This is a genomic window from Streptomyces sp. CA-294286, assembly GCF_050947155.1.
In the GTDB taxonomy this organism is placed as follows: domain Bacteria; phylum Actinomycetota; class Actinomycetes; order Streptomycetales; family Streptomycetaceae; genus Streptomyces.
Window position 1 is genome coordinate 4,863,733 of record NZ_CP192005.1, and the last position, 57,671, is coordinate 4,921,403.

The window sequence follows — 57,671 nt, forward strand, 5'->3', positions numbered from 1 at the left end:
TCCGTACCTCCGACACGGAGGTCGAGGCCGAGGCCGGGACCGTGTTCGCCACCGCGATCGAGGTGAGGGTCACTGCTGACGGCAAGGCCCTCGCGGGAGCGAAGGTGTCCGCCGTGATCGTGGGCACCAAGGGTCCGTACTTCAAGGCGGAGGACGGCACGGCGGTCCGCACGCTGGGCGCGCTCACCACGGACACGGACGGCACGCTGACCCTGCCGGAGCTGTACGCGGACGACGCGCCCGGTACGTACGTCCTGCGCATCGTCGCGGACGGCGTCGTGCTGAACGTCGAGCTGACGGTCACCGCGAAGCCGACCACGCCTCCGACCGCCCCGCCCACGCAACCCCCGACGACGACGCCCACCACCCCGACACAGACCCCGACGGGGTCCGCCTCGCCGACGGGCACGGCGACGCCGTAAGCAGCGCACGATCCGGAGCGGGGGCGGGGGACGAGACCCGGCTCTCGCCCCGCGTTCCGCCCCGCGCCCCGCACCGCGTCCTGGCGGTGCCGCACCCCGACTCGCACCGCTTCCCGCCCTGCCCCGCACGGCACCCTGGCCTGCCCCGCACGGCACCGTGACGTGCAGCACCCCGGCCCGTACGGGTTTCTGCGCCAGCCCGCCCCGCCCCGTGACGTGCAGCACTCCAGTCCGTCTCGCGCCTCGGGCCCCTCGCCCCGGCCGGGGCCACGACGCGCAGCGCACCCGGTCCCGCACCGCCCCGCGCCCCGCGCCATGGCCCGCGCCGCACCCCCCGCGTCCCGATCCGCGCCGCGCAACCTGTTCCCCTCTCGCGTCGCCGTTGCTACGGTGCCCCCTCCCCAACGTTCCTGACGGAGTGTCAGTAACCCGCACCGGGAGGGAGACGGGTCGTGCGTGCCCTCATCGCCGCAGCCCTGGGACTCATCGCCGCGTTCGCCCTGGTCCTCACCCTCACGGCGATCGGCGCCCCGACCGGCGAAACCTCGCCGAAGCCGCTGCTGACCACCGTCCCGGGCCCGAAGAACTGACGGGGGAGGACGAGGATGCGCCGCACGTCCGCCCTGATCCTGCTCGCGCTCGCCGTCTTCTTCGCCGCACTCTCCCCGCTCCTGCGCTGGTACGCCTTCCCTCGCCTGGCCAAGGTCCCGCCCCACCAGTACCAGGAGGTGGTCCTGGAGGCGAAGCCGGCGACGCTCGTCGACTACGCCACGATGCGGCCCCGGCAGGTCGAGAAGCTGACCGTCGTACAGACCCTCAAGGGCAACGTCGAGGAGTCCGAGAGGATCGAGGCGGGCACCGACCGGGACGTCGTCGTCTGGGACGCACTGACCTACGTGGCGGGGCCCGACGGGAAGATGGTCTCCGCCATCCCCGAGCGCTACATCTTCGACGCCCACACCCAGGACCCGGTGCACGTTCCCGGCGAAATGGTCGACGGCGACCCGGTGGAACGCCGCGGCATCGAGTACAAGTGGCCCTTCCTCACCGAGAAACGCGACTACGAGTACTACGACTACCGGGTCCGTCGCGCCGCCCCCATCCATTACCGGGGAACGCAGGAGTTCCGCGGTCTGGAGGTCTACTACTTCGAGCAGACCATCCCGTGGACCAAGGTGACCTACCCCAGGAAGATGCCGGTACCGGGCCTCGACTCCACCAAGCTGGAGAAGGAGACCGGCACGACCATGTGGTACACGACGAAACGGATGTTCTGGGTCGACCCGGTCACCGGGGCGCCCGTCAACGGGGAGGAGATCCACCGGGAGGAGATGCGGGGCGGCAGCCTGTTGGGTGGCCGCGACAAGATCACCGCGTTCGCGGGACACGTCAGGATGAGGGCGGACTACGTGGATGCCACGGTCGCCCTCGTCAAGTCCCAGCGCACACAGGTGCTCCTGCTGACGTCGTACCTTCCGTGGGGCTTCCTCGGCCTGGGCCTCGCTCTGCTGGAAGCGGCACTGTGGGTGGAGGCCCGGGGGCGCGGCGGTGCGGGATCATCCCGGGTGCGTGGGACAGCGGGAGCATGAGGGCTGCGGAGCCGGGGTGCTGGCTGCTCCGTCGAGGACGGGGGACACCCGCGCGTCCGGTCGGCGCCTGCGCACGGGGCGGATCGGCTCCCGCACGATCGGCCCGCACCCGCCCACGCGACCCTCCCCGCAGCTGCACCGCCCGCCACCTGAACCGTGACCCGACTGCACGGTGACCCGCCTGCCCTGTGCCCGACCCCGTGCCGTGACCCGCCTGCCCTGCCACCCGCTTGCCCTGCCGCCCACATGCACCGCCTCGATCCGCCGGCCGCCCGTACGCCCCGTTGTCCGCCCCTACCCCCGCAGCCTCGCCTTCGTGAAGCGCGTCGCTTCCACCCCCATCGGGTCCTCCGGCCAAGGATGCTTCGGGTACCGTCCCCGCAACTCCGCCCGTACTCCCCGGTACCCCTCCTTCCAGAAGGACGCCAGATCGGCGGTGACCGCAGCGGGCCTGCCCGCCGGGGACAGCAGGTGCACGAGTACCGGGACCTCCGCCGTGCCCCCCACCCGCGGCGTCCGGGCCAATCCGAACATCTCCTGCAACTTCACCGCCAGCACCGGCTGTTCGCCGCCGTAGTCCACCCGGATACGCGACCCGCTCGGCACCTGGATGCGCTCCGGCGCGTACTCCTCCAGTCGGCCCGCCTCACCGCCGGCCCACGGCAGCAAGCGCGGCAACGCCTGCCCGGCGTCGATGCGCCCCAGGTCCGCCCGGCGCCGCGCACGCGACAGTTCCGGCTCCAGCCATGCATCCGTATGTCCGGACAAGGAGGCGTCGGAGACGTCGGGCCACGGCGCCCCCAGCACCCTGTGCAGGAAGGCCAGGCGCTGCCGAAGCCCTTCCGCGTCCCGCGTCCACCGCAACAGCCCGAGCCCCTCCCGCCGCAGTCCCTCCCGCAGCGCCTCGTGCACGCGCGCGCGTGGCGCGTCCCGCAACGGCCGTACGGACAACTCCACTGCGCCCAGTCGTTCCACCCGCCGGACGACGACGTCGCCGTTCTCCCAGCGCACTTCCTCCTCCTCCACCCGAACGTGCTCGGCCGCCAGGCGTGCGGTGTCCTCGTCCACCACCGCCGCGAGCCGCACCCGCGCGGACGCCGTGTGCGCCGGCCGGTCCGCGACCGCCACCGCCAGCCACGGGGCGCTGCGCAGCCGCGACCCCTCGCCGACCTCGGCACCCGTTCCGGACACCATCAGGAACGCACCCGCACCCCGCGCCCTCGCCAACCGTTCGGGGAAGGCCAGGGCCGCCACCAGACCGGCCACGGAATCGTCCCCTCCGGAACCCGCGCCGCCCCCGCCCGTACCCGCGCGCCGTCCCGGCCCCTTCGCGGAGCCGTCCCCCTCGGCCCCCGCCACCCCCGAAGCCAGCCTCCGCGCCTCCTGCCGCCATCGGGCCCCGTACGCGTCGTTGCCGCGCCTCGCCGCCCGCCAGGCGTCCGCCAGGTCGTCCCCGTACTCCCACGGCGGCTCCTCGCTCAGCAGCGCCACCACCTCCGCCGCCCGCCGTGCCCCGACCTCCCGGGCGCCGTCCAGCAGCGCCCGTCCCAGCCGGGGGTGCAGTCCGAGACGCGACAGCCGCACGCCGCGCTGCGTGGCCCGGCCCTCCGGGTCCACCGCGCCGACGGCGGACAGGACCTCACGGGCCGCCGCCATCGCCCCGGCCGGAGGAGCGTCCAGCAGGGCGAGCCCGGACGCGTCCGGATCGCCCCAGCAGGCCGCCTGGAGCGCGAAAGCCGTCAGATCGGCCACCTTGATCTCCGGGTTGGGGAAAGCGGGCAGCCGGGCCTCCTCCGCCTCGTCCCAGCAGCGGTACGCCGCTCCCGGGGCCTCCCGCCCGGCCCGCCCCGCCCGCTGCCGTGCCGCCGCCCGGGACGCCCGTACCGTCGTCAGCGCACTCAGGCCACGCGCGTGGTCGGTACGCGGTTCGCGCGCCAGCCCGGAGTCCACGACGACGCGCACCCCGGGCACCGTCAGGCTCGACTCGGCGACGGAGGTGGTCAGGACGACACGACGTCCGGACGTGCCCGGCCCCGCCAGCACCGCGTCCTGCACCGCCGCGGGCGCGCGTCCGTGCACCTGGAGCACCTCGGCGTCCACGCCCTTCAGCTGGCCCGCCACCCGGGCGATCTCGCCCACCCCGGGCAGGAAGCAGAGCACGTCCCCCTCCCGCTCGGCGAGTGCCCGCCGCACCACCGACGCCACGTGCGCAAGCTGCGCCGGGTCCACCCGCATCCCGTGCGGCGGCCGTACCGGACGCGCGGGCGGCGCCCACACGGTCTCCACGGGATACGACACCCCCTGCGCCTCCACCACGGGCGCCCCGCCGAGCAGCTCGGCCCAGCCCGCCGCGTCCGTCGTCGCGGACGCCGCCACCAGCCGCAGCTCCGGGCGAAGAGCCGCCCGTACGTCCAGGAGGAAGGCCGCCACGGTGTCGGCGTCGAGATGCCGCTCGTGGCACTCGTCCAGGACGACCACGTCGACGCCCGGCAGCTCCTGGTTGCGCTGGAGGCGTTGCAGCAGAACTCCCGTCGTGACCACCTCGACCACCGTGCGCGGGCCCACCGCGCGCTCCCCGCGCACGGTGAAGCCGACCCGCTCGCCGACGGACTCGCCCAGCAGCCACGCCATCCGCCGGGCCGCCGCCCGCGCGGCGATCCGCCGCGGCTCGGCGACCACCACCCGCCGTACCGGGCTCCGGCCCACCAGCCCCGCGAGTACCAGCGGCACCAGCGTCGTCTTGCCGGTGCCGGGCGGTGCGCACAGCACCGCCGTCCCGAGCTCCGCCAGCGCCTCTTCGAGGGCGGGCACGGCACCGCGTACGGGCAACTGCTCCAAGGCGTCGTTACGCATCACCCGCCCAGTCTCGTACGCGCGTGCCCCCAGTCGTTACCGGAGCGGGTACCGAGCCCGTACCGTCACGGGTGCCGGGGGCAGCGGTTCGGTCCCGAGCCGGTGCGGCGGGGCGCCGCGGCCCGCGGCGCCCCGCCGCCCCGCTAGTCGCGCTCGCAGACGAAGATCGCCGACCCCGGGATCAGGTTCCCGCGCAGCGGCGACCAGCCGCCCCACTCCGAGCTGTTCCACGCGGGCCACTCCGGCTCCACGAGGTCGACCAGCCGGAACCCGCCCGCCACCACGTCCCGGACGCGGTCGCCGAGCGTGCGGTGGTGCTCCACGTACACCGCGCGCCCCTGCTCGTCCTGCTCCACGTAGGGGGTGCGGTCGAAGTACGAGGCGGAGACCGACAGACCCTCGGGGCCCGGCTCGTCCGGGAACGCCCAGCGCATCGGGTGCGTCACCGAGAACACCCACCGTCCGCCCGGCCGCAGTACCCGGAGCACCTCGCGGAACACCTTCACCGGGTCCGCGACGAACGGCACCGCCCCGTACGCCGAGCACGCCAGGTCGAAGGAGCCGTCCCGGAACGGCAGCACCCCGGCGTCGGCCTGCACGAGGCGCACCCCGTCCGTACCGCCGCCGATCCGCAGGGCGTGCTGCAGCTGGCGGTGCGAGAGGTCCACCGCGACCGGGCGGGCGCCCTGGACGGCCAGCCAGCGCGAGCACTGCGCGGCACCCGCGCCGATCTCCAGCACGTCGAGACCCTTCAGGTCCTCGACGGGGCCCAGCAGCTCCGCCTCCACCTCGTCGAGACCCTCCGGGCCCCACACGAAGCGGTCGTCGCCGAGGAAGGTCCCGTGGTCCTGCTGGTACTCGTCCGCGTTGCGGTCCCACCAGCCCCGGCTGGCCCGGCTGCTCTCGGCGTCCCCCGCGGCACGCCGGGTGGCCTCCGGGCCGGTGTCCTCGCCGCCGGGCGTGCCGTCGGCACCGTCCCGGCCGCCGAACACGTCGAGGGCCTCGAAAGCGTCGTCCTCATTGCTCATCGCTGGATCATCGCGCCCGTCTGAATCGTCTGAGTGGGGTTCTCCGGAACCCTCCCCGGGTACTGTGCCGGGGAGCGGCGGAGGGGAAGCCGGGCGGCCATTGCGGCCCTGCCTCACCGGAGTTGTGCCGGGAATGAGGCGTTCCGCCCCGGGTGTGTGCCTTCGCGCATTGACCCTGCCCGGCAGCCCCCGTATGCTACAAGTTGCGCTGCGAGCCTGCGCGCCTCAGACCTAGCAGGCCGCGCTCGCATCTGTAGGTATGTCTCCTCGGTTTCGAGGCGCCCGGCGGTTCATTCGGCTTGGTGCTTCTTCGGCTGTCCGGCTTCTGCAGAGCGACAGGCTCACGGCGTGGCATTACCTACGACTTCTGTCCGTACCGGAGCCCTTTCCCACATGACGAGCAGCACCGAGACCACCTCTACCACCCCGCAGGTAGCGGTCAACGACATCGGTAACGAGGAAGCCTTCCTCGCCGCGATCGACGAGACGATCAAGTACTTCAACGACGGCGACATCGTCGACGGCGTCATCGTGAAGGTCGACCGGGACGAGGTCCTGCTCGACATCGGTTACAAGACCGAAGGCGTCATCCCGTCCCGCGAGCTTTCCATCAAGCACGACGTCGACCCCAACGAGGTCGTCGCCGTGGGCGATGAGATCGAGGCTCTTGTTCTCCAGAAGGAGGACAAGGAAGGCCGTCTCATCCTGTCCAAGAAGCGTGCTCAGTACGAGCGCGCCTGGGGCACGATCGAGAAGATCAAGGAAGAGGACGGGATCGTCACCGGCACCGTCATCGAGGTCGTCAAGGGTGGTCTCATCCTCGACATCGGCCTCCGTGGCTTCCTGCCGGCCTCCCTCGTCGAGATGCGCCGCGTCCGCGACCTCCAGCCCTACGTGGGCAAGGAGCTCGAAGCCAAGATCATCGAGCTGGACAAGAACCGCAACAACGTGGTCCTGTCCCGCCGTGCCTGGCTCGAGCAGACCCAGTCCGAGGTTCGCCAGACGTTCCTCACGACCCTCCAGAAGGGTCAGGTCCGCTCCGGCGTCGTTTCCTCGATCGTCAACTTCGGTGCCTTCGTGGACCTGGGTGGCGTCGACGGTCTCGTGCACGTCTCCGAGCTGTCCTGGAAGCACATCGACCACCCGTCCGAGGTTGTCGAGGTCGGCCAGGAAGTCACCGTCGAGGTTCTCGACGTCGACATGGACCGCGAGCGTGTCTCCCTGTCGCTGAAGGCGACGCAGGAAGACCCGTGGCAGCAGTTCGCCCGTACGCACCAGATCGGCCAGGTCGTTCCCGGCAAGGTCACCAAGCTGGTTCCGTTCGGTGCGTTCGTGCGCGTCGACGAGGGCATCGAGGGCCTGGTCCACATCTCCGAGCTGGCCGAGCGCCACGTGGAGATCCCGGAGCAGGTCGTCCAGGTCAACGACGAGATCTTCGTCAAGGTCATCGACATCGACCTTGAGCGTCGCCGGATCTCGCTGTCGCTGAAGCAGGCCAACGAGTCCTTCGGCTCCGACCCGGCCTCGGTCGAGTTCGACCCGACCCTCTACGGCATGGCCGCGTCGTACGACGACCAGGGCAACTACATCTACCCCGAGGGCTTCGACCCCGAGACGAACGACTGGCTCGAAGGCTTCGAGACGCAGCGTGAGGCTTGGGAGGGCCAGTACGCCGAGGCGCAGCAGCGCTTCGAGCAGCACCAGGCCCAGGTCATCAAGTCCCGCGAGGCCGACGAGGCCGCCGCTGCCGAGGGCGCTGCCGCTCCGGCCGCCGCCACCGGTGGCAACGCCGGCGCCGGCATCTCGGGCGGTTCGTACTCCTCGGAGTCGGACGACAACTCCGGCGCCCTGGCGTCGGACGAGGCCCTTGCCGCCCTGCGCGAGAAGCTGGCGGGCGGCCAGAGCTGAATGCTCTGACCCTCACCGGTCGCGTGGCCGTCCGCCCCCACCCGGGTTGACGGCAGGCAGCTGAACAGGCTGAACGACGAGGCCCGTTCCCCTTCGGGGGAGCGGGCCTCGCCGCATGTCCGGCGCTTGCCGGCGCAACTCGCTCACGGTTCCCGCAGGTTGGCCGGTCCACTCGTACGAGGGAGGGGGCGGCGCCCGGGAATGCCTGCGCCGCCCGGCACGTTCTTCTCTGTGAAACGCGAGGAGGTAGCGGGAATCGTGCTTGATCCGCAGGGTTTGTACGCATGGGAGCCGAAGGGGCTGGCCGTCGTCGACATGGCGCTGGCCCAGGAGTCGGCCGGACTGGTCATGCTCTACCACTTCGACGGCTATATCGACGCGGGGGAGACCGGCGGCCAGATCGTCGAGAAGCTCCTGGACACACTGCCGCACCAGGTGGTGGCCCGCTTCGACCACGACAGGCTGGTGGACTACCGGGCTCGCCGCCCGCTGCTCACCTTCAAGCGGGACCGGTGGGCGCACTACGAGACGCCCGCGCTCGAAGTGCGTCTCGTGCAGGACGCCACGGGCGCCCCGTTCCTGCTGCTCTCGGGCCCCGAACCGGACGTGGAGTGGGAGCGGTTTACGGCCGCCGTGCAGCAGATCGTGGAGCGGCTCGGAGTGCGGCTGGCGGTGAACTTCCACGGGATACCCATGGGCGTCCCGCACACCCGCCCGGTCGGGCTCACCCCGCACGGCAACCGCACGGACCTGGTGCCGGGGCACCGCAGCCCCTTCGACGAGGCGCAGGTGCCCGGCTCGGCGGAGTCGCTGGTGGAGTACCGGCTCTCCGAGGCGGGGCACGACGTGCTCGGCGTCGCCGCCCACGTACCGCACTACGTGGCCCGCTCGGCCTACCCGGACTCGGCGCTGACCGTCCTGGAGACGATCACGGCGGCGACCGGACTGGTGCTGCCGTCGGTGGTGCACGCACTGCGCACGGAGGCGCGGCGCACCCAGGACGAGATCGACCGCCAGGTCGGCGAGGGCGACGAGGAACTGGTCGCGCTGGTCCAGGGACTTGAGCACCAGTACGACGCGGTGGCGGGCGCGGAGACGCGCGGCAGCCTCGTCGCGGAGGCCAAGGACCTGCCGTCGGCCGAGGAGATCGGCCTGGAATTCGAGAAGTTCCTCGCCGAGCGGGAGGGCGACCTCTGAGGGCCCAGGAGGGCGGCCTAGGCTTCCGGTCATGCTGAAAGTAGGCCTGACCGGTGGTATCGGCGCCGGCAAGAGTGAGGTGTCGCGGCTGCTCGCGTCGTACGGCGCGGTCGTCGTCGACGCGGACAAGATCGCACGTGAGGTCGTCGAGCCCGGAACCCCCGGGCTCGACGCCGTGGTGGCGGCGTTCGGCGAGGGAGTCCTCGCTGCGGACGGCACGCTGGACCGGCCCGCGCTGGGCGCCATCGTCTTCGCCGACCCCAAGAAGCTGAAGATCCTCAACGGGATCGTGCACCCGCTGGTCGGAGCCCGCTCGGCGGAACTGGAGCGGGCGGCCCCGGCCGACGCCGTCGTCGTCCACGACGTGCCCCTGCTGACGGAGAACGGGCTCGCGCCGCTGTACGACCTCGTGGTGGTCGTGGACGCGTCGCCGGACACCCAGCTGGACCGGCTGGTGCGGCTGCGGGGAACGAGCGAGGTCGATGCGCGCGGCCGGATGGCGGCCCAGGCCACCCGCGAGCAGCGCCTCGCCGTCGCCGACCTGGTGATCGACAACGACGGGCCGCTGGAGGCGCTGGAGCCTCAGGTCCGGAAGATGTGGCGGCAGCTGGAGGAACGGGCGACGCGGGGAAGTTGACGTCTTCCGCCGGTACGGACAGCGTCCAGGGCGTCCCGCCGCGAGCCCGACGTCCCGCGCCCCAACCCCGACTGTCAGACCCCGCCCGTAGACTCACAGGTCCACGCGGAGAACCTGCGCCCACCTGCGCAGATCCGGACCGGAAGGGAGGCGGCGGCACGATGGGCGGAGCACCTTCCACACCCCTGCGACTGCCCCGGCACCTCGCCGCGCTCTACCTTCCCGCACCCCTGCCGAGGGACGCCCGGATCGCCCTGTGGGCCCCGGACGGCACGGAGCTGCCGGAGCCGGCCGCCCCCGCCCCGGCCGCCCCCGTCCCGACCGGCCCCGGCGAGGCCGGTGGATCCGGCGGCATCGGTGGCTCCCTCGACGAGATCACCGTCGTCCGGCTGCACGGCTCCGTCCCCCGCTCCCGTAGGGTCCCCGCCCGCATCCTCCCCCTCGCGGACGCGCTCCCGCTCCTGGTCGCCGCCCGGCACGACCCCGACGCGCACCCCGCCGCCCGCTGCTGGGGCGCCGCCGCCCGGCACGCCCTGCACCTGGTCGCGCGGGGTCTGCTGCTGCCCGGACTCACGGCCACGGATCACGACGCCTGGCGCGCCGGACCGCCGGAGGCCGCCGACATCGCACACCTGCGGGCCATCGCCGCCGCCATGCCACCCGAGGGATACGCGGTCCCGGTCCCGGACCGCAAGCCCCTCCACGTCCCCGACCCGGCCCACCTCGTGCGGTCGTTCGTCGACGCCGCTGCCGACACCCTGCCCCGCACCCCGGCGGCGGCCTACGCCTTCGGTGCCCCCTTCGCCGCACGCGCCGCCCAGCACCTGCCGGGCCTGCGGGAATGGTCCGCCGATGTGGCGGCGGGCGCGGACGCCGGGGTCCGGGTCTCGCTCCGGCTCGACCTCCCGGTGCACAGTCTCTTCGACCCGCGCGAGGAGGACGCCGAGGCGGGCGCACGCCGCGCGGGCGCCGCCGTCGTCCAGGCCCACAGCCTCGCCGACCCCACCCACCTCGTCGACGTCGCGGACCTCTGGGACGGCGGGGGCGGCGACCACTTCGGCCCGCGGGCCCGTATCGACACCGTTCTCGCCCTGCGCCGCGCCGCCCGCGTCTGGCCGCCCCTCGCCCGCCTCCTGGAACAGCCCGTCCCCGACGTACTGCCCCTGTCCGACGACGAGTTGTACGACCTGCTGGGCCCCGCCGCGCACCGGCTGGAAGCGGCAGGGGTCAGTGTCCACTGGCCGCGCGAGCTGGCCCGTACGCTCACCGCCACCGCCGTGGTGCGCCCCGCACCGGGCTCGGCGACCGACGGCACACCCTTCTTCGAGGCGGACCACCTCTTCGCGTTCAGCTGGCAGTTGGCGGTGGGCGGCGAGGAACTCACCGAGGCGGAGATGGACGCACTGGTCGAGGAGCACCGGCCGGTGGTAAGGCTGCGCGACCAGTGGGTGGTGGTCGACCCCGCTCTCGTACGCAAGGCCCGCAAACGGCAGTTGGGGCTGCTTGACCCTGCCGACGCGCTCACCGTCGCACTCACCGGCACGGCGGAGATCGACGGCGAACAGGTGGAGGCGGTACCGGCCGGGGCGCTGGCAGCCCTCCGCGACCGCCTCGCACGCGGCGGCGCGGACACCGTCCCGCAGCCGCCCGGCCTGCACGCCACCCTCCGCGACTACCAGCTTCGCGGACTGGCCTGGCTCGACCTGATGACCTCGCTCGGCCTGGGCGGCTGTCTCGCCGACGACATGGGTCTCGGCAAGACGATCACCGTCATCGCCCTCCACCTGCACCGCACGGGCGCGGCCTCGGGCGCGCAGGCCGCCCCCACCCTCGTGGTCTGTCCCGCCTCCCTCCTCGGCAACTGGCAGCGCGAGATCGAACGGTTCGCTCCCGGAGTGGCGGTCCGCCGCTTCCACGGCACGGGCCGCAACCTTTCCGGTCTCGACGGCGGCTTCGTCCTCACCACGTACGGCACGATGCGCACCAGCGCACCCGAACTCGCCACCCACACCTGGGGAATGATCGTCGCCGACGAGGCCCAGCATCTGAAGAACCCCCGCTCCACCACCGCCAAGGCCCTGCGCACGATCCCGGCCCCCGCCCGGATCGCCCTCACCGGCACCCCGGTCGAGAACAACCTCTCCGAACTCTGGGCCCTGCTCGACTGGACCACCCCCGGCCTGCTCGGCCCGCTCACCACCTTCCGCGCCCGGCACGCCCGCGCCGTCGAGAGCGGCGAGGATCCCGAAGCGGTGGAACGGCTCTCCCGGCTGGTCCGCCCCTTCCTCCTGCGCCGCAAGAAGTCCGACCCGGGCATCGCCCCCGAACTGCCGCCCAAGACCGAGACCGACCACCCCGTCCCGCTCACCCGCGAGCAGGCCGCGCTCTACCAGGCGGCGGTGAACGAGACGATGGCCGCGATCGAGTCGTCCGAGGGCATCGCCAGGCGCGGCCTGATCATGAAACTGCTCACGTCCCTCAAACAGATCTGCAACCACCCCGCGCAGTACCTCAAGGAGGGCGGCCCGAAGCAGGGCCCCGCCCGGCTCACCGCCCGCTCGGGCAAGCTCGCCCTCCTCGACGAACTCCTCGACACGATCCTCGCCGAGGAGGACTCCGTACTGGTCTTCACCCAGTACGTGTCCATGGCCCGACTCCTGTCGCAGCACCTGACCGCCCGCGCGATCCCCTCCCAACTCCTGCACGGCGGAACGCCGGTGGCGCAGCGCGAGGAGATGGTCGACCGCTTCCAGTCCGGCGAGGTCCCGGTGTTCCTGCTGTCCCTCAAGGCGGCGGGCACCGGCCTCAACCTCACCCGCGCCGCACACGTCGTGCACTTCGACCGCTGGTGGAACCCGGCCGTCGAGGAACAGGCAACGGACCGCGCGTACCGCATCGGCCAGACCCAGCCCGTACAGGTCCACCGCCTGATCGCGGAGGGCACGGTCGAGGACCGCATCGCCGAACTCCTCACCGCGAAACGCTCGTTGGCGGACGCGATCCTCGGCACGGGCGAGGCCGCCCTCACCGAACTCAGCGACCGCGAACTCGCGGACCTGGTGTCGCTCAGGAGACCGTCATGACGGCCCGCCGCGTGCCCTGCCCCGTCTCGTGCCAGGGCCGCCCCGGTGCCACCGCGTGTGGTGCCCGCCGCGCGCCCCGCCCCGTCCCGTGCCAGGACCGCCCCGACGCCACCGCGCCGCGTGCCCGCCCTGAGGCCGCCGCACGTCATGCCCGCCATCCTGCCGCTGCCCGCCATGCTGCGGACGCCGACCGCCCCGCTCCGTTCAGTGCTTCGGCCGGGAGGGAGTCATGACGCCCCGCACCACGCCCGGAGCCCACGCCAGCGCCCCCGCGGCCGACCGGCGCCGCACCTTCCCGCCCACCCCCGAGGCCACCGGACCGGCCACCACCTGGTGGGGGCGTGCCTGGGTGGACGCCCTCGAAGCGCTCTCCCTCGACCCGGCCCGCCTCGCGCGCGGCCGGGCGTACGCCGACGCGGGGCACGTCGACACGATCACCGTGACCCCGGGGCGCGTCGTGGCGTACGTACGCGGCAGCCGGGCCCGTCCCTACCGTGCGGACATCCGCCTGCGCACCCTCGCCGACGAGGACTGGGACGACTTCCTCGACGCAGCCGCCGAGGACCCCGCACACCTTGAAGCACTGCTCGCCAAGACGATGCCGCAGGCGCTCCTCGATCCCCTCTCACGCCTCGCCGGCACGCCGCTGCTCCCCGCCACGGCGGGCGACCTGCTGCCCACCTGCACCTGCCCGGACGCCGGCCGTCCCTGCAAGCACGCGGCGGCCCTCTGCTACCAGCTGGCCCGCCTGCTCGACGAGGACCCCTTCGTCGTCTTCCTCCTCCGCGGCCGCGACGAGCGCGAGATCCTCGACGCCCTTTCCCGCCGCAACGCCGCCCACACCGCGACCGCCACCCGCGCGCCCGCACCCGCCCCGGCGCTCCCGGCCCGCGAAGCCCTCGCGCGCCGCCCCCTCGGCGTGCTCCCCGATACGCTCCCGCTCCCGCCGCACCCCGGCACCCCGCCCTCGTACCCGCACACCCGGGACGCCCCCGACCCGCTCACCCTCGACCACCTGGCAACGGACGCGGCGCTTCGCGCCCATGCGCTCCTCACCACCGGCACCGACCCGATCGCCGGCCTCACCCCCTGGCAGGACGCGGTGCGCATCGCCGCGGCCCAGCCCGGCTCGGGCCTCACCGCCGCGACCCGCCAGCTCTACACCTCCCTCACCCGTGCCCTCGGCCGCACCCCCACCGACCTGGCCAAGGCCGTCGCGGCGTGGCGGCAGGGCGGCCCCACGGCACTCTCCGTGCTCGACGACTTCTGGGACCCGCCCGCCGGACCCTTCGACCGCGCCCGCTCCACCCTGCTCGCCGTGGGCCATCCGGACCTCCGCCCGTGGCACAACCACCTCACCGCCGACCGCTTCCAGCTCCGCTACGGCCGCGACGGCCTCTGGTACGGCTACGAGTCCGACGGCGCGGACGACTGGTGGCCGGCTGGAACGGCGGGGGGCGATCCCGTGGCCGTGCTCGCCCGTCTGATGGCGCCCTGACAGAGCGGGGGCGCAAGCGGCGTCGTGGCCGAAACACGTGCCTTCGGGACCCCGTTCTGCACTCCGTCCGCGGGTCACTCCCGTACCTGCGGCACCCTCCGCCACCCCTCCAGCGTCGCCTCGATCGTCCCCGCCACGCGGGTTCGTGCCTCGTGTCGGGGTACGCCCGCCATGAGGAGCCGGTCGTACGGGGTGTCCTCGTGCCGTACGGAGGCGCGTACCGCCGCGGTGACGGCGTCCGTGTCCAGGGTGCGGCCCGCGGCGCTGCGGCCGACGCGGCCGCTGCCGCGCTGCGCGGTGTGCGCGGCGATGGTGCGGGCGCGTTCGGGAGGACAGCCGGGGAAGAGGGTGCGGACGGCGGCGGTGAGGGCCGCGGTGAGACGAGTGTCCTCGGTGGCGCGACGGGCGGCGTCGCGGGCACGGCGGCGGGCCCGTGCGTCGGCGTCGGCGAGGCAGGCCGACTCGGCGCGCGCCAGGGCCTCCTCCTCCACGAGGAGGCCCTGGCGCTCATACCGCTTGCGGCGCCTGTGGTAGCGCACGACCACCGCCCACAGCGAACTGCCCTCGCGGGCGCGGCGGGTGAGCGCCGTGTTGCCGCGCGGGAGCAGGACGAGATGGCTCAGATCGGCGCAGACAAGGCAGCGCGGGGCGTTGAATTCGAGGACGAGGAGGGGAAGCGGGCCCCGGTGGCACTCCGCGCAGTGGCGGCGTTTCAGCGGTTCGACCACGACGAGGGTCATAGGGGTGATGTACCGCCGGGGGAGCGCGCACAATCGCGGGGCGGGGCGGCGCGGTTTTGGCGCGGTGGGTTTCCCGCGGCGATGATGGGCGGGTGGAGCTTCGACCGATCACCTGGGGACGTCTCGCCGGACGGCTGGCCCGGCACCTCGACGGCCTTGTTCCCGCCGACGGCAGCCCGTGGCTGAAGGTCGGTGTGGACGGGGCGCCCGCCGCCCGTACCGGAGAGGCGGCCGGGTTGCTCGCCGAGGCGTTGCGGGAGCGTGGCCGGGCAGTCCACGTGGCCGACACCGAGGGGTTCCTGCGGTCTGCCTCGTTGCGTTTCGAGTACGGGAAGCAGGACCCGGACACGTACTTCGACGGGTGGTTCGACACCGGGGCGCTGTGGCGCGAGGTCTTCGGGCCGCTGGAGCCCGGGGGTACCGGGCGGGTGCTGCCCGACCTGTGGGACCCGGTGACCGACCGGGCGACCCGTAGTCGTCACGAGCAGCTCCCGCCGGGTGGTGTGCTGTTGGTGCACGGACCGTTGCTGCTCGGGCGCTGGTTCCCGTTCGACCTGTCGGTGCACGTGAGGCTGTCGGCGGGGGCTCTGGCCCGTCGTACCGCCGAGGACGCACGGTGGACGCTGCCCGCGTTCGCCCGGTACGAGGAGGAGGTCGGGCCCTCGGACGCCGCCGACGTCGTCGTACGGGCCGACGACGCCCGGCATCCGGCCTGGACCGGGCTCCCGGACGACGGGAAGTGAGCGCCCGCCCGGCCCCGGTCCCGGCCGCGGGCCGACGCCGCTTCGCACGAGGTGCCGCAACCGGAGCGCGGGTCCGCCATGACGTATCGGTGTGCGGCGGCCGGATGCGGACGGCGACAGCGGTCGGCCTCCGGGCGCAGCGGCGCGCACGGAGGCCGAGGGGGACGGACGTGGTGTGAGGGAAGCGGCTGCTCTACCGGCGGGTACTGCTCCGGTTCCCCGTCTTGAGCTTGACCACGGCGAGGACACCGATCGCGGCGAGGCCGATCTGGATCAGCCATTCGATCCAGTCGATGCCGTTGGTGTCCTTCACACCGAGCGCGTTCGCGAGCGCGCTGCCCGCGAACGCCGCGAGGATGCCCACCGCGATGGTCCACAGGATGCCGATCTTCTGACGGCCCGGTACCACCAGCCTGCCGAGCACACCGATGACGATGCCGATGACGATCGCGCTGATAATGCCCGAAATCTCCATGACAGCAGCTCCCTGGCTGTAGCTCTCGGCCGACGGCTCTCGGTCGGCGTTGTGCCCTTCCTGTGCCCCTTGTTCGCCGGGGCACGCGCTGTCGCGGACGACGTTTTCGAACGGGGTGCTCCGAGGCTGGCCGTAGCTGCCCGGTGAGGCACCGCTAAGGTGACCGGCCATGACGACAATTGATCAGGTCCCGGCCGCCCCGGCCTCCTTCTCCGTGCACATTCCGGACGCCGCGCTGGAGGTCGAGCCGCTGGACCCGGAGCAGATCGTCTCGGGGGACCCCGTGGTCACCGGCAAGGTGCTCTGGGAGTCGCCGGACGGCAAGCAGCTGCGCGGGATCTGGCAGATCACGCCCGGCGTCGTCACCGACACCGAGGCCAACGAGCTGTTCGTGGTGGTCAGCGGGCGCGCCACCGTCGAGGTGGAGGGCGGCGCGACCCTGCGGGTCGGCCCCGGCGACGCCTGCGTGCTGCGCGAGGGCGACCGTACGACCTGGACGGTGCACGAGACGCTGCGCAAGGCGTACCACATCAGCCTTTGACGGCGAGTGCGGCTTCTTTCGGGCTCGTCCGACCGGTGAAGAGGGCCAGCGCGGCCATCGGCAGCAGCAGGAGGGCCCCGGCTGCGTTCAGCCAGCCGTAACCGGCCTGCGCGACGATCAGACCGGCGGCCGCGCCGCCGACGGCCGCCGCCGAGTTCATCGTCAGGTCGGACAGGCCCTGCACCGCGGCGCGGGCGGGCTGCGGCACGGAATCCGTGAGCAGCGCGGAGCCGGAGACCAGCCCGGCGGACCAGCCGAGGCCCAGGACGAACAGACCTGCGGCGGTCTGCCCGTGGCTGCCGCCCGAGGTGCCCGCGAGGAACGCGGCGAGCGACAGCAGGCCCGCGGCCAGTCCGATGACCGACAGGCGGCCGAGCCGGTCCGACAGCCAGCCCATGACCGGCGAGAACGCGTACATCCCGGCGATGTGGCCGCTGATGACGAGCCCGACCAGTTCCAGTCCCGCGCCGTGGTGGCCGAGGTGGACGGGCGTCATCGTCATGATCGACACCATCGTGGTGTGCGAGACCGCGACCGTGACCAGTGCGAGCCGGGCGCGCGGCGAAGCCTTCACCGCGGCGAGGCCCGCCCGCAGGGACCGGCTCGCGGCCGACTGCTCCTCCCGCGGGGCCAGTGCCCGTGCGGTGAGCAGCGGGTCCGGGCGCAGCAGCACGGCGACGAGCACTCCCGTGAGGAGGAAGATGACGGCCGCCCAGAGGAACGGGGCGGCCGTCAGGGGTATGGAGGTGTCGGCGAAGACCCGGCCCGCCGGGGCCGCGATGTTCGGCCCGAGGACGGCGCCGATGGTGGTCGCCCAGACCACCGTGGAGATCGACCGGGCCCGTCGGTCGGGTGCCGCCAGGTCGGCCGCGGCGAACCGGGCCTGCAAGTTGGCGGAGGAGGCGGCGCCGAATCCGGCCATGCCGACCAGCAACAGCGGGAAGTTGTCCGTGAGCGCGGCCACCACCACGAGCGCCGCTCCGAGGGCCCCGATCAGGTACGCCAGCACCAGGCCCGGCCGTCGGCCGCGCGAGGTCATCAGCGAGGCGAGCGGCACCGACAGCAGGGCGGTGCCGACGACGGACGCGGTCGGGGCCAGTCCGGAGACCGCCTCGGTGCCGCTGATCTCGGTGGCCAGCACGGGAGCGAGCGTGATGCCGATCGGTACGCCGAGACCGCCCAGGATCTGGCTCACGACGAGCACGGCGGTGGTGCGGCGTTGCAAGGCGGGCAACTCGGCCGCGGTCACCGCCGCGACGGACGCGGGCGTCGGCGGGGGCACGGGAGCGGGCGCGCTGCCGTCCGGCTGGTCGTTCCTGTCGGTGGTGCTCACTGCGTGCACGCCCTTCCGTCGTGGGCCGGGGTGCGGCGGCGTGCGGGAGGCGGGACGGCGCGGGCCGCACAGGGTATGTACGGGTCACATGTGGTGGTCACAGCGGCAGTGTGCCATCCGATACCCCCACGGGGCATGTGGGTAAGGGATCCGGAGGCGTCGCCCGCTCAGAACAGAGGTGGCGGCAGCACCCCCTCCAGAGCCAGCAGCATCCGCTTGGTCTCCAGCCCTCCGCCGAATCCGCCGAGCCCTCCGTCGCTCTCCACCACCCGGTGGCACGGCACCACCACGGGGAGCGGGTTGGCTCCCATGGCGGCCCCGACGGCCTGGGCCCCGCCCGGCTGTCCGACCCGGGCGGCCAGCTCGCCGTACCCGACGACGCTTCCGTACGGCACGGAGTCGTTCAGCTCGCGCAGGACCTGGCGGTGGAAGCCCGAGGTCAGTGACCAGTCCAGGGGGAGGGAGAACCGCCGCAGCGTGCCCGCGAAGTAGCCGGCGAACTGCCGGACGGGTTCGGCCAGCGGGCTCGACGCGGGGAGCGGATCCGCGGGCGCCGCGACGAGCTGTGCGCCCAGCTGGGACGCCAACTGCTCCAGGGCTCGTCCGCGGACCTTCTCCTCCGCGTGGAAGGCCACCTGCACCAGGCCCGCTCCGGTCGCGGCCAGCAGGAGCGGGCCGATGTCGCTGCCGACGACGGCCCACTCGACACAACGTGCGCGTGGTGCGGTGCTGTTCACGCCCACCACCGTACGGCCGGGCACTGACAACGGGCCGCGAACCGTGGAAAGGCCCTGTTCAGCGTCGCAGCGCGGCCCGCACTACGTCGGGCCTGTTCGTGATGATCCCGTCCACGCCGTAGCCCCGGACCTTCTTCGCGTTCACCGCGTCGTCGACGGTCCAGGTGTTGACCCGCAGCCGCTTGCCGTGGGCGCCCTTGAGCCGGTGCACGGCCGCCACGTAGGCCGCATTGATCGTCCCGTGCTGCGGGTTGATCTGGTCGGTGTACGCGGCGTACCGGGGCAGGTCGGCGACGGCCGGCGTGCCGAGGAACCCGGTGGTCACGTCGGGCCGCAGGGTGTGCACGGCACGCAGGCTCGGTGCGCTGAAGCTCTGCACGACCAGCCTGCTGCGCACGTGGGAGCGGTCCAGCCAGCCCTCCTTGCGGAGCACCCGCACGATGTCCTTCTCGATGCCCGGGTACAGGGCCGGGTTCTTGATCTCCATCAACAGCTTCTGCCGGTGCTTCTCGATCCGGTTCACGTACTGCTTCAGCGTCGGCACGCGGGCTCCCCTGTGCGCGGGACCGAACCAGCTGCCGGCGTCGAGCCTGCGGATCTCGGCGGCGGTGAAGTCCTTGACCTTCCACGGCGCACGTCCGGGGAAGACCTGCTCGACGTTCGTGGTGCGCGCCAGGTTGTCGTCGTGGACGACGACCAGCTCGCCGTCCTTGGTGCGCTGGACGTCGTTCTCCACCCAGACGACGCCCATCCGCTTCGCCGCGTCGACCGCGGCCAGGGTGTTCTCCGGGGCCTGTCCGGAAGCGCCCCGGTGCGCGATCATGACGGGCCCGCCGACGCCGGAAACCGAGGCGGAGGCGGTACGGGCGGGCGCCGTGCGGTCGGGCGCCGTGCGGTCGGCGGCGTGCGCGGCGCCGGGCAGGGTGAGTGGCGCAGCGCCGCCGACGAGAGCGGTCAGGGCGACAGCGACGGTACGTACGTGCACTGGGTTCTCCTTGGAGCCGGAAGTCACGGACGGCCAGAGCGTGACAGGGACGCGCCAACGCGAAAAAGGCGAGGAATGGCCACGCGGTGAACGACGCGCCACGGGGCCGGAACACGCACCGTGACAGAACCGGTACAGGCCGCCGCCCGCGTGGACGCGGACCGCGGCCGGGAGGAGGCAGGGGCGCAGGCCGCGCCGGGAAGGGGGAGAGGGCGACCGGGACGTGAGTGTCAGTGGTGGGTCGTACGGTGGATGCATGCGGCCCGTTTCCAAGATCGAACGTACGGTGGCGCCCTTCGAGGTCGTCAGCCCCTACCAGCCCAGCGGTGACCAGCCGGCGGCCATCGCCGAGCTGGAGAAGCGCATTCGCGCAGGTGAGAAGGATGTTGTCCTGCTGGGTGCGACCGGCACGGGCAAGTCCGCGACGACTGCCTGGATGATCGAGAAGCTCCAGCGCCCGACGCTCGTCATGGCACCCAACAAGACCCTCGCCGCCCAGCTGGCGAACGAGTTCCGCGAGCTGCTGCCGAACAACGCCGTCGAGTACTTCGTCTCGTACTACGACTACTACCAGCCCGAGGCGTACGTCCCGCAGTCGGACACCTACATCGAGAAGGACTCCTCGATCAACGAGGAGGTCGAGCGGCTGCGCCACTCCGCGACGAACTCGCTGCTCACCCGCCGCGACGTCGTCGTGGTCGCCTCCGTCTCCTGCATCTACGGCCTGGGCACGCCGCAGGAGTACGTGGACCGCATGGTCTCCCTCAAGGTCGGCGAGGAGATCGACCGCGACGCGCTGCTGCGCCGCTTCGTCGACATCCAGTACAACCGCAACGACGTCGCGTTCACCCGCGGCTCCTTCCGGGTGCGCGGCGACACCATCGAGATCTTCCCCGTGTACGAGGAACTGGCCGTCCGCATCGAGATGTTCGGCGACGAGATCGAGGCCCTGTCCACGCTGCACCCGCTCACCGGCGAGGTCATCAGCGAGGACCAGAGCCTCTACGTCTTCCCCGCCAGCCACTACGTGGCAGGACCGGAGCGGATGGAGAAGGCGATCAACGGCATCGAGAAGGAGCTGGCCGAGCGTCTCGCCGAGCTGGAGAAGCAGGGCAAGATGCTGGAGGCCCAACGGCTGCGCATGCGCACCTCGTACGACCTGGAGATGCTCCGTGAGATCGGCAGCTGCTCCGGCGTCGAGAACTACTCGATGCACTTCGACGACCGCGCACCCGGCACCGCCCCGCACACCCTCCTGGACTACTTCCCCGAGGACTTCCTGCTCGTCCTCGACGAGTCGCACGTCACCGTCCCGCAGATCGGCGCGATGTACGAAGGCGACGCCTCCCGCAAGCGCACCCTGGTCGACCACGGCTTCCGGCTGCCGTCGGCGATGGACAACCGGCCCCTGAAGTGGGAGGAGTTCCAGAAGCGGATCGGGCAGACCGTCTACCTGTCCGCCACTCCCGGCACGTACGAACTCTCCCGCGGCGACGGCTTCGTCGAGCAGATCATCCGCCCGACCGGACTCGTCGACCCGCAGGTCGTCGTCAAGTCGACCGAGGGTCAGATCGACGACCTGGTGCACGAGATCCGCAAGCGCACCGAGAAGGACGAGCGCGTCCTGGTCACCACGCTCACCAAGAAGATGGCCGAGGACCTCACCGACTACTTCCTGGAACTGGGCATCCAGGTCCGCTACCTGCACAGCGACGTGGACACGCTGCGCCGCATCGAGCTGCTGCGCGAGCTCCGGGCCGGTGAGTACGACGTGCTGGTCGGCATCAACCTGCTCCGCGAGGGCCTCGACCTGCCCGAGGTGTCGCTGGTGGCGATCCTCGACGCGGACAAGGAGGGCTTCCTGCGCTCCGGCACCTCCCTGATCCAGACCATCGGCCGCGCGGCGCGCAACGTCTCCGGCGAGGTCCACATGTACGCGGACCGGATCACCCCGGCGATGGAGAAGGCCATCGAGGAGACCAACCGCCGCCGCGAGAAGCAGGTGGCCTACAACAAGGAGCGGGGCATCGACCCGCAGCCGCTCCGCAAGAAGATCAACGACATCGTCGCGACCATCGCCCGCGAAGAGGTCGACACCGAGGCACTGCTCGGCACCGACTACCGCAAGCCGAAGGCGGGCAAGGACGCCAAGGCTCCGGTCCCGGCGCTCGGCGGCAAGGCGGCGAAGGCGGCCAGGGGCAAGGGCGCCGAGGTCCTCACCGACCGCCCGGCGGCCGAGCTGGCCCAGCAGATCGAGGAGATGACCGCGCGGATGCGGGCGGCGGCCGCCGAGCTGCAGTTCGAAGTGGCGGCCCGGCTGCGGGACGAGGTCGGCGAACTCAAGAAGGAGCTGCGGATGATGAAGGAGGCGGGACAGGCCTGAGGTGCGCGACGGAGCGCGAACTCCGGTGCGGGACGAGGTGGCTGAGCCGCCGAGTGTTGCAGGAACGACACAAAACGCACCGGGGTCGCGACCCCTCGCCGGTCACTGCATAGGGTGCTGACAACCGCACACACGGGCGGTGGTGGGGTCTGTGGAGAGGGGTAGCGCGTGACGGTCAACATGACCAAGGGTCAGGCCATCAACCTGCAAAAGAGCGACGGAGGGACCCTGACCGCAGTGCGGATGGGGCTCGGCTGGCAGGCGGCCCCGCGCCGTGGTCTGTTCGGCTCGCGCACCCGCGAGGTCGACCTCGACGCGTCGGCGGTGCTGTTCGCCGACAAGCAGCCGGTGGACGTCGTCTTCTTCCGTCACCTCGTCAGCGACGACGGTTCGGTCAAGCACACCGGGGACAACCTGGTCGGCGGCGCGGGCCAGGGCGGCGACGACGAGTCGATCCTGGTGGACCTCCAGCGCGTCCCGGTGCACATCGACCAGATCGTCTTCACGGTGAACTCGTTCACCGGCCAGACCTTCCAGGAAGTGCAGAACGCGTTCTGCCGCATCGTGGACGAGACCAACGGCCAGGAACTGGCCCGCTACACCCTCGACGGCGGCGGCCAGTACACCGCCCAGATCATGGCGAAGGTGCACCGCGCGGGTGCGGGCTGGCAGATGACGGCCCTCGGGAACCCGGCCAACGGCCGCACCTTCCAGGATCTGATGCCGTCGATCCTGCCGCAGCTGTAGCCCTCGGACGACCGCGGCAGCACCGCAGCTCCCGGAGGCGGCAGCCCCGGGAGCTGCCGTGTCCCACAAGCACGCGGCAGGCGCACGCGTAGACACAGCAGGCACGCAGCACCGGCAGGCGTGACAGGCGCACGACCGACGTGGGGGAGACAGGCGATGACGGCCGAACTGGTCCGGGGACAGAACCACCCCTTGCCCCGGGCCCGTCTGGAGGTCCGGATCTCGGCCGGTCAGCCGGTCGTCGCCGGAGCCACGCTCGGCGACGAGCACGGCACCGTACGGGGCGTCGAATGGGTCGCCCATCCGGGCACGCCGCACCTCCCCGGTCTGGAGGTGTCCCGGCAGGCCGCGGCCGACCACCGGCTCGCCGTCGACCTGGAGGCGCTGCCCGAGGCCGCGCACCGGGTGCACGTACTGCTCGCCCTGCCCGTCGCGGCCGGTTTTCCCACCCGCTTCGGCGCGGTTGCCGCTCCCTTCGTAGCCGTGACCGCGCTGGACGGCGCCGAGATCGCCACCTTCACGCTCACCGGGCTGGACGCCGAGTCCGCCGTCGTCGCCCTGGAGCTCTACCGCAGGGGCGACGCCTGGAAGGTCCGGGCCGTCGGCCAGGGGTACGCGGGCGGCCTCGCCGAACTGCTCGCCGACCAGGGCCTCCCGCAGGCCCACGAGCTGGCCGCGGGCATCCAGGACGCCGTCGGCAAGGGTCTGGCCCGTTCGGTGGCGGCGCCCCCGCCCCGTGCGGCGGAGGGTGACCGGGCCCGGCACCGGACCCACCCCGCCCGCCAGGACGCGGTACGTCACCCGGCCGCGGGCGGCGACCCCACCGGCGGCCCGGCCGTGCCTTCCGGTGGCGCCACCGCGGACCCCGCCGCCGGCACCACCGGGACGCCCGCCACCCCCGCCGCCCCGCCCGCCGCTCCCGGGGGCCCGACCGGTGGGCAGCCCGCGGCCGGAGCCGTGCCCCCCGCCGCGGTCACGCCCGCCCCGTCACCGCGGGGCAGCGGGCCCGTCGACTACAGCCACCCCGGCCGCAGGAAGGCCGCCGCGCCCCCGCCCGCGCCGCCGGCCCCGTCCCGGCCCGCACCACCGTCCCAGTCCCCGCCGCCCCCGCCGGGGCAGTCCGGGCAGCCCCCGCGCCCCGTCGCGGGCGACGCCGCCGGCTGGTCCATGGACGAACGCCTCTACAACCAGGTCTGGGGCATGTTCGAGGACCTGGCCCGCAGCGCCGCCGCCTACCGCAGTGCCGTCGACTTCGCCGAGTCACGCATGGAGCAGGAGCTCGACAAGGTCCTCTCCGACCCCCGGAGCCGCATCGGCGGAACCGGCGACCTCGCCCGCGAGAGCGCCCGCACCAAGCGCGACCGGCTCGTCGAGCAGGCCCGCGCCGTCCTGGACCGCGACCTGGCCCAGCTGATCGCCGAGTCGGAGGTCGTCGAACCCGCGCTGCCGCCGTCGTTCGCCCGCTGGGACAACCCGGCCTGGCACGCCTACCGGGTCCCCATGGAGATGCCGATGGCGCTGCGCATCGGCGACCTGCACCTGCCCGAGCGACCCGACCTGCACATTCCGCTCCTCGTCCGGCTCCCGCTGGAACGGGGCCTGTGGATCGACAGCGGACGGACCGGTTCCGAGGCCGCGATGGCGATGGACACCGAGCGGTTGCGCCGTCAGTCCATGGACACCGCCGTCGCCCACGCGGCGCGGCTGCTCGGCGCCTACCCGGCCGGGGAGTTCACGGTGCACGTCATCGATCCGGCGGGTTCCGCCTCCGCCGCGCTCGCCCCGCTGGTGAAGTCCGGAGTGCTGGCCTCACCGCCCGCGGCCGGAGCCCAGGGAGTGGCGACCGTCCTGGCCGGGCTCACCGAGCGGGTGGACCTGGTCCAGATGGCGATCAGGGCCCGCGCCGCCGACGCGCTGCCGCCGCACGTGGACACCGCGGAGCAGCTGCTGATCGTCAACGACTTCCCGCACGGCTTCGACGACCGGGCCGTCACGCAGCTCCGCTACCTCGCGGACGAGGGCCCGTCCGTCGGCGTACACCTCATGATGGTGGCCGACCGCGAGGACGCGAGCGGATACGGGCCGGTGCTCGACCCGCTGTGGCGTTCGCTGCTGCGACTCACCCCGGTGCCCGACGAGCACCTGGCCGACCCCTGGGTGGGCCACGCCTGGACGTACGAACCGCTGCTCGCGCCGCCCGGCAGTCAGGTGCTGTGGAACGTGCTGAGCCAGGTCGCGGCGGCGCGGCGCGCCTTGGGGCGCTGAGCTTCAAGCGCCGGTAAAGCGCCCTGACCTGCATCTTCAGGGCAGGTTCATTGATCGCTTTACCTTTTCTTGGTACTACCGGTACTCTCGGCGGAGCGGAGGGGAGTACTCCCGGCCTGCGATGTACCCGTCAATACGGACCGTCCTCGGTCCCGGGGCATCGGCCCGGCGCGCGCCAGAGGGCGGCCCGGGTGGAGGAGACCTCCGGCAGCGACGACGCTGATTGAGTTGCCGTAGCTATCTGCCGGAGGCGCAGTGGACGTTTCAACGAGCACGTGGGTCTTCACCGTTCTGGGCCTCGCCGCCCTGATCGGTGTAGACTTCTTCATCGGGCGCAAGCCCCACGACGTTTCGATCAAGGAAGCCGGAACCTGGACGGCCGTCTGGATCGCCCTGGCCATCCTCTTCGGCCTCGGCCTGCTGGTCTTCGGCACGAGCCAGGCGTCCGCCGAGTTCTTCGCGGGCTTCGTCACCGAGAAGTCCCTCAGCGTCGACAACCTCTTCGTCTTCGTCCTGATCATGGCGAAGTTCTCCGTGCCGACGCACCTCCAGCAGCGGGTGCTCCTCATCGGCGTGCTGATCGCCCTGGTCCTGCGTGCGATCTTCATCGCCGCCGGCGCCGCGGTCATCGCCAACTTCTCGTGGGTCTTCTACATCTTCGGCGCGTTCCTGATCTACACCGCGTGGAAGCTGATCAAGGAGGCGCGGGCCGACCAGGACGACGAGGAGTGGGAGGAGAACCGCCTCCTGAAGGCCGCCGAGAAGCGCTTCGGCGTCGACGACAAGTACAGCGGCACCAAGCTCTTCGTCCAGAAGCACGGCAAGCGCGTCATGACGCCGCTGATGGTCGTCATGCTGGCCATCGGCACCACCGACGTGCTGTTCGCGCTGGACTCGATCCCCGCGATCTTCGGCCTCACCCAGGACCCGTACATCGTCTTCACCGCGAACGCCTTCGCGCTGATGGGTCTGCGCCAGCTGTACTTCCTGATCGGCGGACTGCTGAAGAAGCTGGTCCACCTGAGCTACGGGCTGTCCGTCATCCTCGGCTTCATCGGCGTCAAGCTGGTGCTGCACGCCCTGCACGAGAACGGGGTGCACGTGCCCGAGATCTCGATCGCCTTCTCGCTGTCGGTCATCGGTGGTGTGCTCCTCATCACGACGATCACCAGCCTGATCGCCAACAAGAAGCGGGAAGCGGCCGCGACCGGAACGTCGGACAAGACCTCCGTCGACTCCTGACCGACGGCCGCACGACGACGGGAGAGGTGGACGGCTTCACGCCGTCCACCTCTCCCGTTTCCGGTGGCGCGGCGGCCCCGAGCCGCCGCACGTGACCGGGACCGCGGGCGTGCGCCGCCGCCCGGGCCGTGCTCTTGCCCCGGCGCCCCCCGGGGGCCGGTGTCCTCGCCGAACCCGGCATCCGGGAGGGCCCCCCGCGGTCACGACCGCGCGGGAGCCGTGGCGGGGAGCGGTCACCAGCCGCGCTCGCGCCATTCGGCGAGATGCGGACGCTCGTCGCCGAGAGTGGTGTCGCCTCCGTGTCCCGGGTACACCCAGGTCTCGTCCGGCAGCCGGTCGAAGAGCTGCCGCCGCACGCCGTCGAGCAAGGACGTGAACGCCTGCGCGTCGCCCCAGGTGTTGCCCACGCCGCCGGGGAAGAGGCAGTCGCCGGTGAAGGCGTGCGGGTGGCCGTGCGGGTCGTCGTAGACCAGGACGATGCTGCCCGGTGTGTGGCCCGCCAGGTGCCGCGCGGTCAGCTCCACGCGGCCCACCCGCACGGTGTCGCCGTCGTCGAGCGGCACGTCCGTGGGGACGGGGATGCCCTCCGCGTCGTGCCGCCCCGCGAAGGTGCGCGCGCCGGTGGCCGCCACGACCTCGCCGAGGGCCTGCCAGTGGTCGTCGTGCCGGTGCGTCGTGACCACCGAGGCGACGGAGTCGTCGCCGATCAGCGTCAGCAGCGTGTGCGGCTCCGCGGCAGCGTCGATCAGCAACTGCTCACCGCTCTCCCGGCAGCGCAGCAGGTACGCGTTGTTGTTCATCGACCCGACGGCGACCTTCGAGATCATCAGGTCCCTGAGTTCGTGCACATCCGCGGGACCGCCGACCTTCACCACTCCGCTGTACGTCATACCGGGCAGCCTAGTACCGCGCCTACAGCGGCGGCAGTACGGGCAGCGGGCCGCCGGAGGCGGTCAGCGCGGACCCGTCGCGGCGGCCGGCCAGCCACCCCAGGAGGTCGGCGGCGCCGCCGATCACGGTCACCGGGTCGCCGTCCGTCCCGCCGGTGGTCCACCGCTGTCCGTCGGCGGCGGTCAGCGTCGTGGGCGGCACGCTCGCGTTGCCCGTGAAGCGGTCGGCGAGGAAGGCGATCTCGCGCCCGGTGAACTCCTCGGGGAGGTCCTCCAGCTCGTAGCCGATGCCGAGGTCCACGTGGTGCAGCTCGACCTCCACCAGACGCCGGAACGGCACCCGGGACGCCGAGTCCGTGACGCCGTTGCGCAGCTCGACGGTGCGGCTCCAGTCGGCGCTCGCGTCTGCCGTGGCCGCGAAGGCGTCGGCCGTCGCCCTTACGTCCTGGAGCTGTGCCTCCAGCGGACGCGGGGCGTCGCGGGTGATGTCGGCCTCGCGGGCCTCGGCGCTGACGTACATGGGGCGGCCTGCGAGGACGTTCAGCAGGGCGTCGGCGTTGCGGGCCAGGTGCGCCAGGACGTGGCCGCGCGTCCAGCCGGGCAGCCGTGACGGTTCGGCGACGGCGGCGTTGTCCAGCTCGGACGCGCGGGCGAGCAGGCGGTCCATGGCGTCGTTCAGCAGGGCCAGATCGTGCACATGATCATTCATGGGGCAGACGATATGCCGCCCCGGATTCGCCGGGCCACTCGTTCGGGTGAAGTCGGCGGGCTCGGTCCGAGAATCGAATGTACGTGCTATACGCTCAAGGGGAACATCTGGGCCTCAGGCATCCTTGAGTACAGAGCTGACGCTACAGAGCTGAACTCAAGGACAACGCTCAGCAGACCCCTCTAGCCTGGAATCCCCGGAAGCCCTGAAAACCCGGAGCCGGCATCAGTCCCGGACCGAGCAGGACCGTCCCGGGACCCCGACGGGGGATCCCCAGCACCCCTGCTCCTCTCAAGAAAGGTGCGGACCGGCGTGGCCGACCGTCTCATCGTTCGTGGCGCTCGCGAGCACAACCTCAAGAACGTCTCGCTCGACCTGCCCCGGGACTCCCTGATCGTCTTCACGGGTCTCTCCGGGTCGGGCAAGTCCTCCCTCGCGTTCGACACGATCTTCGCCGAGGGGCAGCGCCGGTACGTCGAGTCGCTCTCCTCGTACGCACGGCAGTTCCTCGGCCAGATGGACAAGCCGGACGTGGACTTCATCGAAGGCCTCTCGCCCGCCGTTTCCATCGACCAGAAGTCGACCTCGCGCAACCCGCGCTCGACGGTCGGCACCATCACCGAGGTCTACGACTACCTCCGCCTGCTCTTCGCCCGCATCGGCAAGCCGCACTGCCCCGAGTGCGGACGGCCCATCTCCCGGCAGTCCCCGCAGGCCATCGTGGACAAGGTCCTGGAGCTGCCCGAGGGCAGCAGGTTCCAGGTCCTCTCGCCGCTCGTGCGCGAGCGCAAGGGCGAGTTCGTCGACCTGTTCGCCGAGCTCCAGACCAAGGGGTACAGCCGGGCCCGGGTCGACGGCCAGACCATCCAGCTGACCGAGCCCCCCACGCTCAAGAAGCAGGAGAAGCACACCATCGAGGTGGTCATCGACCGCCTCACCGTGAAGGAGAGCGCCAAGCGGCGGCTCACCGACTCCGTGGAGACCGCCCTCGGTCTCTCCGGCGGCATGGTCATCCTCGACTTCGTCGACCTCGACGCGGACGATCCGGACCGCGAGCGGATGTACTCCGAGCACCTCTACTGCACCTACGACGACCTGTCGTTCGAGGAGCTGGAGCCGCGTTCGTTCTCCTTCAACTCGCCCTTCGGCGCCTGTCCCGACTGCTCCGGCATCGGTACGCGCATGGAGGTCGACGCGGACCTCATCGTCCCCGACCCGGACAAGTCGCTCGACGAGGGCGCCATCCACCCCTGGTCGCACGGACACACCAAGGACTACTTCGCCCGCCTGGTCAACGCCCTGGCGAGCGAGCTGGGCTTCAGCACGCAGATGGCGTGGGCGGGGCTGCCGCAGCGCGCCAGGAAGGCCCTGCTGTACGGCCACAAGACGCAGATCGAGGTCCGCTACCGCAACAGGTACGGCCGCGAGCGCGCGTACACCACCTCCTTCGAGGGTGCGGTGCCGTTCGTGAAGCGCCGGCACGCGGAGTCCGACAGCGACTCCAGCCGGGAGCGCTTCGAGGGCTACATGCGCGAGGTGCCCTGTCCCACCTGTGCGGGCACCCGCCTCAAGCCGCTGATCCTGGCGGTGACGGTGATGGAGAAGTCCATCGCCGAGGTCTCCTCGATGTCGATCAGCGAGTGCGCCGACTTCCTCGCGCAGCTCACCCTGAACGACCGCGACAAGAAGATCGCCGAGCGGGTGCTGAAGGAGGTCAACGAGCGGCTGCGCTTCCTCGTCGACGTCGGCCTCGACTACCTGTCGCTGAACCGCCCGGCGGGCTCCCTCTCCGGCGGTGAGGCACAGCGCATCCGGCTCGCGACCCAGATCGGCTCCGGCCTGGTCGGCGTGCTGTACGTCCTGGACGAGCCGTCCATCGGCCTGCACCAGCGCGACAACCACCGCCTCATCGAGACGCTGGTGCGGCTGCGCGACATGGGCAACACCCTGATCGTCGTCGAGCACGACGAGGACACCATGAAGGTCGCCGACTGGATCGTCGACATCGGTCCCGGCGCGGGCGAGCACGGCGGCAACGTCGTGCACAGCGGCTCCCTGAAGGGGCTGCTCGCCAACAAGCAGTCGATCACCGGGCAGTACCTGTCGGGCAAGCGAGCCATCCCGACCCCCGACGTGCGCCGCCCCGTGGACCCGTCGCGCCGGCTCGTCGTGCACGGGGCCCGCGAGAACAACCTGCGGGACATCGACGTGTCCTTCCCGCTGGGCGTGCTGACCGCCGTCACCGGTGTGTCGGGTTCCGGCAAGTCGACGCTGGTCAACGACATCCTGTACACGCACCTGGCACGCGAGCTGAACGGTGCCCGGAGCGTGCCCGGCCGGCACACCCGGGTCCAGGGTGACGACCTCCTCGACAAGGTCGTGCACGTCGACCAGTCGCCGATCGGCCGCACCCCGCGGTCCAACCCGGCGACGTACACCGGAGTCTTCGACAAGATCCGCAAGCTCTTCGCGGAGACGACGGAGGCCAAGGTACGCGGCTACCAGCAGGGCCGGTTCTCCTTCAACGTCAAGGGCGGCCGCTGCGAGAACTGCTCCGGCGACGGCACGATCAAGATCGAGATGAACTTCCTGCCGGACGTCTACGTCCCGTGCGAGGTGTGCCACGGCGCGCGCTACAACCGCGAGACGCTCGAAGTGCACTACAAGGGCAAGAACATCGCCGAGGTGCTCAACATGCCGATCGAGGAGGCGCTCTCCTTCTTCGAGCCGGTCACCTCGATCGCCCGGTACCTCAAGACGCTCGACGAGGTCGGGCTGGGGTACGTGCGGCTGGGGCAGGCGGCGACGACGCTCTCCGGCGGCGAGGCGCAGCGCGTGAAGCTGGCGGCCGAGCTCCAGAAGCGGTCGTCCGGACGGAGCGTCTACATCCTCGACGAGCCGACCACAGGACTGCACTTCGAGGACATCAGCAAGCTCATCAAGATCCTTGAGGGGCTTGTCGACAAGGGGAACTCGGTGATCGTCATCGAGCACAACCTCGACGTGATCAAGACGGCTGACTGGGTCGTCGACATGGGCCCGGAGGGCGGCAAGGGCGGCGGACTGGTCGTGGCCGAGGGCACTCCGGAGCAGGTCGCGGGGGTGGCGGCGAGCCACACCGGGAAGTTCCTGCGGGACATTCTGGACCCGAGCCGGATCAGCGACGCGACGCCGGTGGTGGGCAGGGCTTCCGGGCGGAAGAAGGTGGCAGCCGCGAAGAAGGTGGCAGCCAAGTCCGCCGCGGTGTCGCCCGCGGCGGCCAAGAAGGCGGTCAAGAAGGCTCCCGCCAAGAAGGCCCCCGCGAAGAAGGCCACCTCCCGCTGACGCCGGGGCTTCGCGCCCCTCGCACCCCGACCCGCCGGCCTGGCACGGCGGGTCGGGGCGTGTTTCCCTGCCCTTTCACCCCGTGGGTGCCTGACTCTCCTCCCCCCCCAGCCCCTTCGCGCGGCGGCGCCACCTCACTCTTCCGCCTCTCAGACCCTTCACCCCGCTCCTTCCCGAAACCGGGGTTCCGCCCCGGACCCCGGGTGGCGAGCCCGGCCACGGGTGGGAGGGGGACGCGCGCGAGGAGTGTGACTGGGCGCGCCCGCGCGGCGGAGCCGCACAGTGAGACAGGCCCCCTGCCCCTGAAGGGGCGCGGGGGCTGGGCGCCCCTGCGCCGACGCCGCACAGTGAGCCCCGCGCGCCGGTGCCGCACCGCGGTGCGGCCGGGCAGTCCCGCCCCCGGCCCCCCTGCCCGTGCCGCCCCCGGTATCGTCGACCCCGGTCGCGTCGACCCACCCGCGCCACCACCCCCTCGTACCACGGGAGACACCATGTCCGGCCAGACCACCCCCCGCCGCACCGTTCTCAAGGGCGCCGCGCTCGCCGGCGCGGCCGGACTGGGTGTGGCCGCCTGCTCCACCGAGTCCAAGCTCGGGCACGCCCAGACGCCGACGCCGACCGCCCCGGTCGCCCTCGGCGACGCGTCCGCCGTGCCCGTCGGCGGGTCCAAGCTCTACCGCGAGCAGCGGGTCGTCGTCAGCTGCCCCGCGAAGGGCCAGTACAAGGCGTTCAGTGCCCAGTGCACGCACGCCGGCTGTGTGCTCGACAAGGTCGAGGCGAACGAGGGCAACTGCCCCTGCCACGGCAGCCGGTTCGACACCACCACCGGACAGGCCCTCAACGGTCCAGCCACCGCACCGCTCCCGGCCGTCCCGGTCAAGGTGGAGAACGGCAAGCTGATCGCCGGACCGGACGCGTAGCCGACCGACCAGCACGCCGTGGCGGTCACTCCCAGTCCCAGTCCACCCCGAGGATGCCCGGCCGCACCCCCTGCTCCACGAAGTGCACCGTGCCGTGCCGCCCGCTCAGGGTGAGGTCCTGCCGGGCCACTCTCGGAGACAGAGCCGTCGCCCGCGCGAAGCGGCGGCACCGCACCGGCAGGGCCGCCTCGTCGAAGCGCACCTGAAGCACGTACTGGCCTCCCGCGAAGCTGAAGCCGCGCACGTATTCGCTGCTCGCCCCGCCGGTACCGTCCTCGAAGCCGTACCCGAAGAGGTACGTGTCCCCGGCGCGCAGCCTCGCGTCGAAGAGCAGCTCGGCGACCACCACTCCGGTCTCCCGGTGCCAACGAACCCGTCCGGTACGGCAGTTCTCCCAGGCCCGCACCGCCACCCGGGACGGATCGCAGCCCGGGTCGCCGTGGTGGATGGCCAGGTAGCGGTCGACGCCGTCGCGGTGCGCCCGTACGACGTGCTGGGAGTCGCGTCCCACCAGCTCCCGGTCGGCCCCGATGCGTACCCGCTCGTGATGGCCGACCGTGTGCAGCCCGCCGTCCTGCGGCGACTCCAGTTCGGCGAGCAGTCCTTCCACCGAACCCGAGACCTCCACCAGTGACCGGTACGAACGTGTCGCGGGCCGCTCGGTGTCGCCGCCCGCGCCCTCGGCCGGCAGGAGCCGGATCAGCGATGCGGCGGGCAGCCCCAGCACCCCCTCCAGCTCCCGCACGGCACGCAGGGACTCGGGGCGCTGCGGGCGGCGTGCTCCCTGCTGCCAGTAGCTCAGGCTGGTCACGCCGACCTTGACGCCACGGCCCGCGAGGTGGTGCTGGACCCGTTGCAGGGGCAGCCCGCGCAGGGCGAGCGCCGCGCGCAGCGCCAGGTGGAAGGGTCCCGTGCGCAGCAACTGTTCGAGGTCCGGTTCCGCCGGAAAGGAGGTTTCCTCGCCCGGTGTCGGGTGCTGCCGCATCACGGCTCCTGGGGGTGGCGGTCAATTCTCGTGGCGGTGAACGTTCACGGCGGAGCGCCGGACCGGCGTGCCGCTGTCGGCGAAGCGGGCTGCTCGCGGGGCGGGGGCGCGTTCACACACCCGTCACCCCGTTCACAGTGCCGTGTCCTCCGCATTGAAGCGTGTTGACCTGCACTCGACAAGCGTCGATGCTCCTCAGCAGCGTCCGGACGCGCTCCTCCACTCACCCCCCGCCTCGGGAGGAACGCGATGCGCAACCCGCACAGGAGACGGCTCACCCTGGCCGCCCTCGCCGCCGCGACCCTGCTCGCCGTCCCCACGGCGACGGCAACGGCCGCACCCCGACCCAGCGACCCGGCAGACCGGGCCGAGACCGGGCAGTCGTCCCCGCTGCTCGCCGCCAAGCGCCTCGGCATCACCATGCAGGCCCAGGAGAAGACCAACTGGTGCTGGGCCGCGGGCGGCAACACCATCGCCGCCTGGTTCGGCAAGAAGTACAGCCAGAACCAGTTCTGCAACGCCGCCTTCGGCCGCAGCCAGAACACCGCCTGCCCCAACAACCAGGCCACCCTGGGCAACGTCCAGCGGGGTCTGTCCTGGGCGGGCGTGAACCCCGGGTCGTACGTCACCGGCTACCTGCGCTACCCGACCGTGCAGAGCGAGATCACCGCGAACCGCCCGATCGAGACCCGCATCCAGTGGCAGAGCGGTGGCGGCCACATGCACGTCATCTACGGCTACGACACCGCGAACAGCTGGGTCTACTGGGGCGACCCGTGGCAGACCAGCGACCGCTACAACTGGGCCTCGCACGCCTGGTACGTCAACAACAACTCGTTCTCCTGGACCCACTCGCTCTACAAGATCGGGGCGTGACGACGATGACCCCCCACGCATCGACCCCTCGCACGGCGCACCCCCGCCTCGCAGCCGCCGCCGTCGCCGCCGTCACCACCGCCCTCGTGCTCGGTCTCGCCGGCCAGGCCGGTGCCGACGAGAACCCGTCCGCCCGCGCCCTCCAGGACGCGGCCGCCCAGGCCCACCGGGCGGCCGTCGCCCCCGCCAGCCTCGACACCCTGTCCCGCTTCTTCGCCAGGGACGGCGCCGTCAGCCGCGACGCCACGCCGCGCGTGCAGCCCACGACCGTGCCGGTCTACACCCTGTCCCCGGACTTCGTCGCGGGAACACCGGGAGCCGAGGTCGCGAAGCTGGAGTTCCTGGCGGGCGCGGCCGTCTCCTCCGACGGCCGGAAGGCCTCCGTGTGGATGGCTCCCCACGAGGGCGCCTGGAAGGTCGTCAACATCGCCACCGGCGACGACGAGACCCGGTACGCGGCCGAGGGCGCCCGCAAGCTGCCCGGCGGCACCGTCTTCCGCGAACCCCAGATCGACGCCTGGTACGTGCACGACGCCTCGCGCGTGCTGCCCCTGGACGCGGACGCGGTACGCGCCGTGGGCACCCGGGGCGCGACCCTCGCCGCCTACCGCGCCCGCGTGCACCGCGCGTACGCGGACAAGCTCCCCGGCACCGCCTACGCGAAGCAGGGCAGAGCGGGCGGCTACGCAGCGGCCGGAGCGGCCGGTGCCGCCGGTGCCGCGGTGGCCCCCGCCGGGCACGGGACCGCCGCTGTGAGCGACAGCACTCCGGCGGTTCTGCCGGCGGCGGGCGGGGCGCTCGCGCTGCTGGGCGCGGCGGGTATCGCCGTGGCCCGACTGCGCGGCCGACGGGAGGCCGCCGGGTAACCGCCGCCGCACCCCACGGCCAACAGCCGGGGCGCCCCCGCCCGGGGCACCCCGGCTGTCAGTGGCCGCAAGTAGGCTGTCCGACATGGCAGATCCCTCCAGCTACCGGCCGCGGCCGGGCCAGATCCCCGATTCCCCGGGGGTCTACAAGTTCCGCGACGAGCACCGCCGGGTGATCTACGTCGGGAAGGCCAAGAGCCTGCGCCCGCGGCTGTCCTCGTACTTCCAGGATCTCGCCAACCTCCACCCGCGCACCCGCACCATGGTCACCACCGCTGCCTCCGTCGAGTGGACGGTGGTGTCCACCGAGGTCGAGGCGCTCCAGCTGGAGTACTCCTGGATCAAGGAGTTCGACCCGCGCTTCAACGTCAAGTACCGCGACGACAAGAGCTACCCGTCCCTCGCGGTGACGCTGAACGAGGAGTACCCCCGCGTCCAGGTCATGCGCGGCCCCAAGAAGAAGGGCGTGCGCTACTTCGGCCCGTACGGACACGCCTGGGCGATCCGCGAGACGGTCGACCTGATGCTCCGCGTCTTTCCCGTACGCACCTGCTCCGCCGGAGTGTTCAAGCGCTCCGCCCAGATCGGCCGCCCCTGCCTGCTGGGCTACATCGGCAAGTGCGCCGCCCCCTGCGTCGGCCGGGTCACCGCCGAGGAGCACCGCGAACTTGCCGAGGACTTCTGCGACTTCATGGCCGGCCGCACCGGCACGTACCTCCAGCGCATCGAGCAGCAGATGATGATCGCCGCCGAGGACATGGACTACGAGAGGGCGGCCCGTCTCCGCGACGACATAGGGGCGCTCAAGCGGGCCCTGGAGAAGAACGCGGTCGTCTTCAACGACGCCACCGACGCCGACCTGATCGCCGTCGCCGAGGACGAGCTCGAAGCCGCCGTGCAGATCTTCCACGTCCGCGGCGGGCGCGTGCGCGGCCAGCGCGGCTGGGTCACCGACAAGGTCGAGAACGTCGACACGGCCGGTCTCGTCGAGCACGCCCTCCAGCAGCTGTACGGCGAGGAGCAGGGCGACGCCGTGCCCAAGGAGGTGCTGGTCCCCGCCCTGCCCGAGGACACTCCCGCCGTCAACCAGTGGCTCAGCGGCCGGCGCGGCTCGAACGTGTCCCTGCGCATCCCGCAGCGCGGCGACAAGAAGGACCTGATGGCCACGGTCCAGCGCAACGCCGCGCAGGCCCTGGTCCTGCACAAGACCAAGCGCGCCTCCGACCTCACCACCCGCTCCCGCGCGCTGGAGGAGATCGCCGAGGCCCTCGGCCTGGACGGCGCGCCGCTGCGCGTCGAGTGCTTCGACATCTCGCACCTCCAGGGCGACGACGTCGTGGCGTCCATGGTGGTCTTCGAGGACGGGCTGCCCCGCAAGAGCGAGTACCGGCGCTTCGAGATCAAGGGCCGGGTCGGAGACACGCAGGTCTGGCACGCCGAGGGCCAGGACGACGTCCGCTCCATGCACGAGGTGATCGCCCGGCGCTTCCGGCGCTACCTCCAGGCCAAGGAGAAGACGGGGGACTGGGTGGCCGGAGGCGAGGTCCCCGAGCAGGACCCGGACGACGGCAGGCCCAAGCGCTTCGCCTACCCTCCGCAGCTCGTCGTCGTCGACGGCGGGCAGCCGCAGGTCGCGGCGGCCAAGCGGGCCCTCGACGAGCTCGGGATCGACGACGTCGCCGTCTGCGGCCTCGCCAAGCGGCTCGAAGAGGTCTGGCTGCCCGACGAGGACGATCCGGTGGTCCTGCCGCGCAGCAGCGAAGGGCTCTACCTCCTCCAGCGGGTCCGCGACGAGGCGCACCGCTTCGCCCTCACCTACCAGCGCAACAAACGGGCCAAACGCTTGAGGGCCGGGCCCCTCGACGAGGTGCCGGGCCTCGGCGAGACCCGCAAGCAGGCCCTCCTCAAACACTTCGGTTCGGTGAAGAAGCTGCGGTCCGCCACAATTGACCAGATCTGCGAGGTTCCGGGCATCGGCCGCAAGACGGCCGAGACCGTGGCCGCGACCCTCGCCGCAGCGGCCCCGGCCGCACCCGCCGTGAACATGGCGACAGGAGAGATCATCGAAGACGACGAGGAGACCGCGCCCGCGGCCGCCCCGTCATGGAACGGGGGCACCACGCATGACCGAGAACCACGAGATCCCACGCACTGACCCGGAGCCCACGACGGGACCGGTCGCCACCCACGACGGAGACGGAGCACAAGTGAGTACGGGCACGACGCGGGAGACCGCGGAGCCGGCCGAGGCGCCCATCCCCGAGCTGGTCATCATCTCCGGCATGTCCGGGGCGGGCCGCAGCACCGCCGCGAAGTGCCTGGAGGACCTCGGCTGGTTCGTCGTCGACAACCTGCCGCCCGCGCTGATCCCCACCATGGTGGAGCTCGGCGCCCGTTCCCAGGGCAACGTGGCGCGCATCGCCGTCGTCGTCGACGTCCGCGGCCGCCGCTTCTTCGACAACCTCCGCGAGTCCCTCGCCGACCTCGACGCCAAGGGCGTCACCAGGCGCGTCGTGTTCCTGGAGTCCTCCGACGACGCCCTGGTCCGGCGCTTCGAGTCGGTCCGCCGCCCGCACCCCCTGCAGGGCGACGGCCGCATCACCGACGGCATCGAGGCCGAACGCGACCTGCTGCGCGAGCTGCGTGGCGACGCCGACCTGGTGATCGACACCTCCAGCCTCAACGTCCACGAACTGCGCGCCAAGATGGACGCCCAGTTCGCCGGCGACGAGGAGCCGGAGCTGCGCGCCACCGTCATGTCCTTCGGCTACAAGTACGGCCTGCCCGTCGACGCCGACCTCGTGGTCGACTGCCGCTTCCTGCCCAACCCGCACTGGGTCCCGGAACTGCGCCCCTTCACCGGCCTCCACGAGGAGGTGTCGGGGTACGTCTTCAACCAGTCGGGCGCCAAGGAGTTCCTCGACCGCTACACCGAGCTGCTCCAGCTCATCGCCACCGGCTACCGCCGCGAGGGCAAGCGGTACGTCACCATCGCGGTCGGCTGCACCGGCGGCAAGCACCGCTCCGTCGCCATGTCCGAGAAGCTGGCCGCCCGGCTGTCCACCGAGGGTGTCGAGACCGTCGTCGTCCACCGGGACATGGGGCGCGAGTGACCAACCGCACCGTCCGGCTGCACCGCCTGCGCAGAGTCACCTCCGCGCTCGCGGGCGAGCCGTCCACCCGTGCCGCACGCGGCAGGCGCGGCGCCACGCCCAAGGTCGTCGCCCTCGGCGGCGGCATGGGCCTGTCCGCCTCGCTCGCCGCGCTGCGACGCATCACGGGCGATCTGACCGCCGTCGTCACCGTGGCCGACGACGGCGGCTCCAGCGGCCGGCTCCGGGAGGAGCTGGGCGTGCTGCCCCCCGGCGACCTGCGCAAGGCCCTCGCGGCGCTGTGCGGCGACGACGACTGGGGCCAGACCTGGGCCCGGGTGATCCAGCACCGCTTCCAGTCCAAGGGCGACCTGCACGAGCACGCGGTCGGCAATCTGCTGATCGTCGCCCTCTGGGAACAGCTCGGCGACCACGTCCAGGCCCTGGACCTGGTCGGCAGGCTCCTCGGGGCGCACGGCCGGGTGCTGCCCATGTCGGCGGTCCCGCTGGAGCTCCAGGCGCTCGTACGGGGGCACGATCCCGCGCGCCCGGACGAGGTGGACACCGTGCGGGGGCAGGCGACGGTCGCGCTGACGCCCGGCGACGTCCAGTCGGTGCACCTCGTACCGCACGATCCGCCCGCCGTTCCGGAGGCGGTGGCGGCGGTTCTTGACGCCGACTGGGTGGTTCTCGGACCCGGATCCTGGTTCTCCTCGGTGATCCCCCACCTGTTGGTGCCAGAACTGCTCGATGCCCTGGTGGAGACCAAGGCGAGGCGCATTCTGTCCCTCAATCTCGCGCCCCAGCCGGGCGAAACCGAGGGCTTTTCCCCGCAGCGTCATTTGGAGGTTTTGGCCCGACACGCCCCTAAACTCGCCCTCGACGTGGTGCTGGCCGATCAGGCCGCCGTGCCCGACCTTCCCTCACTCGCCGATGCCGCGAAACGGTTCGGTGCGACGGTCGAGCTGGCGCCGGTGGCCCGGCCCGACGGAGCCCCCAAGCACGACCCGGAGCTCCTGGCAGCCGCGTACGACCGTATTTTTCGGATGCATGGAAGGATCGGCCCATGGCGATGACGGCAGCGGTGAAGGACGAGATCTCCCGGCTTCCCGTCACCCGGACCTGCTGCAGAAAGGCGGAGGTCTCGGCGATCCTTCGGTTCGCGGGCGGGCTGCACCTGGTCAGCGGCCGCATCGTGATCGAGGCGGAGCTGGACACGAGCTATGCGGCACGCAGGCTCAAGAAGGACATTCTGGAAATCTTCGGGCACAGCTCGGAGCTCGTCGTGATGGCCCCCAGCGGCCTGCGCAGGGGATCGCGCTACCTCGTACGCGTGGTGGCGGGCGGCGACCAGCTCGCACGCCAGACGGGGCTCGTGGACGGCCGCGGACGCCCCATCCGGGGTCTGCCCCCGCAGGTGGTCTCGGGGGCCACCTGTGACGCCGAGGCGGCCTGGCGCGGGGCCTTCCTCGCGCACGGCTCGCTCACCGAGCCCGGCAGGTCCTCCTCCCTGGAGGTCACCTGCCCCGGCCCGGAGGCGGCCCTCGCCCTGGTCGGCGCGGCCCGCAGGCTCTCCATCGGCGCCAAGGCGCGCGAGGTGCGCGGCGTGGACCGGGTGGTCGTACGGGACGGCGACGCGATCGGCGCCCTGCTGACCCGGCTCGGCGCGCACGAGTCGGTGCTGGCCTGGGAGGAGCGGCGGATGCGCCGCGAGGTCCGCGCCACCGCCAACCGGCTCGCCAACTTCGACGACGCCAACCTGCGCCGCAGCGCCCGCGCCGCAGTCGCCGCCGGAGCCCGCGTCCAGCGCGCCCTGGAGATCCTCGGCGAGGAGGTGCCCGAGCACCTCGCCGCCGCGGGACGGCTGCGCATGGAGCACAAGCAGGCGTCCCTGGAGGAACTGGGCGCGCTGGCCGAACCGCCGCTCACCAAGGACGCGGTCGCGGGCCGCATCCGCCGCCTGCTCGCGATGGCGGACAAGCGGGCGCAGGACCTCGGCATCCCCGGCACGGAGTGCAATCTGACCGAGGACATGACCGAGGAGATCGAGGAGGAGATGGCCAAGGGCCTCGCCCACGCCCACGCCAACGGCATGGCGAGCGGCATGGCCGGGAGTCTGTGACGACGAGGGCGCGTCCCCGGTGACGTGTCCGCCGGAGTTCCTGACTCCACCTCAACAAGCTGCTCCTGGGACCCTGTTGGGTGCCAGGAGCAGCTTGTTGCGGGCGCCGCGCGCTCTTGACGTGACCATGAAAGGTCATGAGTCTGGCGTCTGTTCACCCACGTGACGGACGACAGCAAGGGGGGCACATGAGACGCCGAGCGAGATCGATCCTCGCCGCTTCTTCACTGCTGATGGCCGGGGTCGCGGTCGTACCCGCAGCCCAGGCACAGCCCGCCGGGAGCACCGCGGAGGGGGGTGACGGCATCGCGGTGTGGAAGGCCGAGGTCACCCAGGAGCAGGTGCCGCTGCTGCTCAAGGCGGGCACCGACGCCCACGAGCTCAGTGAGCGGGTCCCGGACCGGGGCACCGCCACCGTCGAGCTGATCCTCACCCGGAAGCAGGCCGCCGACCTGCGCGGCCAGGGCATCGACATCAGCGAGCACAAGGTGGCCCAGAAGGCACGGGCCGCGGCCCCCGGGGACGGCGTGTTCCGCCCGTACAGCGGGAAGGGCGGCCTCCAGGAGGAGATCCTCGCCACCGCGCAGCGGAACCCGGGCATCACCAAGGTCGTCAGCATCGGCAAGAGCCTCCAGGGCAAGGACATCCTGGCGCTCAAGCTCACCAAGAACGCCAAGAGGACCGCGGACGGCTCCAGGCCCGCGACGCTCTACCTCTCCAACCAGCACGCGCGGGAGTGGATCACCCCGGAGATGACCCGGCGGCTGATGCACCACTACATAGACAACTACGGCAAGGACAAGCGGATCACGCACCTGGTGGACCGCAGCGAGATGTGGTTCCTGCTCTCCGCCAACCCGGACGGCTACGACTTCACGCACGCCGCCCCCGCCAACCGCCTGTGGCGCAAGAACCTCCGCGACAACAACGGCAACGGCACCATCGAGCCCGGCGACGGCGTCGACCTCAACCGCAACTTCGCCTACAAGTGGGGTTACGACAACGAGGGTTCGTCCCCCAGCCCGGCCAGTGAGACCTTCCGGGGGCCGAAGCCGAACTCCGAGCCGGAGACCCAGGCACTCGACGCCTTCGAGCGGCGCATCGGCTTCAAGTACGCCCTCAACTACCACTCGGCGGCCGAGCTGATCCTCTACGGCATCGGCTGGCAGGTCGCCACGGGCAGCCCCGACGACGTGGCCCTCAAGGCCCTCGCGGGCACTCCGGAGAACCCGGCGGTCCCCGGATACCGCCCGCAGGTCTCCTCCGAGCTCTACACGACCAACGGCGAGTCCGGCGGCCACGCGGGCAACGTCCACGGCATCAAGATGTTCACGCCGGAGATGACGACCTGCCAGGTGGCCTCCAGGATCGACCCGGACGACCGCTGGCGGCCCGAGGACTGCCAGTCCGGCTTCAACTTCCCCGACGACGAGAAGCTGATCCAGCAGGAGTTCGCGAAGAACGTCCCGTTCGCGCTCTCCGTCGCGGAGACGAGCCTGACCCCCGACCGGCCGAAGTCCGTCGTCGGCGTCGACGCCCCCGACTTCACGCCCGACCCGTTCACCTCCTCCTACGCCCGCCACCGGGACCAGGAGATCAACGTGACGGTCCGCAAGTCGGTGCGCGACAAGGAACTCAAGTACCGCGTCAACGGCGGCAAGGTCCACGACCAGGCCCTGAAGGCGTGGGACGGCGGCCTGGTCTACGGGGACGAGGACAACGAGTACTTCGACGACTACCGCGCCAAGGTCCAGGACGGCAAGCCGGGCGACAAGGTCGAGGTCTGGTTCACCGGCCGCACCAAGGCCGGCAAACCCACCTCCAGCGAGCGCTTCACCTACACGCTCGCCAAACGCCCCGCGGCCGCCCACCTGGTGGTCGCCGAGGAGGGCGCGCCCGCGACGCACGTCCAGAAGTACCTCGACGCCCTCCGGGTGAACGGGCGCTCCGCCACCGTCTGGGACGTCGCCACCCAGGGAACGCCGCACCCGCTGGGCGTACTCGGCCACTTCGACTCGGTCGTGCACTACACCGGTGCCTCCGTGCCCGGCGGCCCCACCCAGCTGGCGCTGCGGTCGTACCTCAACGAGGGGGGCAAGCTGGTCGAGGCCGGTGAGAGGGCGGGCGGCGCGGCACGGCTCGGCCCGGCCAACACCGACGACTTCAGCCAGTACTACCTCGGCGCCTACGGACGGGTGAGCACCCCGGGCGCCACCGGCCTCGCCGGCACCGGCGCGCTCCGGGGGATCACCACCCCGCTGACCGCCGCCCTCGGGAACCCGCTCGACGCGGCGGGCTCCTACCTGGTCACCTCGGACACGCTTCCGGCCGCGCAGTTCCCGCAGTTCAGGAGCGCCCCGGCAGGCCGTTACACGGGGGTCACGAACCCGTACGCGCCGTACGAGGGGCAGGGCATGGCCTCGGCGACCAGTACCAACGGCCACTGGAAGCGACTGACGCGCACCGTGGACCTCACCGGCGTCGGCGCCGCCGACAAGCCCGCGCTGAAGATGGCGCTGAGCTGGAACACCGAGCCCGAGTACGACCACGCGCTCCTGGAGGCGCGCACCGAGGGGGCCGACGACTGGACGACCCTGCCCGAGGCGAGCGGCCTCACCACCAATGCCGTCCCCGCCGAGTGCGAGGCCGGGTTCTTCCTCCAGAACCACCCGTTCCTGGCCCGCTACCTCACCCCGGGCACGGACACCTGCACCGCCACCGGCACCAGCGGCGCCTGGAACAGCTTCACCGGTTCCTCCTCCGGCTGGAAGCAGGTCTCCTTCGACCTGAGCGCCTACGCGGGCAAGAAGGTCGAGCTGTCGCTGTCGTACGTCACCGACCCGGGCAGTCTGGGCCGCGGCGTCTTCGCCGACAACGCCCGGATCAGCGTCGGCGGCACCGACCGGGCCGTCGAGGGCTTCGAGACCTCCCTCGGCGCGTGGAGCGCGTCCGCCCCGCCGCCCGGCAGCCCGCCGGTCGCCGCCCCGTGGGCCCGTACGGGAGAGCTCTTCTCGACGTACGCGGGCGTCACCACGCGTGACACCGTCCTGCTCGGCTTCGGGCTGGAGCACGTACCGGACGCCCGGCAGCGGGCACGGCTCCTGGAGAAGGCCCTCTCCAGCATCAAGGGCTGACCCCGGGGACGCCCCCGTTCCTCACTGAGAGTAGTGGGGCCGAAGGTCCCGCCGGCTCGTGCTCCCCGCGTGGTTACTGGGGAGTACGGGCCGGTGGTCCGTTCCCGGCCCGTGTCCGGGCCCACTCGATGCGGCGGCTCGGTCTACGGAGAGGTAGGGTCGGAGGCGGTCGGGGACATCCCATACAAGCTTCGCCGTGGCGTCGAAACCCGGCGTACCTAACGAGGAGATCGGTTCGTGACGATCCGCGTAGGCATCAACGGCTTCGGCCGCATCGGACGCAACTACTTCCGGGCGCTGCTGGAGCAGGGTGCGGACATCGAGATCGTGGCTGTCAACGACCTGGGTGACACCGCGACCACCGCGCACCTCCTGAAGTACGACACCGTCCTGGGCCGCCTCAAGGCCGAGGTGTCGCACACCGAGGACACCATCACCGTCGACGGCCACACCATCAAGGTGCTGTCCGAGCGCAACCCCGCCGACATCCCGTGGGGCACCCTCGGCGTCGACATCGTGATCGAGTCGACCGGCATCTTCACCAAGAAGGCCGACGCCGAGAAGCACCTCGCGGGCGGCGCCAAGAAGGTCCTCATCTCGGCTCCGGCCAAGGACGAGGACATCACGATCGTGATGGGCGTCAACCAGGACAAGTACGACGCGGCCAACCACCACATCATCTCCAACGCCTCCTGCACCACCAACTGCGTGGCGCCGATGGCCAAGGTTCTCGACGAGAACTTCGGCCTGGTCAAGGGCCTGATGACGACGGTCCACGCGTACACCAACGACCAGCGCATCCTGGACTTCCCGCACTCGGACCTGCGTCGCGCCCGCGCCGCGGCCGAGAACATCATTCCGACCACGACGGGTGCCGCCAAGGCCACCGCCCTGGTCCTCCCGCAGCTCAAGGGCAAGCTCGACGGCATGGCCATCCGCGTGCCCGTCCCGACCGGTTCGGTCACCGACCTGGTCGTCGAGCTCGGCCGCGAGGTCACCAAGGACGAGGTCAACGCCGCGTTCAAGAAGGCCTCCGACGACGGCGACCTCAAGGGCTTCCTCACCTACACCGAAGACCCGATCGTGTCCTCCGACATCGTCGGCGACCCGTCGTCCTGCACCTTCGACTCCTCGCTGACGATGGTCCAGGAGGACAAGACGGTGAAGGTCCTCGGCTGGTACGACAACGAGTGGGGCTACTCCAACCGTCTGGTCGACCTGACGGTCTTCGTCGGCGGCCGGCTCTGATCAGCGCATACTGATCAGCCACACTGAGAGCACCATGATGTGAGCTACAGGGCTCGGGCAGCGCGACGCGGCGCTGTGCGAGCCCTGTGGCCTGTCCAGCCCTCCTGAGGAGCCCTATCTTCATGAAGACGATCGACGAACTTCTCGCCGAAGGGGTCGCAGGCAAGCGGGTCTTCGTCCGCGCCGACCTCAACGTGCCGCTCGACGGTACGAAGATCACCGACGACGGCCGCATCCGCGCCGTCGCGCCGACGATCGCCAAGCTCGCCGCCGAGGGCGCGCGCGTGATCGTCGCCTCGCACCTGGGCCGCCCCAAGGGCGCCCCGGACCCGGCCTTCTCGCTCGCCCCGGCCGCCGCACGGCTCGGTGAGATCATCGGCCAGGACGTGGCGTTCGCGACCGACACGGTCGGCGAGTCCGCCCGCAGCACCGTCGACGCGCTGACCGACGGCAAGGTCGCGGTCATCGAGAACCTGCGCTTCAACGCCGGTGAGACCGCCAAGGACGACGCCGAGCGCGGCGCCTTCGCCGACGAGCTCGCCTCCCTCGCCGACCTCTACGTCGGCGACGGCTTCGGCGCGGTGCACCGCAAGCACGCCTCGGTCTTCGACCTCCCGGCCCGCCTGCCGCACGCCGCCGGCGACCTCATCGCCACCGAGGTGGGCGTCCTCAAGAAGCTCACGGAGGACGTCAAGCGGCCGTACGTCGTCGTCCTCGGCGGCGCGAAGGTCTCCGACAAGCTCGGCGTGATCGACCACCTGCTGGAGAAGGCCGACAAGATCCTCGTCGGCGGCGGCATGGCGTACACCTTCCTCAAGGCCCAGGGCCACGAGGTCGGCATCTCGCTGCTCCAGGAGGACCAGGTCCCGGTCGTCCTGGAGTACCTGTCGCGTGCGGAGAAGAAGGGCGTGGAGTTCGTCCTGCCGGTCGACGTCCTGGTCTCCCCGGAGTTCCCCGACCTCAAGGGCAGGACCCCGGCCCACCCGGACACCGTCGCGGCCGACGCCATCCCCGCCGATCAGGAGGGCCTGGACATCGGGCCGCGGACCCGCGAGCTGTACGCTGCGAAGATCGCCGACGCGGGCACGGTCTTCTGGAACGGCCCGATGGGCGTCTTCGAGCACCCCGACTACGCCGGCGGAACCGCCGCCGTGGCGCAGGGCCTGCTGGACAGCAACGCCTTCACCGTCGTCGGCGGTGGCGACTCGGCCGCCGCGGTCCGCATCCTGGGCTTCGACGAGAACGCGTTCGGCCACATCTCGACCGGCGGCGGCGCAAGCCTCGAATACCTGGAAGGCAAGACCCTTCCCGGCCTTGCCGCACTGGAGGACTGATCCCTACATGAGCACCACCCGTACCCCGCTGATGGCGGGCAACTGGAAGATGAACCTCAACCACCTTGAGGCCATCGCCCACGTCCAGAAGCTCGCCTTCGCCCTGGCCGACAAGGACTTCGACGCCGTCGAGGTCGCGGTCCTGCCGCCCTTCACCGACCTGCGCTCCGTGCAGACCCTGGTCGACGGCGACAAGCTGAAGATCAAGTACGGCGCCCAGGACCTGTCGGCGCACGACTCCGGCGCGTACACCGGTGAGATCTCCGGCGCGATGCTGGCCAAGTTCAAGTGCGCCTACGTGGCCGTCGGCCACTCCGAGCGCCGCCAGTACCACCACGAGACCGACGAGGTCGTCAACGCCAAGGTCAAGGCCGCGTACAAGCACGGCCTGACCCCGATCATGTGCGTCGGCGAGGGCCTGGACGTCCGCAAGGCCGGCCAGCAGGTCCCGCACACGCTCGCCCAGGTCGACGGCGGCCTGAAGGACATCCCGGCCGAGCAGGCCGAGTCCGTCGTCATCGCCTACGAGCCCGTGTGGGCCATCGGCACCGGCGAGGTGGCCACCCCCGAGGACGCGCAGGAGGTCTGCGGCGCGATCCGCGGCCGGCTCGCCGAGCTGTACTCGCAGGAACTGGCCGACAAGGTCCGCATCCAGTACGGCGGCTCCGTCAAGTCCGGCAACGTGGGCGCGATCATGGCGCAGCCCGACGTGGACGGCGCCCTGATCGGCGGCGCGGCGCTGGACGTGGACGAGTTCGTCAAGATCGTGCGCTTCCGCGATCAGTAGTACTCGCAGTGAGTAGGCCCTCGGGCCGATCCGTCGTACTCTGACGGGGGTCGGTGGCACGCCACCGGCCCCCGTCGTTTTTCTCGTGCTTGTCCCGCACCTGTCGTACTTGTCTAGATCCGAGGAAGTTGGTCCAGCCGTGGTTATGGGGTTCTCGATCGCCCTGATCGTATTCAGCCTGCTGCTGATGCTGCTGGTTCTGATGCACAAGGGGAAGGGCGGCGGCCTCTCCGACATGTTCGGCGGTGGCATGCAGTCCTCCGTCGGAGGGTCCTCGGTCGCCGAGCGCAACCTTGACCGGATCACCATCGTCATCGGGCTGATCTGGTTCGCGCTCATCGTGGTGCTCGCCCTGCTGATGAAGCTCAGGAGCTGACCGGTCGTCCCCGGTACACGGGGGCAGGCGCGGCCTATCATGGGGCGTGCGTCCCGCGGCCGGGTAAGTAACTCCCGTCACTGGACGCGCGTTGGGCCTTTCGTAGACTGGGCGCCCGCCGCGAAGCCGCTCGCCGAAGCTTCGCAGCACCATCACGCAGGGAGTTACGACCGTGGCAAGTGGCAACGCGATCCGGGGAAGCCGGGTCGGAGCGGGGCCGATGGGTGAGGCCGAGCGCGGCGAGTCCGCGCCCCGCCTGCGCATCTCCTTCTGGTGCTCCAACGGGCATGAGACACAGCCGAGTTTCGCCAGCGACGCGCAGGTCCCGGACACCTGGGACTGCCCCCGCTGCGGATTCCCGGCCGGCCAGGACCGGGACGACCCGCCGGCCCCGCCGCGCATCGAGCCCTACAAGACGCACCTCGCGTACGTGCGGGAGAGGCGCAGCGACGCGGACGGCGAGGCCATTCTCGCCGAGGCACTGGCGAAACTGCGCGGCGAGATCTAGGAACTCGGAGACGGCCGGACACCGACGAGGTGCCCGGCCGTCTCTCTTCCCGCGCTTTCCTCCGTCCGTCCCCCTTCGGTCGTTCCTGCTGGTCAGGGCGATTGTCAGTGGTGCCGCCTACTGTTCTCGCACGAGTTGAACGGCGAGACGCACGGGGGCGGTTGTGGCAGCGGTGCAGGCGGCGGAGACGGCGGCCCTGGGGTGGCGCGGGGGCTTCGGACGGCTTCTCTCGGCGGCCGTGGTCTCCAAGTTCGGCGACGCGCTGCGTACGGCGGCGATGCCGCTGCTCGCCGCTTCGCTGACCTCCGACCCGATGCTGGTCGCGCTGGTGACGGCCTGTGGGTACCTGCCGTGGCTGCTCTTCGGGCTGCTGGGCGGGGCGGTGGCGGACCGGGTGGACCAGCGCCGGGCCATGTGGGCCGTGGACGGGGTACGGGGCCTGCTCATGGCCGCCTTCGCGGTGGCCGTCGCCCTGGGACACGCCTCGATCGCCCTGCTCCTGGTGGTGGCCTTCGCGCTGACCACCCTCCAGACCCTCTTCGACAACGCCGCGACGGCGCTGCTGCCGTCGCTGGTGCCGTCGGCCGCGCTGGGCAGGGCCAACGCCCGGCTGATGACCGGACAGCAGATCGCGAGCGCCTTCCTGGCCGCACCGCTGGTTCCGGTGCTGCTCCTCGGCGGCCCGTCCGTGCCCTACGCCGCCGACGCGGCCACCTACGTACTGGCGGCGGTGCTCATCGCGTCGCTGCGCACCCCGCCCGCCGAGCGGGCGCCCCGGCCCGCGGGCAGCACCCTGCGCGGGGACATCGCGGCGGGACTGAAGGCGCTGTGGGCGGACCGGGCGCTGCGCGGTCTGTGCGCGGCGACGACGCTGTGCAACATCGGCATGGGAGCGCTCATCGCCGTGCTGGTGCTGCACGTGACGGGGTGGCTGGACAGCGGACAGGCGGGCTTCGCGGCGGTCCTGACGGCGTACGGGGCGGGCAGCGTGGTCGGGGGACTGGTCGCCGGGCGGCTGGCGCAACGGGTCGGGCGCCTGCGCAGCGTGTTCGTCGCGGGAACCGTCCAGGTGGGCTCGCTGGTCGTCCTGGGGACGGTGCGTGAGCTGTGGGCGGCGGTCGCGGCGATGGCCGTGTTCGGACTGATGGGGCTCGTGTGGAACGCGAATCAGACGACCCTGATGCAGGAGCGCAGCCCGGCCGCCATGCTGGGAAGGATCAGCGCGGCCTTCCGGACGACGGCCGTCGCCGGCGCCCCGCTGGGTGCGCTGCTCGGCGGGCTGGTGGCGGCCGGCTGGGGGCTCAACACCCCGGCCCTGCTGGCAGCCGCGCTGTTCGCACTGGCCGTGGCCGCGCTCGCACCTCTGATCAATTAGGTTGGATCGAGGCAGCGGGGGATGCATGCGGATACGAGTAGAAGTGGGCTGATTTCGGAGATGAACGCGATGAGGCTGAACCAGACGCCCGAGTGGACCGCGCTGGGCAAGCACCGGGAGCAGCTGGGTGCGACGCATCTGCGCGAGCTGTTCGCCGCAGACCCGGCTCGGGGCACGCACTACACCCTTGAGGTCGGCGACCTGCACCTCGACTACTCCAAGCACCTGGTCACGGACGAGACGCTGGAGCTGCTGCGCGAGCTGGCCGGGGCCACCGGGGTGGCCGGGCTGCGCGACGCCATGTTCCGCGGCGAGAAGATCAACACCACCGAGGACCGTGCCGTCCTGCACACCGCGCTGCGCGCCCCGCGCGATGCGGTCATCGAGGTCGACGGCGAGAACGTCGTCCCGGCCGTGCACGCCGTCCTCGACAAGATGGCCGCCTTCTCCGACAAGGTCCGCTCCGGCGAGTGGACCGGGCACACCGGCAAGCGCATCAGGACGGTCGTCAACATCGGCATCGGCGGCTCCGACCTGGGCCCCGCCATGGCCTACGACGCGCTGCGCTCCTTCTCCGCCCGCGAGCTGGACTTCCGCTTCGTGTCCAACGTGGACGGCGCGGACCTGCACGAGGCGGTGCGCGACCTGGACGCCGAGGAGACCCTCTTCATCGTCGCCTCCAAGACGTTCACCACGATCGAGACGATCACCAACGCGACGTCCGCCCGCGACTGGCTGCTGACGAACCTGCGCGCCGACGAGTCCGCCGTCGCCAAGCACTTCGTGGCGCTGTCCACCAACGCCGAGAAGGTCGCCGACTTCGGCATCGACACGGCCAACATGTTCGAGTTCTGGGACTGGGTCGGCGGCCGCTACTCGTACGACTCCGCCATCGGCCTGTCCCTGATGATCGCCATCGGCCCGGACCGCTTCCGCGAGATGCTCGACGGCTTCCACCAGGTCGACGAGCACTTCCGCACCGCGCCGACCGAGCAGAACGCGCCGCTGCTGCTCGGTCTGCTGGGCGTCTGGTACGGGGCGTTCTTCGACGCGCAGGCGCACGCCGTCCTGCCGTACAGCCACTACCTGTCGAAGTTCACCGCCTACCTCCAGCAGCTCGACATGGAGTCCAACGGCAAGTCCGTGGACCGTGACGGAAACCCCGTCGACTGGCAGACCGGTCCTGTCGTCTGGGGCACCCCGGGCACCAACGGGCAGCACGCGTACTACCAGTTGCTGCACCAGGGCACCAAGGTCATTCCGGCCGACTTCATCGGCTTCGCCCGGCCGGTCGCCGACCTGACGCCCGGCCTGGAGGCCCAGCACGACCTGCTGATGGCGAACTTCTTCGCCCAGACGCAGGCGCTGGCCTTCGGCAAGACCCCGGACGAGGTGCGCGCGGAGGGCGTGGCCGAGGAACTGGTGCCGCACAAGACCTTCCGCGGGAACCACCCGACTACCACGATCCTCAGCGACGAGCTGACGCCCTCCGTGCTCGGCCAGTTGATCGCGCTGTACGAGCACAAGGTGTTCGTCCAGGGCGCGATCTGGAACATCGACTCCTTCGACCAGTGGGGTGTCGAGCTGGGCAAGGTCCTCGCGAAGAAGGTCGAACCGGTGCTGACCGAGGGCAGGGGCGGCGAGCAGCTCGACAGTTCGACTGCGGAGCTGGTGTCGAAGTACCGTACGATGCGCGGCCGTTGAAAGGCCGCTGACTGACAGGAGTGCTGGTGACGGGGACGGGGACCGTGCGGCTGAGGCCGCCGAACAACAGGCTCGATTCGCGCGTGGTCCGCTGGTGGCAGATGCAGTGGTTGGCGCTGGTCCTGCCGCCCGTCCTCGTCCTGGTGGTCCTGGCGCTCCTCATCGAACCGGCCAGGTTCTGGCTGCTGCTGCCCGCGGCCCTGATCGCGGTGCCCGGCCTGGCCGCCGCGCTGTTCCTGCCGCCGTGGTGGTACCGGGTGCACCGGTGGGAGGTCACGGACACGGCGGTCTACATTCTCACCGGCTTCTTCTGGCGGGAGTGGCGGGTCGCACCGATGTCGCGGATCCAGACCGTCGACACCGTGCGTGGGCCGCTCCAGCAACTGTTCGGGCTGGCCACCGTCGTCGTCACCACCGCGTCCGCCAAGGGCGCGGTGAAGATCGAGGGACTCGACCACGAGCAGGCCGCGGCGCTCGCGGAGCAGCTCACGGAGATCACCGGGGCCACGCCCGGGGACGCGACATGAGCGGCAACGGCTCCGGTCCGGACGCCGCGCAGTGGCAGAAGCTGGACCGGCGCACGGTCCTGGTGGCCGCCCTGCTCATGAGCGGCGTCGCCGTCAGCGGCGGGCTGCCCGCCTTCGTCGCTCTCTCCTCCGCGTTCGGGGCCTGGACGGCCATCGGCTGGGTGCTGTTGGGCGCCGTGGTGTTCGTCGGGTGCAGCGCCGGGGTGGAGTACGTGCGGTGGCGGCACACCCGGTACCGGATCGGCCCCGAACGCGCCGAACTCCACACCGGGCTGCTCCTGGTGAAGCGCCGCTCGCTGGCCCGCGAGCGGATCCGCAACGTCGACCTGACCGCTCACCCGCTGCTGCGGGTCTTCGGACTGGTCAAGGTACGGATCGGTACCGGTGAGAACAACGGCGCCGGCACCGAGTCGACCCTGGAACTGCGGCCGGTGACCCGGCGGGAGGGCGACCGGCTGCGTCGGGAACTCCTCACCAGGTCCGTCGCCGGTGAGGGCGGCGAGCACCACGACGGGCGGCTCGCCACGCTCGACCCCCGCTGGATCCGGTACGCACCGCTCTCCGTCGCGGCCCCGTTGCTGGGCGCCGCCGCGGGCGGCGCGGTGATGCAGGTCAGTGAGTGGTTCGGCATGCAGATGGGCGTCATCGAATGGGTCGGCGGCGTCTTCAGCGGGGTCGCGCTGGTCTGGATGGTCGCCGTTCTGGCGGCGGCGCTGCTGGTCGCAGGCGTGATCGGCTCGCTCGGGCTGTTCGTCGAAATGTGGTGGAACTACCGGCTGGACCGTGAGCCGGGAGGAACGCTGCGGGTCCAGCGCGGCCTCTTCACCTCCCGGTCGATCTCCATCGAGGAACGGCGGCTGCGCGGCGTGGAGGTCGTGGAACCGCTGGGCGTGCGGCTGGCGGGCGCGGCCCGGGTGGACGCGGTGGCGACCGGCCTCGCGGAGGGCGAGGCCGACAAGAAGACGGACCACAAGACCCTCGTCCCGGCCGTGCCCCGACAGTTCGCTGACGTGGCGGCCGCGCGGGTGCTACGGGAACCGGTCGCGCCGACGGCGGCACGGCTTCTTCCGCACCCGGTGGCGGCGCGGGGACGGCGACTGAGGTGGGCGCTGGGCGCCGTGCTGCTGGGGGTCGGCTTCCTGTCGCTGCTCGGCGTGCTGCTGACGGAGGTTCTGCTGTGGGTGGCCGGGGGCGTGGCGGTGGTGATGCTGCCGGTGGCGGCGCTGCTGGCGGTCGATGCGTACCGGGCGCTGGGGCACGGGCTGAGCGGGGACTACCTGGTGATGCGGTCGGGGTCGGTGCGGCGGGCCACGGTGGCGCTGCGTCGGGACGGTGTCATCGGCTTCACCGTGAAGCAGTCGGTGTTCCAGCGGCGGGCTGGGCTCGTCACGGTGACGGCGACGACGGCCGCGGGCGCCGGGGCGTACTCGGTGTACGACGCGGGGACGTCGGAGGGGCTGACCTTCGCGGACGAGGCGGTGGAGGGAGTCCTGGGCCCCTTCCTGCAACGTGACCCCCCAACGCCGTAACCCCCGTTCACCGAAACCCCCTCGGGCGGCGGGGCGACGCACCCTCTCCCCGTAGCCCCCTTGGGCGGCGGGGCCGCCCCCGGGGGCGGAACGGGCGGGCAAGGGGGCGGCCCCCCCACCGGACGCCCCGCTCCCACCGGACGCCCCGCCTCCACCCCCGCACGCCCCGCACCCACGCCCTGTACGCACCGCGGACCCCGCGCGCCCCCCGACCCACGCCCACCCCGAACGCACCGCGGCCCGGCACCCCCCGTAAGAGAAGTGCCGGGCCGCCACGCACAAGACCTCAGCCCGAGGACGGTGGGTAGAGGGACTTCGGGAGTTCCGAGGCCGCTGCCGCGTCCAGGAGCCACAGGGTGCGGGCCCGCCCGTACGCGCCCGAGGCCGGGGCCTGGATCTCACCGGGGCCGGAGAGGGCGAGGGCCGCGGCCTTCGCCTTGTCCTCGCCCGCCGCCAACAGCCACACCTCACGGGCCGCCCGGATCGCCGGGAGGGTGAGCGAGACACGGGTGGGCGGCGGCTTGGGGGTGCCGTGGACGCCCACCACCGTCCGCTGTGTCTCGCGTACCGCCGGGTGCTCCGGGAAGAGGGACGCCACGTGGGTGTCCGGTCCGACGCCCAGCATGAGGACGTCGAAGGAAGGCACCGGACCGTGGTCCTCGGGAGCCGCGGCGGCTGCCAGTTCGGCCGCGTAGGCGGCCGCCGCCGAGTCCGCGTCCTCGTAGTCCCCGTCCGACGCCGGCATCGCGTGCACCCGGGCCGGGTCCAGCGGGACCGCGTCCAGCAGGGCCTCCCTGGCCTGGGTGTAGTTGCGCTCCGGGTCGTCGGCGGGCACGAACCGTTCGTCGCCCCACCACAGGTCGAGCCGCGACCAGTCGACCGCGTCACGGGCGGGGGAGGAGGCCAGCGCCGCCAGCAGTCCGTTGCCGTTGCGGCCGCCGGTGAGGACCACCGACGCCGTACCGCGTGCGGTCTGAGCGTCGACGATCTTCGTGATCAACCGGGCCGCCGCGGCCTGGGCCATCAGCTCCTTGTCCCGGTGGACCACCAACTGCGGCGTCCCGCTCATCACTTGGAAGCCGCCTTCTTCGCAGGAGCGGACTTCTTCGCCGCGGCGGACGCGGACCTCTCGGCGGTCGGCTTCCCGTCCGACGAGCCCGACGAGCCCGACGAGTCCACGGAGTCCGACGAGTCCACGGAGTCCGACGAACCGGACGGGTCCGACGAGCCCGAAGCCTGCGGCTCGGCCTTCTCCGCCGCATCGCCCAGCCTGTCCACACCGAACTTGAGCGCCGACGCGTACGTGTCGTCCGGGTCCAGGCGACGCAGTTCCTCCGCCAGGAGTTCGGCCGTGTCACGCCGCTTCAGCGCCACCGCGCGGTCCGGCTGGCCCTTCATGCACAGCGTGGCGAGCGAGCCGTCCGCGCGGTCCAGGACGATCGGGCCGTCCTTGGTCTCCATCCGTACGGCGGTCAGGCCGGGACCGGCGGAGAGGGAGCGCTTGACGGGCACGTGCAGCCGGTCCGCCAGCCACATGGCGAGCAGCTCGCAGCTCGGGTTGAACTCCTCGCCCTCCACCTCCACCGAGCTGACCTCGGTGGGCAGCTGGTCGAGGGCCGCGGCGAGCATCGAACGCCACGGGGTGATGCGGGCCCAGGACAGGTCCGTGTCGCCCGGCGTGTAGTTCGCGCTGCGCGCCATCAGCTCGTGGATGGGCTGCTCGGCGGCGTAGGTGTCGGTGACCCGGCGCTGCCCGAGGGTGCCCAGCGGGTCCTTGGCGGGGTTCACCGGACCGTGCACCGGCCACCACAGCACCGTCGGCGCGTCCGGGAGAAGCAGCGGCAGAACGACCGACTGGGCGTGGTTGATGACCTCGCCGTACAGCCGCAGGACAACCGTTTCACCGGTGCCCGCCGCCGCGCCGACCCGCACCTCCGCGTCGAGACGCGCCTTCGCGCGGTCGCGCGGGGAGCGCGAGGGCCGCTTGATGACGACCAGCTTGCGCGAGGGGTGCTCGCGGGAGGCGTCGTTGGCCGCCTTCAGGGCGTCGTACGCGTTCTCCTCGTCGGTGACGATGACGAGGGTGAGCACCATGCCGACGGCCGGGGTCCCGATGGCCCGCCGCGCCTGTACGAGTGCCTTGTTGACTTTGCTGGACGTGGTGTCCGTCAGGTCGATTTTCATGGCCGGCGCCAGCTCCGTCCCTCTCGTGCGAGCATTTCGTCCGCCTCGACCGGGCCCCAGGTGCCGGACGCGTACTGCGCGGGCTTGCCGTGCGTGTCCCAGTACTCCTCGATCGGGTCGAGGATCCGCCAGGACTGCTCGACCTCCTCCAGGCGCGGGAACAGGTTGGCGTCGCCGAGCAGGACGTCCAGGATGAGGCGCTCGTACGCCTCGGGGCTGGACTCGGTGAAGGACTCGCCGTACGCGAAGTCCATCGAGACGTCGCGGATCTCCATGGAGGTGCCGGGCACCTTGGAGCCGAAGCGGACCGTGACGCCCTCGTCGGGCTGGACGCGGATGACGATCGCGTTCTGGCCGAGTTCCTCGGTGGCGGTGTGGTCGAAGGGGGAGTGCGGGGCGCGCTGGAAGACGACCGCGATCTCCGTGACCCGGCGGCCCAGGCGCTTGCCCGTGCGCAGGTAGAACGGGACGCCCGCCCAGCGGCGGTTGTCGATCTCCAGCTTCACCGCGGCGTAGGTGTCGGTCTTCGACTGGGGGTCGATGCCGTCTTCCTGGAGGTAGCCGACGGCCTTCGCGCCGCCCTGCCAGCCCGCCGCGTACTGTCCGCGCACGGTGTCCCGGCCCAGATCCTTGGGGATCTTGACCGCGCCCAGCACCTTGGACTTCTCCGCGACCAGCGCGTCCGCCTCGAAGGAGGCGGGCTCCTCCATCGCGGTGAGCGCCAGCAGCTGGAGGAGGTGGTTCTGGATGACGTCGCGGGCGGCGCCGATGCCGTCGTAGTACCCGGCACGGCCGCCGATGCCGATGTCCTCGGCCATGGTGATCTGCACGTGGTCGACGTACGACCGGTTCCAGATCGGCTCGAACATCTGGTTGGCGAAGCGCAGCGCCAGGATGTTCTGGACCGTCTCCTTCCCCAGGTAGTGGTCGATCCGGAAGACCTCGTTGGCCGGGAAGACCTCGTGGACGATCCGGTTGAGCTCCTGCGCGGAGGCCAGGTCGTGCCCGAAGGGCTTCTCGATGACCGCGCGCCGCCAGGAGTTCTCCTTCTGGTCCGCCAGCCCGTGCTTCTTGAGCTGCTGGACGACCTTGGGGAAGAACTTCGGCGGGACGGAGAGGTAGAAGGCGAAGTTGCCGCCGGTGCCCTGCGCCTTGTCGAGCTCCTGGATCGTCGACTTCAGCGTCTCGAACGCCTCGTCGTCGTCGAAGTCGCCCTGGACGAAGCGCATGCCCTGGATCAGCTGCTGCCAGACCTCCTCACGGAACTCGGTGCGCGCGTGCTCCTTGACCGCGTCGTGCACGACCTGCGCGAAATCCTCGTTCTCCCAGTCGCGGCGGGCGAAGCCGATGAGCGAGAAGCCCGGCGGCAGGAGGCCGCGATTGGCCAGGTCGTAGACGGCGGGCATCAACTTTTTACGGGACAAATCGCCCGTGACGCCGAAGATGACCAGGCCCGACGGCCCCGCGATGCGCGGGAGCCGTCGATCCTGTGCGTCACGCAGCGGATTGCTGCTGGACAAGTGGTCAGCCCTTCGAAGGTGCGAGGCGCTTGAGTTCGGCCTCGGTCGACTTGAGCAGGTCGTTCCAGGCGTCCTCGAACTTGTCGACGCCCTCGGTCTCCAGGAGTGCCACGACCTCGTCGTAGGAGACGCCCAGCTTCTCCAGGGCGTCCAGGTCGGCACGCGCCTGCTCGTACTTGCCGGCGATCGTGTTGCCGGTGACCGAGCCGTGGTCGGCGGCGGCCTCCAGGGTCGCCTCCGGCATGGTGTTCACCGTGCCCGGCGCCACCAGTTCGTCGACGTACATCGTGTCCTTGTACGCCGGGTCCTTGACGCCGGTGGAGGCCCACAGCGGACGCTGCTTGTTGGCCTGCGCCTTGTCCAGGGCGGCCCAGCGCTCGCCGCTGAAGACCTCTTCGTAGGCCTGGTAGGCGAGCCGGGCGTTGGCGAGCGCCGCCTTGCCCTTGAGGGCCTTGGCCTCGTCGGTGTCCTGGGCGTCGAGGCGCTTGTCGATCTCGGTGTCCACCCGGGACACGAAGAAGGAGGCCACCGAGTGGATCGTGGAGAGGTCCAGGCCGTTGGCCTTCGCCTTCTCCAGGCCCGCCAGGTAGGCGTCCATCACGGCGCGGTAGCGCTCCAGCGAGAAGATCAGCGTGACGTTGACGCTGATGCCCAGGCCGATGACCTCGGTGATCGCCGGGATGCCGGCCTGCGTCGCCGGAATCTTGATCAGCGTGTTCGGCCGGTCCACCAGCCAGGCGAGCTGCTTGGCCTCGGCGACCGTGGCGCGCGTGTGGTGGGCGAGACGCGGGTCGACCTCGATGGACACCCGGCCGTCCTGGCCCTGCGTCGCGTCGAAGACCGGGCGCAGGATGTCGGCGGCGTCCCTCACGTCCGCCGTCGTGATCATGCGGATCGCTTCTTCGACGGTGACCTCGCGGGCCGCCAGGTCGGTCAGCTGGACGTCGTAGCCGTCGCCCTGCGAGATCGCCTTCTGGAAGATCGACGGGTTGGTGGTCACACCGACGACGTGCTGCTGGTCGATCAGCTCGGCCAGGTTGCCGGACGTGATCCGCTTGCGCGACAGGTCGTCGAGCCAGATCGCCACGCCCTCGTCGGAGAGGCGCTTGAGTGCGTCTGTCATGAGTTCTGCATCTCCTACTGGTCTTGGGTCTCTACGGGCGTCAGCGCTGGGCGGCGGAGAGGGATTCCCGGGCGGCGGCAGCGACTGCCTCGCCGGTGAAGCCGAACTCCTTGAAGAGGACCTTGCCGTCCG

The 57,671-nt window shown here is 71.6% G+C and carries 47 protein-coding genes (2 of these 47 only partly in view); 32 read left to right on the plus strand and 15 right to left on the minus strand.

All coding sequences use genetic code 11. From position 1 onward, the window contains the following. The 3 genes from ACQPZG_RS26175 to ACQPZG_RS26185 all read left to right on the plus strand — a co-directional run. Nucleotides 1–422, plus strand: the 3' portion of a protein-coding gene (locus tag ACQPZG_RS26175; RefSeq protein ID WP_433548166.1) for a lytic murein transglycosylase. 1,381 nt of this gene lie to the left of the window's left edge; 422 of the gene's 1,803 nt are visible here — the last part of the coding sequence; its start codon lies off the left edge, out of view; its stop codon occupies nt 420–422. Nucleotides 423–874: 452 nt separating this feature from the next. After that, entirely contained in the window at nt 875–1,012 is a 138-nt protein-coding gene (locus tag ACQPZG_RS26180; RefSeq protein WP_433548167.1) for an SPW_0924 family protein, read from the plus strand. A gap of 15 nt (nt 1,013–1,027) precedes the next feature. After that, entirely contained in the window at nt 1,028–2,011 is a 984-nt protein-coding gene (locus ACQPZG_RS26185) for a DUF3068 domain-containing protein (RefSeq protein WP_433548168.1), read from the plus strand. Between the two features lie 294 nt (nt 2,012–2,305). Here the strand turns inward: ACQPZG_RS26185 and hrpB are convergent, their stop codons facing one another. Continuing rightward, nucleotides 2,306–4,867, minus strand: coding sequence for an ATP-dependent helicase HrpB (gene hrpB / locus ACQPZG_RS26190; RefSeq protein WP_433548169.1), 2,562 nt, complete (start codon nt 4,865–4,867; stop codon nt 2,306–2,308). Between the two features lie 140 nt (nt 4,868–5,007). Beyond that, entirely contained in the window at nt 5,008–5,892 is an 885-nt protein-coding gene (locus ACQPZG_RS26195; protein ID WP_433548170.1) for a class I SAM-dependent methyltransferase, read from the minus strand. Between the two features lie 393 nt (nt 5,893–6,285). Between ACQPZG_RS26195 and rpsA the strand changes: the two genes are divergently transcribed. From rpsA to ACQPZG_RS26220, 5 genes are all read left to right on the plus strand, one after another. Further along, complete coding sequence (gene rpsA / locus ACQPZG_RS26200; RefSeq protein WP_433548171.1) at nt 6,286–7,800, plus strand: 30S ribosomal protein S1; 1,515 nt, start codon at nt 6,286–6,288, stop codon at nt 7,798–7,800. Between the two features lie 258 nt (nt 7,801–8,058). After that, complete coding sequence (locus tag ACQPZG_RS26205) at nt 8,059–8,997, plus strand: PAC2 family protein (protein ID WP_433548172.1); 939 nt, start codon at nt 8,059–8,061, stop codon at nt 8,995–8,997. A 31-nt stretch (nt 8,998–9,028) separates the two neighbouring features. Then, a complete protein-coding gene (gene coaE / locus ACQPZG_RS26210; protein WP_433548173.1) occupies nt 9,029–9,634 on the plus strand; it encodes a dephospho-CoA kinase in 606 nt (201 codons plus the stop codon). Between the two features lie 161 nt (nt 9,635–9,795). Continuing rightward, nucleotides 9,796–12,717, plus strand: a complete 2,922-nt coding sequence (locus ACQPZG_RS26215) for a DEAD/DEAH box helicase (protein WP_433548174.1) — start codon at nt 9,796–9,798, stop codon at nt 12,715–12,717. 229 nt (nt 12,718–12,946) lie between these two features. Beyond that, nucleotides 12,947–14,215 (plus strand): SWIM zinc finger family protein, encoded by a 1,269-nt coding sequence (locus ACQPZG_RS26220; RefSeq protein WP_433548175.1) that lies wholly within the window; start codon nt 12,947–12,949, stop codon nt 14,213–14,215. Between the two features lie 74 nt (nt 14,216–14,289). Here the strand turns inward: ACQPZG_RS26220 and ACQPZG_RS26225 are convergent, their stop codons facing one another. After that, nucleotides 14,290–14,955: a DUF2293 domain-containing protein gene (locus ACQPZG_RS26225; protein WP_433548176.1), complete on the minus strand. Its 666-nt coding sequence runs from the start codon at nt 14,953–14,955 to the stop codon at nt 14,290–14,292. Between the two features lie 92 nt (nt 14,956–15,047). On the opposite strand from ACQPZG_RS26225, the gene ACQPZG_RS26230 reads away from it, so the two are divergent. After that, the gene (locus ACQPZG_RS26230; protein WP_433548177.1) at nt 15,048–15,698 is read left to right on the plus strand and encodes a uridine kinase; all 651 of its coding nucleotides are present in this window, start codon (nt 15,048–15,050) and stop codon (nt 15,696–15,698) included. Between the two features lie 193 nt (nt 15,699–15,891). Here ACQPZG_RS26230 and ACQPZG_RS26235 read toward each other — a convergent pair whose 3' ends face one another. Further along, nucleotides 15,892–16,173, minus strand: a complete 282-nt coding sequence (locus ACQPZG_RS26235) for a GlsB/YeaQ/YmgE family stress response membrane protein (RefSeq protein ID WP_433548178.1) — start codon at nt 16,171–16,173, stop codon at nt 15,892–15,894. Between the two features lie 169 nt (nt 16,174–16,342). Here ACQPZG_RS26235 and ACQPZG_RS26240 point away from each other — a divergent pair, with 169 nt between their 5' ends. Continuing rightward, nucleotides 16,343–16,714 carry a cupin domain-containing protein gene (locus tag ACQPZG_RS26240; protein ID WP_433548179.1) on the plus strand — a complete coding sequence of 124 codons (372 nt, stop codon included), beginning with the start codon at nt 16,343–16,345 and terminating at the stop codon, nt 16,712–16,714. Here the strand turns inward: ACQPZG_RS26240 and ACQPZG_RS26245 are convergent. From ACQPZG_RS26245 to ACQPZG_RS26255, 3 genes are all read right to left on the minus strand, one after another. Beyond that, nucleotides 16,704–17,996, minus strand: a complete 1,293-nt coding sequence (locus ACQPZG_RS26245) for an MFS transporter (RefSeq protein WP_433549553.1) — start codon at nt 17,994–17,996, stop codon at nt 16,704–16,706. The two genes, ACQPZG_RS26240 and ACQPZG_RS26245, sit on opposite strands and share 11 nt — an antisense overlap. A 218-nt stretch (nt 17,997–18,214) precedes the next feature. Beyond that, nucleotides 18,215–18,808: a methylated-DNA--[protein]-cysteine S-methyltransferase gene (locus ACQPZG_RS26250; RefSeq protein ID WP_433549554.1), complete on the minus strand. Its 594-nt coding sequence runs from the start codon at nt 18,806–18,808 to the stop codon at nt 18,215–18,217. A gap of 34 nt (nt 18,809–18,842) precedes the next feature. After that, nucleotides 18,843–19,769: a glycerophosphodiester phosphodiesterase gene (locus tag ACQPZG_RS26255; protein WP_433548180.1), complete on the minus strand. Its 927-nt coding sequence runs from the start codon at nt 19,767–19,769 to the stop codon at nt 18,843–18,845. A 256-nt stretch (nt 19,770–20,025) separates the two neighbouring features. Between ACQPZG_RS26255 and uvrB the strand changes: the two genes are divergently transcribed. The 4 genes from uvrB (at nt 20,026) to ACQPZG_RS26275 (ending at nt 26,406) form a co-directional block, all read left to right on the plus strand. Continuing rightward, nucleotides 20,026–22,152 (plus strand): excinuclease ABC subunit UvrB, encoded by a 2,127-nt coding sequence (gene uvrB, locus ACQPZG_RS26260; RefSeq protein ID WP_433548181.1) that lies wholly within the window; start codon nt 20,026–20,028, stop codon nt 22,150–22,152. A gap of 168 nt (nt 22,153–22,320) precedes the next feature. Beyond that, the gene (locus ACQPZG_RS26265; RefSeq protein WP_185025515.1) at nt 22,321–22,899 is read left to right on the plus strand and encodes a TerD family protein; all 579 of its coding nucleotides are present in this window, start codon (nt 22,321–22,323) and stop codon (nt 22,897–22,899) included. 156 nt (nt 22,900–23,055) lie between these two features. After that, complete coding sequence (locus tag ACQPZG_RS26270; RefSeq protein WP_433548182.1) at nt 23,056–25,164, plus strand: TerD family protein; 2,109 nt, start codon at nt 23,056–23,058, stop codon at nt 25,162–25,164. 255 nt (nt 25,165–25,419) lie between these two features. Further along, complete coding sequence (locus ACQPZG_RS26275; RefSeq protein WP_433548183.1) at nt 25,420–26,406, plus strand: TerC family protein; 987 nt, start codon at nt 25,420–25,422, stop codon at nt 26,404–26,406. Nucleotides 26,407–26,639: 233 nt separating this feature from the next. Here the strand turns inward: ACQPZG_RS26275 and ACQPZG_RS26280 are convergent, their stop codons facing one another. Both ACQPZG_RS26280 and ACQPZG_RS26285 read right to left on the minus strand, forming a co-directional pair. Next, the gene (locus ACQPZG_RS26280) at nt 26,640–27,296 is read right to left on the minus strand and encodes an MBL fold metallo-hydrolase (protein WP_433548184.1); all 657 of its coding nucleotides are present in this window, start codon (nt 27,294–27,296) and stop codon (nt 26,640–26,642) included. 22 nt (nt 27,297–27,318) lie between these two features. Next, a complete protein-coding gene (locus ACQPZG_RS26285) occupies nt 27,319–28,005 on the minus strand; it encodes a maleylpyruvate isomerase family mycothiol-dependent enzyme (RefSeq protein WP_433548185.1) in 687 nt (228 codons plus the stop codon). Nucleotides 28,006–28,317: 312 nt separating this feature from the next. Between ACQPZG_RS26285 and uvrA the strand changes: the two genes are divergently transcribed. Then, nucleotides 28,318–31,329, plus strand: coding sequence for an excinuclease ABC subunit UvrA (gene uvrA / locus ACQPZG_RS26290; protein ID WP_433548186.1), 3,012 nt, complete (start codon nt 28,318–28,320; stop codon nt 31,327–31,329). A gap of 491 nt (nt 31,330–31,820) precedes the next feature. Then, nucleotides 31,821–32,249, plus strand: coding sequence for a Rieske (2Fe-2S) protein (locus tag ACQPZG_RS26295; protein ID WP_433548187.1), 429 nt, complete (start codon nt 31,821–31,823; stop codon nt 32,247–32,249). Nucleotides 32,250–32,274: 25 nt separating this feature from the next. Here the strand turns inward: ACQPZG_RS26295 and ACQPZG_RS26300 are convergent, their stop codons facing one another. After that, nucleotides 32,275–33,234 (minus strand): hypothetical protein, encoded by a 960-nt coding sequence (locus ACQPZG_RS26300; RefSeq protein ID WP_433548188.1) that lies wholly within the window; start codon nt 33,232–33,234, stop codon nt 32,275–32,277. 249 nt (nt 33,235–33,483) lie between these two features. Here ACQPZG_RS26300 and ACQPZG_RS26305 point away from each other — a divergent pair, with 249 nt between their 5' ends. The 16 genes from ACQPZG_RS26305 to ACQPZG_RS26380 all read left to right on the plus strand — a co-directional run bounded on the left by ACQPZG_RS26305 (nt 33,484) and on the right by ACQPZG_RS26380 (nt 52,712). Continuing rightward, entirely contained in the window at nt 33,484–34,110 is a 627-nt protein-coding gene (locus tag ACQPZG_RS26305) for a papain-like cysteine protease family protein (protein ID WP_433548189.1), read from the plus strand. A 5-nt stretch (nt 34,111–34,115) separates the two neighbouring features. Then, complete coding sequence (locus ACQPZG_RS26310; protein ID WP_433549555.1) at nt 34,116–34,976, plus strand: hypothetical protein; 861 nt, start codon at nt 34,116–34,118, stop codon at nt 34,974–34,976. Between the two features lie 85 nt (nt 34,977–35,061). Then, on the plus strand, nt 35,062–37,131 hold the full coding sequence (uvrC, locus tag ACQPZG_RS26315; protein ID WP_433548190.1) for an excinuclease ABC subunit UvrC: 2,070 nt from the start codon (nt 35,062–35,064) through the stop codon (nt 37,129–37,131). Next, nucleotides 37,100–38,089 carry an RNase adapter RapZ gene (gene rapZ / locus ACQPZG_RS26320; protein ID WP_433548191.1) on the plus strand — a complete coding sequence of 330 codons (990 nt, stop codon included), beginning with the start codon at nt 37,100–37,102 and terminating at the stop codon, nt 38,087–38,089. Before uvrC ends, rapZ begins: the two co-directional genes overlap by 32 nt. Further along, nucleotides 38,086–39,144 carry a gluconeogenesis factor YvcK family protein gene (locus tag ACQPZG_RS26325; RefSeq protein WP_433548192.1) on the plus strand — a complete coding sequence of 353 codons (1,059 nt, stop codon included), beginning with the start codon at nt 38,086–38,088 and terminating at the stop codon, nt 39,142–39,144. Before rapZ ends, ACQPZG_RS26325 begins: the two co-directional genes overlap by 4 nt. Next, entirely contained in the window at nt 39,135–40,190 is a 1,056-nt protein-coding gene (gene whiA, locus ACQPZG_RS26330; RefSeq protein WP_185025491.1) for a DNA-binding protein WhiA, read from the plus strand. The genes ACQPZG_RS26325 and whiA overlap by 10 nt, the downstream gene beginning before the upstream one ends. Nucleotides 40,191–40,378: 188 nt before the next feature. Next, on the plus strand, nt 40,379–43,324 hold the full coding sequence (locus tag ACQPZG_RS26335; RefSeq protein WP_433548193.1) for a M14 family zinc carboxypeptidase: 2,946 nt from the start codon (nt 40,379–40,381) through the stop codon (nt 43,322–43,324). A 237-nt stretch (nt 43,325–43,561) separates the two neighbouring features. Further along, a complete protein-coding gene (gap, locus tag ACQPZG_RS26340; protein WP_433548194.1) occupies nt 43,562–44,572 on the plus strand; it encodes a type I glyceraldehyde-3-phosphate dehydrogenase in 1,011 nt (336 codons plus the stop codon). Between the two features lie 122 nt (nt 44,573–44,694). Next, a complete protein-coding gene (locus ACQPZG_RS26345; protein ID WP_433548195.1) occupies nt 44,695–45,906 on the plus strand; it encodes a phosphoglycerate kinase in 1,212 nt (403 codons plus the stop codon). Between the two features lie 7 nt (nt 45,907–45,913). Further along, the gene (gene tpiA / locus ACQPZG_RS26350; RefSeq protein WP_433548196.1) at nt 45,914–46,693 is read left to right on the plus strand and encodes a triose-phosphate isomerase; all 780 of its coding nucleotides are present in this window, start codon (nt 45,914–45,916) and stop codon (nt 46,691–46,693) included. A gap of 139 nt (nt 46,694–46,832) precedes the next feature. Continuing rightward, on the plus strand, nt 46,833–47,069 hold the full coding sequence (secG, locus tag ACQPZG_RS26355) for a preprotein translocase subunit SecG (protein ID WP_185025482.1): 237 nt from the start codon (nt 46,833–46,835) through the stop codon (nt 47,067–47,069). Between the two features lie 172 nt (nt 47,070–47,241). Further along, on the plus strand, nt 47,242–47,577 hold the full coding sequence (locus ACQPZG_RS26360) for an RNA polymerase-binding protein RbpA (RefSeq protein ID WP_384349574.1): 336 nt from the start codon (nt 47,242–47,244) through the stop codon (nt 47,575–47,577). Nucleotides 47,578–47,740: 163 nt separating this feature from the next. Then, complete coding sequence (locus tag ACQPZG_RS26365; protein ID WP_433548197.1) at nt 47,741–48,952, plus strand: MFS transporter; 1,212 nt, start codon at nt 47,741–47,743, stop codon at nt 48,950–48,952. Nucleotides 48,953–49,012: 60 nt separating this feature from the next. Continuing rightward, nucleotides 49,013–50,656 carry a glucose-6-phosphate isomerase gene (pgi, locus tag ACQPZG_RS26370; RefSeq protein ID WP_433548198.1) on the plus strand — a complete coding sequence of 548 codons (1,644 nt, stop codon included), beginning with the start codon at nt 49,013–49,015 and terminating at the stop codon, nt 50,654–50,656. 23 nt (nt 50,657–50,679) lie between these two features. Beyond that, nucleotides 50,680–51,183, plus strand: coding sequence for a PH domain-containing protein (locus tag ACQPZG_RS26375; protein WP_433549556.1), 504 nt, complete (start codon nt 50,680–50,682; stop codon nt 51,181–51,183). After that, complete coding sequence (locus tag ACQPZG_RS26380) at nt 51,180–52,712, plus strand: PH domain-containing protein (protein ID WP_433548199.1); 1,533 nt, start codon at nt 51,180–51,182, stop codon at nt 52,710–52,712. The genes ACQPZG_RS26375 and ACQPZG_RS26380 overlap by 4 nt, the downstream gene beginning before the upstream one ends. 286 nt (nt 52,713–52,998) lie before the next feature. On the opposite strand, the gene pgl is transcribed toward ACQPZG_RS26380, so the two are convergent. The 5 genes in view from pgl to tkt are tightly spaced (at most 40 nt apart) and all read right to left on the minus strand, a layout consistent with a single transcriptional unit that may run on beyond the window. Then, nucleotides 52,999–53,781 (minus strand): 6-phosphogluconolactonase, encoded by a 783-nt coding sequence (gene pgl, locus ACQPZG_RS26385; protein ID WP_433548200.1) that lies wholly within the window; start codon nt 53,779–53,781, stop codon nt 52,999–53,001. Next, nucleotides 53,781–54,896, minus strand: a complete 1,116-nt coding sequence (opcA, locus tag ACQPZG_RS26390; RefSeq protein ID WP_433548201.1) for a glucose-6-phosphate dehydrogenase assembly protein OpcA — start codon at nt 54,894–54,896, stop codon at nt 53,781–53,783. The genes pgl and opcA overlap by 1 nt, the downstream gene beginning before the upstream one ends. Beyond that, entirely contained in the window at nt 54,893–56,416 is a 1,524-nt protein-coding gene (gene zwf / locus ACQPZG_RS26395; RefSeq protein ID WP_433548202.1) for a glucose-6-phosphate dehydrogenase, read from the minus strand. Before zwf ends, opcA begins: the two co-directional genes overlap by 4 nt. A gap of 4 nt (nt 56,417–56,420) precedes the next feature. Beyond that, a complete protein-coding gene (gene tal / locus ACQPZG_RS26400; protein WP_433548203.1) occupies nt 56,421–57,539 on the minus strand; it encodes a transaldolase in 1,119 nt (372 codons plus the stop codon). A gap of 40 nt (nt 57,540–57,579) precedes the next feature. After that, nucleotides 57,580–57,671 carry the 3' end of a transketolase gene (gene tkt, locus ACQPZG_RS26405; protein WP_433548204.1) on the minus strand. The gene runs 2,008 nt beyond the window's last position, so 92 of the gene's 2,100 nt are visible here — the last part of the coding sequence; its start codon lies beyond the right edge, outside the window; it ends in the stop codon at nt 57,580–57,582.

Excerpts from the sequence above, each read along its gene's own strand:
- uvrC (WP_433548190.1), top strand. The coding sequence starts at position 35,062 with ATGGCAGATCCCTCCAGCTACCGGCCGCGGCCGGGCCAGATCCCCGAT.
- ACQPZG_RS26305 (WP_433548189.1), top strand. The coding sequence starts at position 33,484 with ATGCGCAACCCGCACAGGAGACGGCTCACCCTGGCCGCCCTCGCCGCC.
- uvrB (WP_433548181.1), top strand. The coding sequence starts at position 20,026 with ATGCGGCCCGTTTCCAAGATCGAACGTACGGTGGCGCCCTTCGAGGTC.
- ACQPZG_RS26295 (WP_433548187.1), top strand. The coding sequence starts at position 31,821 with ATGTCCGGCCAGACCACCCCCCGCCGCACCGTTCTCAAGGGCGCCGCG.
- ACQPZG_RS26195 (WP_433548170.1), bottom strand. The coding sequence starts at position 5,892 with ATGAGCAATGAGGACGACGCTTTCGAGGCCCTCGACGTGTTCGGCGGC.
- rpsA (WP_433548171.1), top strand. The coding sequence starts at position 6,286 with ATGACGAGCAGCACCGAGACCACCTCTACCACCCCGCAGGTAGCGGTC.
- pgl (WP_433548200.1), bottom strand. The coding sequence starts at position 53,781 with ATGAGCGGGACGCCGCAGTTGGTGGTCCACCGGGACAAGGAGCTGATG.
- coaE (WP_433548173.1), top strand. The coding sequence starts at position 9,029 with ATGCTGAAAGTAGGCCTGACCGGTGGTATCGGCGCCGGCAAGAGTGAG.
- ACQPZG_RS26380 (WP_433548199.1), top strand. The coding sequence starts at position 51,180 with ATGAGCGGCAACGGCTCCGGTCCGGACGCCGCGCAGTGGCAGAAGCTG.
- ACQPZG_RS26285 (WP_433548185.1), bottom strand. The coding sequence starts at position 28,005 with ATGAATGATCATGTGCACGATCTGGCCCTGCTGAACGACGCCATGGAC.
- ACQPZG_RS26225 (WP_433548176.1), bottom strand. The coding sequence starts at position 14,955 with ATGACCCTCGTCGTGGTCGAACCGCTGAAACGCCGCCACTGCGCGGAG.
- ACQPZG_RS26310 (WP_433549555.1), top strand. The coding sequence starts at position 34,116 with ATGACCCCCCACGCATCGACCCCTCGCACGGCGCACCCCCGCCTCGCA.
- ACQPZG_RS26335 (WP_433548193.1), top strand. The coding sequence starts at position 40,379 with ATGAGACGCCGAGCGAGATCGATCCTCGCCGCTTCTTCACTGCTGATG.
- ACQPZG_RS26215 (WP_433548174.1), top strand. The coding sequence starts at position 9,796 with ATGGGCGGAGCACCTTCCACACCCCTGCGACTGCCCCGGCACCTCGCC.
- ACQPZG_RS26300 (WP_433548188.1), bottom strand. The coding sequence starts at position 33,234 with ATGCGGCAGCACCCGACACCGGGCGAGGAAACCTCCTTTCCGGCGGAA.
- ACQPZG_RS26240 (WP_433548179.1), top strand. The coding sequence starts at position 16,343 with ATGACGACAATTGATCAGGTCCCGGCCGCCCCGGCCTCCTTCTCCGTG.
- ACQPZG_RS26185 (WP_433548168.1), top strand. The coding sequence starts at position 1,028 with ATGCGCCGCACGTCCGCCCTGATCCTGCTCGCGCTCGCCGTCTTCTTC.
- ACQPZG_RS26345 (WP_433548195.1), top strand. The coding sequence starts at position 44,695 with ATGAAGACGATCGACGAACTTCTCGCCGAAGGGGTCGCAGGCAAGCGG.
- tal (WP_433548203.1), bottom strand. The coding sequence starts at position 57,539 with ATGACAGACGCACTCAAGCGCCTCTCCGACGAGGGCGTGGCGATCTGG.
- ACQPZG_RS26270 (WP_433548182.1), top strand. The coding sequence starts at position 23,056 with ATGACGGCCGAACTGGTCCGGGGACAGAACCACCCCTTGCCCCGGGCC.
- ACQPZG_RS26220 (WP_433548175.1), top strand. The coding sequence starts at position 12,947 with ATGACGCCCCGCACCACGCCCGGAGCCCACGCCAGCGCCCCCGCGGCC.
- pgi (WP_433548198.1), top strand. The coding sequence starts at position 49,013 with ATGAACGCGATGAGGCTGAACCAGACGCCCGAGTGGACCGCGCTGGGC.
- opcA (WP_433548201.1), bottom strand. The coding sequence starts at position 54,896 with ATGAAAATCGACCTGACGGACACCACGTCCAGCAAAGTCAACAAGGCA.
- tpiA (WP_433548196.1), top strand. The coding sequence starts at position 45,914 with ATGAGCACCACCCGTACCCCGCTGATGGCGGGCAACTGGAAGATGAAC.
- ACQPZG_RS26280 (WP_433548184.1), bottom strand. The coding sequence starts at position 27,296 with ATGACGTACAGCGGAGTGGTGAAGGTCGGCGGTCCCGCGGATGTGCAC.
- ACQPZG_RS26235 (WP_433548178.1), bottom strand. The coding sequence starts at position 16,173 with ATGGAGATTTCGGGCATTATCAGCGCGATCGTCATCGGCATCGTCATC.
- rapZ (WP_433548191.1), top strand. The coding sequence starts at position 37,100 with ATGACCGAGAACCACGAGATCCCACGCACTGACCCGGAGCCCACGACG.
- whiA (WP_185025491.1), top strand. The coding sequence starts at position 39,135 with ATGGCGATGACGGCAGCGGTGAAGGACGAGATCTCCCGGCTTCCCGTC.